Origin of the sequence: Cytobacillus luteolus, from assembly GCF_017873715.1 — a bacterium.
Lineage (GTDB): Bacteria > Bacillota > Bacilli > Bacillales > Bacillaceae_L > Bacillus_BV > Bacillus_BV luteola.
This window is the reverse complement of the sequence record NZ_JAGGKM010000010.1, coordinates 1-55,073: the sequence shown is the minus strand read 5'-3', so window position 1 is coordinate 55,073 and position 55,073 is coordinate 1. Positions and strand designations below refer to the sequence as shown.

The 55,073-nt window shown below is 36.8% G+C and carries 56 protein-coding genes and 2 tRNA genes; 57 read left to right on the top strand and 1 reads right to left on the bottom strand.

Features of this window, described 5'->3' with window-relative positions:
- The first annotated feature begins 677 nt into the window (after positions 1-677).
- The 10 genes from J2Z26_RS20745 to rsmI all read left to right on the top strand — a co-directional run bounded on the left by J2Z26_RS20745 (position 678) and on the right by rsmI (position 8,104).
- Positions 678-881: a sigma factor G inhibitor Gin gene (locus J2Z26_RS20745; protein WP_193470901.1), complete on the top strand. Its 204-nt coding sequence runs from the start codon at positions 678-680 to the stop codon at positions 879-881.
- A 179-nt stretch (positions 882-1,060) separates the two neighbouring features.
- Positions 1,061-2,494: an aminotransferase class I/II-fold pyridoxal phosphate-dependent enzyme gene (locus J2Z26_RS20740; RefSeq protein ID WP_193534145.1), complete on the top strand. Its 1,434-nt coding sequence runs from the start codon at positions 1,061-1,063 to the stop codon at positions 2,492-2,494.
- Positions 2,495-2,534: 40 nt separating this feature from the next.
- Positions 2,535-3,164, top strand: a complete 630-nt coding sequence (gene tmk / locus J2Z26_RS20735; RefSeq protein ID WP_193534146.1) for a dTMP kinase — start codon at positions 2,535-2,537, stop codon at positions 3,162-3,164.
- Positions 3,165-3,311: 147 nt separating this feature from the next.
- Entirely contained in the window at positions 3,312-3,641 is a 330-nt protein-coding gene (locus tag J2Z26_RS20730; RefSeq protein ID WP_193534147.1) for a cyclic-di-AMP receptor, read from the top strand.
- 18 nt (positions 3,642-3,659) lie between these two features.
- A complete protein-coding gene (locus J2Z26_RS20725; RefSeq protein WP_193534148.1) occupies positions 3,660-4,100 on the top strand; it encodes a YaaR family protein in 441 nt (146 codons plus the stop codon).
- Positions 4,101-4,116: 16 nt separating this feature from the next.
- Entirely contained in the window at positions 4,117-5,121 is a 1,005-nt protein-coding gene (gene holB / locus J2Z26_RS20720) for a DNA polymerase III subunit delta' (RefSeq protein ID WP_193534149.1), read from the top strand.
- Positions 5,114-5,923 (top strand): PSP1 domain-containing protein, encoded by an 810-nt coding sequence (locus J2Z26_RS20715; RefSeq protein WP_193534150.1) that lies wholly within the window; start codon positions 5,114-5,116, stop codon positions 5,921-5,923. The genes holB and J2Z26_RS20715 overlap by 8 nt, the downstream gene beginning before the upstream one ends.
- A 30-nt stretch (positions 5,924-5,953) precedes the next feature.
- Positions 5,954-6,319, top strand: a complete 366-nt coding sequence (gene yabA / locus J2Z26_RS20710; RefSeq protein WP_193534151.1) for a DNA replication initiation control protein YabA — start codon at positions 5,954-5,956, stop codon at positions 6,317-6,319.
- Positions 6,320-6,445: 126 nt separating this feature from the next.
- Entirely contained in the window at positions 6,446-7,201 is a 756-nt protein-coding gene (locus tag J2Z26_RS20705) for a tRNA1(Val) (adenine(37)-N6)-methyltransferase (RefSeq protein ID WP_193534152.1), read from the top strand.
- Between the two features lie 27 nt (positions 7,202-7,228).
- On the top strand, positions 7,229-8,104 hold the full coding sequence (gene rsmI / locus J2Z26_RS20700; protein WP_193534153.1) for a 16S rRNA (cytidine(1402)-2'-O)-methyltransferase: 876 nt from the start codon (positions 7,229-7,231) through the stop codon (positions 8,102-8,104).
- Positions 8,105-8,173: 69 nt separating this feature from the next.
- On the opposite strand, the gene J2Z26_RS20695 is transcribed toward rsmI, so the two are convergent.
- Positions 8,174-8,464 (bottom strand): AbrB/MazE/SpoVT family DNA-binding domain-containing protein, encoded by a 291-nt coding sequence (locus J2Z26_RS20695; protein WP_193534192.1) that lies wholly within the window; start codon positions 8,462-8,464, stop codon positions 8,174-8,176.
- 515 nt (positions 8,465-8,979) lie between these two features.
- Between J2Z26_RS20695 and metG the strand changes: the two genes are divergently transcribed.
- From metG to lysS, 47 genes are all read left to right on the top strand, one after another.
- The gene (metG, locus tag J2Z26_RS20690; protein WP_193534154.1) at positions 8,980-10,929 is read left to right on the top strand and encodes a methionine--tRNA ligase; all 1,950 of its coding nucleotides are present in this window, start codon (positions 8,980-8,982) and stop codon (positions 10,927-10,929) included.
- 65 nt (positions 10,930-10,994) lie between these two features.
- The gene (locus J2Z26_RS20685; RefSeq protein WP_193534155.1) at positions 10,995-11,762 is read left to right on the top strand and encodes a TatD family hydrolase; all 768 of its coding nucleotides are present in this window, start codon (positions 10,995-10,997) and stop codon (positions 11,760-11,762) included.
- A 227-nt stretch (positions 11,763-11,989) separates the two neighbouring features.
- Positions 11,990-13,186, top strand: coding sequence for a ubiquitin-like domain-containing protein (locus J2Z26_RS20680; protein WP_319637999.1), 1,197 nt, complete (start codon positions 11,990-11,992; stop codon positions 13,184-13,186).
- A gap of 133 nt (positions 13,187-13,319) precedes the next feature.
- Positions 13,320-13,889 (top strand): ribonuclease M5, encoded by a 570-nt coding sequence (gene rnmV, locus J2Z26_RS20675; RefSeq protein ID WP_193534156.1) that lies wholly within the window; start codon positions 13,320-13,322, stop codon positions 13,887-13,889.
- Entirely contained in the window at positions 13,886-14,761 is an 876-nt protein-coding gene (rsmA, locus tag J2Z26_RS20670; RefSeq protein ID WP_193534157.1) for a 16S rRNA (adenine(1518)-N(6)/adenine(1519)-N(6))-dimethyltransferase RsmA, read from the top strand. The genes rnmV and rsmA overlap by 4 nt, the downstream gene beginning before the upstream one ends.
- Before the next feature lie 323 nt (positions 14,762-15,084).
- Positions 15,085-15,966, top strand: coding sequence for a sporulation peptidase YabG (gene yabG / locus J2Z26_RS20665; protein WP_193534158.1), 882 nt, complete (start codon positions 15,085-15,087; stop codon positions 15,964-15,966).
- A 301-nt stretch (positions 15,967-16,267) separates the two neighbouring features.
- Complete coding sequence (gene veg / locus J2Z26_RS20660) at positions 16,268-16,537, top strand: biofilm formation stimulator Veg (RefSeq protein ID WP_193470917.1); 270 nt, start codon at positions 16,268-16,270, stop codon at positions 16,535-16,537.
- A 162-nt stretch (positions 16,538-16,699) separates the two neighbouring features.
- Positions 16,700-16,861 (top strand): small, acid-soluble spore protein, alpha/beta type, encoded by a 162-nt coding sequence (locus tag J2Z26_RS20655; protein ID WP_193534159.1) that lies wholly within the window; start codon positions 16,700-16,702, stop codon positions 16,859-16,861.
- 212 nt (positions 16,862-17,073) lie between these two features.
- Entirely contained in the window at positions 17,074-17,943 is an 870-nt protein-coding gene (gene ispE / locus J2Z26_RS20650) for a 4-(cytidine 5'-diphospho)-2-C-methyl-D-erythritol kinase (RefSeq protein WP_193534160.1), read from the top strand.
- Between the two features lie 62 nt (positions 17,944-18,005).
- Positions 18,006-18,884 (top strand): pur operon repressor, encoded by an 879-nt coding sequence (gene purR, locus J2Z26_RS20645; RefSeq protein WP_193534161.1) that lies wholly within the window; start codon positions 18,006-18,008, stop codon positions 18,882-18,884.
- Positions 18,881-19,258 carry a RidA family protein gene (locus J2Z26_RS20640; protein ID WP_193534162.1) on the top strand — a complete coding sequence of 126 codons (378 nt, stop codon included), beginning with the start codon at positions 18,881-18,883 and terminating at the stop codon, positions 19,256-19,258. Before purR ends, J2Z26_RS20640 begins: the two co-directional genes overlap by 4 nt.
- A gap of 230 nt (positions 19,259-19,488) precedes the next feature.
- Positions 19,489-19,779: a septation regulator SpoVG gene (gene spoVG, locus J2Z26_RS20635; RefSeq protein WP_026562422.1), complete on the top strand. Its 291-nt coding sequence runs from the start codon at positions 19,489-19,491 to the stop codon at positions 19,777-19,779.
- A gap of 223 nt (positions 19,780-20,002) precedes the next feature.
- Positions 20,003-21,379, top strand: a complete 1,377-nt coding sequence (gene glmU / locus J2Z26_RS20630; RefSeq protein WP_193534163.1) for a bifunctional UDP-N-acetylglucosamine diphosphorylase/glucosamine-1-phosphate N-acetyltransferase GlmU — start codon at positions 20,003-20,005, stop codon at positions 21,377-21,379.
- A gap of 24 nt (positions 21,380-21,403) precedes the next feature.
- A complete protein-coding gene (locus J2Z26_RS20625; RefSeq protein WP_193534164.1) occupies positions 21,404-22,357 on the top strand; it encodes a ribose-phosphate diphosphokinase in 954 nt (317 codons plus the stop codon).
- 91 nt (positions 22,358-22,448) lie between these two features.
- Positions 22,449-23,075 carry a 50S ribosomal protein L25/general stress protein Ctc gene (locus J2Z26_RS20620; protein WP_193534165.1) on the top strand — a complete coding sequence of 209 codons (627 nt, stop codon included), beginning with the start codon at positions 22,449-22,451 and terminating at the stop codon, positions 23,073-23,075.
- A gap of 141 nt (positions 23,076-23,216) precedes the next feature.
- A complete protein-coding gene (gene pth, locus J2Z26_RS20615) occupies positions 23,217-23,780 on the top strand; it encodes an aminoacyl-tRNA hydrolase (protein ID WP_193534166.1) in 564 nt (187 codons plus the stop codon).
- A gap of 88 nt (positions 23,781-23,868) precedes the next feature.
- Positions 23,869-24,099 (top strand): anti-sigma-F factor Fin, encoded by a 231-nt coding sequence (locus tag J2Z26_RS20610; RefSeq protein WP_193534167.1) that lies wholly within the window; start codon positions 23,869-23,871, stop codon positions 24,097-24,099.
- A 142-nt stretch (positions 24,100-24,241) separates the two neighbouring features.
- Complete coding sequence (gene mfd / locus J2Z26_RS20605; RefSeq protein ID WP_193534168.1) at positions 24,242-27,775, top strand: transcription-repair coupling factor; 3,534 nt, start codon at positions 24,242-24,244, stop codon at positions 27,773-27,775.
- Positions 27,776-27,987: 212 nt separating this feature from the next.
- A complete protein-coding gene (gene spoVT, locus J2Z26_RS20600; protein WP_193534169.1) occupies positions 27,988-28,524 on the top strand; it encodes a stage V sporulation protein T in 537 nt (178 codons plus the stop codon).
- 116 nt (positions 28,525-28,640) lie between these two features.
- Positions 28,641-30,254 (top strand): putative polysaccharide biosynthesis protein, encoded by a 1,614-nt coding sequence (locus tag J2Z26_RS20595; RefSeq protein ID WP_193534170.1) that lies wholly within the window; start codon positions 28,641-28,643, stop codon positions 30,252-30,254.
- Positions 30,255-30,269: 15 nt separating this feature from the next.
- On the top strand, positions 30,270-31,733 hold the full coding sequence (yabN, locus tag J2Z26_RS20590) for a bifunctional methyltransferase/pyrophosphohydrolase YabN (RefSeq protein ID WP_193534171.1): 1,464 nt from the start codon (positions 30,270-30,272) through the stop codon (positions 31,731-31,733).
- A gap of 55 nt (positions 31,734-31,788) precedes the next feature.
- Complete coding sequence (locus J2Z26_RS20585; protein WP_193534172.1) at positions 31,789-32,061, top strand: RNA-binding S4 domain-containing protein; 273 nt, start codon at positions 31,789-31,791, stop codon at positions 32,059-32,061.
- 156 nt (positions 32,062-32,217) lie between these two features.
- Positions 32,218-32,523: a sporulation protein YabP gene (yabP, locus tag J2Z26_RS20580; protein WP_193473071.1), complete on the top strand. Its 306-nt coding sequence runs from the start codon at positions 32,218-32,220 to the stop codon at positions 32,521-32,523.
- Positions 32,520-33,155 carry a spore cortex biosynthesis protein YabQ gene (yabQ, locus tag J2Z26_RS20575; RefSeq protein WP_193534173.1) on the top strand — a complete coding sequence of 212 codons (636 nt, stop codon included), beginning with the start codon at positions 32,520-32,522 and terminating at the stop codon, positions 33,153-33,155. Before yabP ends, yabQ begins: the two co-directional genes overlap by 4 nt.
- 37 nt (positions 33,156-33,192) lie before the next feature.
- Complete coding sequence (locus J2Z26_RS20570; protein ID WP_193534174.1) at positions 33,193-33,576, top strand: FtsB family cell division protein; 384 nt, start codon at positions 33,193-33,195, stop codon at positions 33,574-33,576.
- A 70-nt stretch (positions 33,577-33,646) separates the two neighbouring features.
- Positions 33,647-34,090 carry a S1 domain-containing RNA-binding protein gene (locus J2Z26_RS20565; protein ID WP_193470932.1) on the top strand — a complete coding sequence of 148 codons (444 nt, stop codon included), beginning with the start codon at positions 33,647-33,649 and terminating at the stop codon, positions 34,088-34,090.
- Between the two features lie 168 nt (positions 34,091-34,258).
- Positions 34,259-34,335 (top strand) — tRNA-Met (locus tag J2Z26_RS20560).
- 18 nt (positions 34,336-34,353) lie between these two features.
- Positions 34,354-34,425 (top strand) — tRNA-Glu (locus J2Z26_RS20555).
- A gap of 406 nt (positions 34,426-34,831) precedes the next feature.
- Positions 34,832-37,309 carry a stage II sporulation protein E gene (gene spoIIE / locus J2Z26_RS20550; protein ID WP_193534175.1) on the top strand — a complete coding sequence of 826 codons (2,478 nt, stop codon included), beginning with the start codon at positions 34,832-34,834 and terminating at the stop codon, positions 37,307-37,309.
- A 126-nt stretch (positions 37,310-37,435) separates the two neighbouring features.
- Positions 37,436-38,173: a VWA domain-containing protein gene (locus J2Z26_RS20545; RefSeq protein WP_193534176.1), complete on the top strand. Its 738-nt coding sequence runs from the start codon at positions 37,436-37,438 to the stop codon at positions 38,171-38,173.
- A complete protein-coding gene (locus J2Z26_RS20540; protein WP_193534177.1) occupies positions 38,139-39,152 on the top strand; it encodes a protein kinase domain-containing protein in 1,014 nt (337 codons plus the stop codon). Before J2Z26_RS20545 ends, J2Z26_RS20540 begins: the two co-directional genes overlap by 35 nt.
- Before the next feature lie 261 nt (positions 39,153-39,413).
- Positions 39,414-40,826: a tRNA lysidine(34) synthetase TilS gene (gene tilS / locus J2Z26_RS20535; RefSeq protein ID WP_193534178.1), complete on the top strand. Its 1,413-nt coding sequence runs from the start codon at positions 39,414-39,416 to the stop codon at positions 40,824-40,826.
- Complete coding sequence (hpt, locus tag J2Z26_RS20530; RefSeq protein WP_193534179.1) at positions 40,823-41,371, top strand: hypoxanthine phosphoribosyltransferase; 549 nt, start codon at positions 40,823-40,825, stop codon at positions 41,369-41,371. The genes tilS and hpt overlap by 4 nt, the downstream gene beginning before the upstream one ends.
- A gap of 139 nt (positions 41,372-41,510) precedes the next feature.
- Entirely contained in the window at positions 41,511-43,442 is a 1,932-nt protein-coding gene (ftsH, locus tag J2Z26_RS20525; RefSeq protein ID WP_193534180.1) for an ATP-dependent zinc metalloprotease FtsH, read from the top strand.
- Between the two features lie 78 nt (positions 43,443-43,520).
- Complete coding sequence (locus J2Z26_RS20520) at positions 43,521-44,303, top strand: type III pantothenate kinase (protein ID WP_193534181.1); 783 nt, start codon at positions 43,521-43,523, stop codon at positions 44,301-44,303.
- A gap of 63 nt (positions 44,304-44,366) precedes the next feature.
- Complete coding sequence (gene hslO / locus J2Z26_RS20515; RefSeq protein ID WP_193534182.1) at positions 44,367-45,245, top strand: Hsp33 family molecular chaperone HslO; 879 nt, start codon at positions 44,367-44,369, stop codon at positions 45,243-45,245.
- A gap of 21 nt (positions 45,246-45,266) precedes the next feature.
- Positions 45,267-46,181, top strand: coding sequence for a peptidyl-prolyl cis-trans isomerase (locus J2Z26_RS20510; protein ID WP_193534183.1), 915 nt, complete (start codon positions 45,267-45,269; stop codon positions 46,179-46,181).
- A gap of 94 nt (positions 46,182-46,275) precedes the next feature.
- Entirely contained in the window at positions 46,276-47,205 is a 930-nt protein-coding gene (cysK, locus tag J2Z26_RS20505) for a cysteine synthase A (RefSeq protein ID WP_193534184.1), read from the top strand.
- A 134-nt stretch (positions 47,206-47,339) separates the two neighbouring features.
- Complete coding sequence (locus J2Z26_RS20500; RefSeq protein WP_193534185.1) at positions 47,340-48,770, top strand: anthranilate synthase component I family protein; 1,431 nt, start codon at positions 47,340-47,342, stop codon at positions 48,768-48,770.
- Positions 48,771-48,775: 5 nt separating this feature from the next.
- Positions 48,776-49,372, top strand: a complete 597-nt coding sequence (pabA, locus tag J2Z26_RS20495) for an aminodeoxychorismate/anthranilate synthase component II (protein WP_193534186.1) — start codon at positions 48,776-48,778, stop codon at positions 49,370-49,372.
- Complete coding sequence (pabC, locus tag J2Z26_RS20490) at positions 49,357-50,244, top strand: aminodeoxychorismate lyase (RefSeq protein WP_193534187.1); 888 nt, start codon at positions 49,357-49,359, stop codon at positions 50,242-50,244. Before pabA ends, pabC begins: the two co-directional genes overlap by 16 nt.
- On the top strand, positions 50,231-51,052 hold the full coding sequence (gene folP / locus J2Z26_RS20485) for a dihydropteroate synthase (RefSeq protein ID WP_193534188.1): 822 nt from the start codon (positions 50,231-50,233) through the stop codon (positions 51,050-51,052). The genes pabC and folP overlap by 14 nt, the downstream gene beginning before the upstream one ends.
- A gap of 12 nt (positions 51,053-51,064) precedes the next feature.
- Positions 51,065-51,424: a dihydroneopterin aldolase gene (gene folB, locus J2Z26_RS20480; RefSeq protein WP_193534194.1), complete on the top strand. Its 360-nt coding sequence runs from the start codon at positions 51,065-51,067 to the stop codon at positions 51,422-51,424.
- Positions 51,425-51,949: a 2-amino-4-hydroxy-6-hydroxymethyldihydropteridine diphosphokinase gene (folK, locus tag J2Z26_RS20475; protein WP_193534189.1), complete on the top strand. Its 525-nt coding sequence runs from the start codon at positions 51,425-51,427 to the stop codon at positions 51,947-51,949.
- Positions 51,901-52,116: a helix-turn-helix domain-containing protein gene (locus J2Z26_RS20470; protein WP_193534190.1), complete on the top strand. Its 216-nt coding sequence runs from the start codon at positions 51,901-51,903 to the stop codon at positions 52,114-52,116. Before folK ends, J2Z26_RS20470 begins: the two co-directional genes overlap by 49 nt.
- Before the next feature lie 20 nt (positions 52,117-52,136).
- A complete protein-coding gene (gene dusB, locus J2Z26_RS20465) occupies positions 52,137-53,138 on the top strand; it encodes a tRNA dihydrouridine synthase DusB (RefSeq protein WP_193470948.1) in 1,002 nt (333 codons plus the stop codon).
- A 129-nt stretch (positions 53,139-53,267) separates the two neighbouring features.
- Entirely contained in the window at positions 53,268-54,752 is a 1,485-nt protein-coding gene (gene lysS / locus J2Z26_RS20460) for a lysine--tRNA ligase (protein ID WP_193534191.1), read from the top strand.
- Positions 54,753-55,073: the final 321 nt, after the last annotated feature.

The following is a 55,073-nucleotide window of genomic DNA, read 5'->3' as shown; positions in this document are numbered from 1 at the left end:
GCCGATGGTAGTTGGGGGTTTCCCCCTGTGAGAGTAGGACGTTGCCAAGCAAAGCGAGAGAACCAGCCCTGTGCTGGTTCTTTTTTTGTGTTTTTCTTGAAAAGGACTTACTGAGGGGTTTTTTGTTAAGTTAACCGATAAGTAATGTTTGATGACCGATAGGTAGTGCGGTTGTAATCTCTACACTTATTCAGACAGGCTGATCGAGAATTTAGCAAACGAGTCCGAATCCAGGGATTATTCCGACAGGTCGAGTGATCCTATTGCAAAACGAGTCCGAATCCAAAGGTTATTCAGACAGGTTGATCGAGCCTGTTACAAAACAAGGTCGAATCCAGAGGTTATTCAGACAGGTTGAGCAAGCACATAGGCAAACAAGTCGGAATCCAAGGCTTATTTAGACAGGTAGTCCTTGAACCCAGCAATACGAGTCCAAATCTTATATTCATTTAAACAGGTTGTCGATTTTCAACTAATAATCTCTAATATAAAACACCAACACCACTCATCTACAAATCTATATATCTAAGCCCAATTTTCCTCTTATAAGACAGACACAATAATTCAAAAGTGTCATAGAGTAATAAAAAAAGATAGTCGGAACCTTTTAATAAATTAAAAATTGTGTATACAACTTTGAAGAATTGGACAGAATTAGTGTATGGAGGTGGAGGCAGATGAGTTCACTCATTGCAAAACAGAACATTGGGGAAACGTGCATTATATGTGAACAGAATAGAGATAGAGGCATACACCTGTACACAAAGTTTATTTGTACTGATTGTGAAAGAGATATGATTCAAACAGAAACAAATGATCCGAAGTACCTTTACTATTTATCAAAGTTAAAAAAGGTTACAACACCGGAGATATATTCCTAGATTTCAAGGCCCAAGAGAGGGCCTTCTTTTTTTGCTTTCGAATGGTTTCTCTTTTTCAAATCCATCTAAAATATAATCCACCAACCGTAACGTTTATCCTCGACTCTTATTCTTTTTTCCTTTTTTCCTGTTATAATAGGTAAAGTCAGTGCATGTCTCGAGTTAAAGGAACGTGAAAAATGGATCAAAGACAAACACCGCTGTATACAGCATTGGTTAAGCACCTTCATATGAATTCAATCTCTTATCATGTACCTGGACATAAATCAGGGAGAGTCTTTCCAAAGGATGCTAGAAGCGTCTATGAGAATCTGCTTAAGATTGATGTGACCGAGCTTTCAGGCTTAGATGACTTACATGACCCAGAGGGACCTATAATGGAGGCACAGCAGCTAACTGCAGGGTTATATGGGGTTAGAAATACCTTTTTTCTCGTCAATGGTTCAACGGTGGGTAATCTTTCGATGATTTTAGCGGCATGTAACGCAGGAGATACTGTTCTCGTTCAACGAAATTCACATAAGTCCATTATGAATGGAATTCAGTTAGCTGGGATAACACCTGTTTTTTTAACGCCTGAATATGATATGGAGATGAAGGTAGTTTCTGGTGTTTCAGAAGAAACAATAAGGAAAGCATTTAATCGTTATCCAAATATAAAAGCCATTATCTTAACTAACCCAAATTATTATGGTATGAGTAGTAATTTGTCAGCCATTGTTAAGCTTGCGCATAAAAATGGGACAAGTGTTCTCGTCGATGAGGCTCATGGTGCTCATTTTATTCATGAAGGGTTTCCGACCTCTGCCATTGATTATGGAGCAGATATTGTAGTGCACTCCGCTCATAAAACGCTACCGGCAATGACGATGGGCTCCTACCTTCATTTTAATAGTGATTTAGTAGATATAAAAAAGCTAAAACTTTATTTACAGATGTTACAATCAAGTAGTCCGTCTTATCCAATTATGGCTTCTCTTGATATAGCAAGGAGTTATTTAGCTTCATTTGATAAACAAGATATAGATAGAATAAGAGAGCAAGTTACAGCATTTAAGAAAGAACTGAATCAAATTAAAGGAATAAGAGTTGTTGAATCATCTAACCCCTTACTCAGTCAGGATTTATTAAAAGTTACTATTCAGTCTAATTGTTCATGGTCTGGATATGAACTACAAAAAATCTTTGAACAAAAGGGAATCTTCACAGAATTGGCGGATCCTTATAATGTACTTTTTGTTTTACCTTTAACAACAAAGTTAGAAAGTGAAGATACTATTGCCAGAATAAAAGAAGCTCTTCAAAACAAAGTTGAAGAGCAATTAACTATAAATAATACTTATCTTTATTTTGAACCTTTCACAGAACTAGCGATAGGGTATGAGGAACAAAATAAATATCGTCAGATTAAAATTCCAATTGATAAGGCGTGTGGATATATCTCTGCAGAAATGGTTACGCCATATCCACCAGGAATACCGTTGCTTATGGTCGGGGAAGAGATATCTAAAGAACATATCGGGCTGCTGTTGAAATATAAAAACAGCGGAGCAAGGTTTCAAGGTTCGGTTGCCATAAAAGAAGACTCATTAATTGTATTTGATAAGAAATAACAACAATGTGATTAGGAGTTAAGTAAAAGGAGAATGGATTGTGACTGGTTATTTTATCACCTTTGAAGGCCCAGAAGGAGCTGGGAAAACAACAATTTTAGGTTTACTTGAGAAAGAGCTTCGTGGGAAAGGATTTGACGTTCTTTCAACGAGGGAACCAGGTGGAATTGCGATATCAGAACAAATACGTTCTGTTATTTTGGATAAAAAAAATACGATGATGGATGGCAGAACAGAAGCACTTTTATATGCAGCTGCTAGAAGACAGCATTTAGTTGAAAAGGTTATCCCAGCATTAAAACAGGGTAAGGTTGTATTATGTGATCGATTTATTGATAGTTCATTAGCATATCAAGGACATGCAAGAGGCCTTGGAATTGAAGAGGTATTATCTATAAATGAGTTTGCAATTGCTGGGGTTATGCCTACTCTAACGTTATTATTTAAGATAAGTCCTGAAAAGGGAATGGAACGTATCTACAAAAATGAAGATAGAGAAGTAAATCGGTTAGATTTAGAGGCAATTGATTTTCACCATAAGGTTTATGAAGGATATATGCTTTTGGCAGATCGATTTAAGAAGCGTATCCAGGTGGTTGATGCAGAACGACCTTTGAACGAGGTCTTTTCAGAAGTAACAGAGTTAATTGAATCAATGTTAGCAAAATAACCTCAGAAATCAGTGGATTTTGAGGTTTTTCTTTCAGATTGGACAATTCTTGCTATAATAAGAAATAACATGGTGAACAATTTGTTACCAATAATCGTAGAATGAAGTATTCTAAAAAAAATGTTAAAATATAAGGAGGCTGAACTCATGAAATTAATACTTGCAGTCATCCAGGATAAAGACAGTAATCGTTTACTTCAAGCATTAGTAGAAAATAATTTCCGTGCAACAAAGCTATCAAGTACAGGTGGATTTCTTAAATCAGGAAATACAACGTTTATGATAGGTACGGAAGAAATTAGAGTAGAACGAGCATTACAAATTATTAAAGAAAATTGTAAGCATCGAGATCAATTAGTTGCGCCAATTTCTCCGATGGGTGGAAATGCAGATTCATATGTCCCATATCCTGTGGAAGTAGAAGTTGGGGGAGCAACAGTATTTGTTCTTCCGGTGGAGCAATTTCATCAATTCTAAGTTTAGAGGAGTTATGGGATGAAAATTAGTCAAGACTTACGACTATCCATAGATAAAGGAAGAACAGACCAAAAATCCTCTCTAACTGGGAATGTTAGATTTGGAGAGCTTGTGCAAAAGCAAGAAAGCAAACTGCACATTGAGCAACTGAATAAGCTAATGGCTAACATAGATATTGCGGGACAACGACTTGACCGTTCCCGAACTTTCAAGGATTTAGCTAGTTATAAACGATTAGTAAAACAGTTTGTTGAGCAGGCTGTTGATTTTGGAATGGAACTGAAACAATCACATAGCTGGAGTTCTCAGGGACATAGTAGGTCTCTAAAACTTGTTGAAGAAATTGATCATACACTTATTGCTTTAACAGAGGATATATTAGCTAATGAAAAACAGTCCATTGATATATTGGGTAAAATAGGAGAAGTTAAGGGCTTACTTATAAACCTTTATATGTAAGGAAAGAGTGATTTTTTTGAGTAAATCGTGGGAACAGCTCGAGCATTATCAGCCTACAGTTTTAAAAATGATCGGTAATAGCATACAAAAAGGGCGTGTTTCCCATGCCTATTTGTTCGAAGGAAGTAGAGGGACAGGAAAGAGAGAAGTTAGCATCCTGTTTGCCAAAAGTCTATTTTGCCTAAATCGTTCTGATTACAAGCCATGTAATGATTGTTCTAATTGTCGAAGAATTTCCTCAGGGAATCACCCAGATATTCATATTGTTGAGCCGGATGGTCTTTCGATAAAAAAAGGTCAAATTCAAGCCTTACAAGAGGAATTTTCAAAGACAGGCGTTGAATCTAATAAAAAGTTATACATTATAGATCATGCAGACAAAATGACGACAAACGCTGCTAATAGTTTACTAAAATTTTTAGAGGAACCAGGTAAACAAACGGTGGCCATTCTTCTAACAGAGCAAGTTCATCGTATGTTAAATACGATATTATCAAGATGCCAAGTCTTACCTTTTAAGCCTTTATCACCACATGTAATAGCAGGTCGTTTGCAGGAAAATGGCTTTAATGCTACAGTTGCTCATCTGGTTGCTCATGTTACCAATAACTTGGAAGATGCTACCGACTTATGCAAGGATGATTCGTTTGCACAGTCTAGAAAAATAGTGTTACAATTATATGAAGTATTAATAAATAGACCGGGGAATGCCCTCTTTTTTATTCAGGATAAATGGCTTACTCATTTTAAAGAAAAAGAAGAGCTTTTCTTAGGGTTAGATTTATTATTACTAGTTTATAAAGATTTATTATTTATCCAGCTTGGCGATGAGGATAAGGTTATATATAGTGATATTATTCAAGAATTAAAACAGCAGGCACTTATTACCTCAGGAAAGCGTGTCTGTGATCAAATAGAAGCCATACTTGAGGCTAAAAAACGGTTAAACACCAACATGAATCCACACTTATTGATGGAGCAATTGGTATTTAAATTGCAGGAGGGGTTAAAGCTTGTATGATGTAGTTGGTGTACGCTTTAAAAAAGCGGGTAAAATATATTACTTTGACCCAAATGGTCTGGTGATTCCAGATGATGAATATGTCATTGTTGAGACAGTTCGAGGAATTGAATTTGGGAAGGTTGTTATAAATAAAAAACAAGTCGGTGAAAACGATATTGTTTTACCACTTAAAAAGGTTATTCGTATTGCGGATGAAAAAGATCGGTTGATTGTTGAGGAAAATAAGCAGGCTGCAAAAGATGCTTATGAATCTTGTGTAGATAAAGTATCTGAGCATGGTCTAGATATGAAGCTGGTTGATGTAGAATTCACATTTGACCGCAATAAGGTAATCTTTTATTTCACTGCAGATGGAAGAGTAGATTTTAGGGACTTAGTAAAGGATCTTGCTGCAATTTTCCGTACAAGAATCGAATTGCGACAAATAGGAGTTAGAGATGAAGCGAAGATGCTTGGCGGTATTGGACCTTGTGGTAGAATGCTTTGTTGTTCAACCTTCCTAGGTGACTTTGAACCAGTATCAATTAAGATGGCTAAGGATCAAAACCTATCTTTAAATCCTACTAAGATCTCAGGGTTGTGTGGTCGTCTAATGTGCTGCTTGAAATATGAAAATGATGAATACGAATCCGCGAAAGAGCAGTTACCGGACATTGGGGAGACAATTGAAACTCCAATAGGTAATGGTAAAGTCGTAGGGTTAAATATATTAGAAAGAATTCTACAAATCGACCTTGGAGATGGAGAGCGTATTGTAGAGTTTTCATGGGAAGAATTAACGAAAGAAGGAGCGGTCTAGATTTAGCAACAGATTAATGAGGTGGATAACGTGGAAAAAAAAGAAATCTTTGAATCTGTTAGTAGCATGGAGGAGCAAATTGGTCATTTATACCGTCAGTTAGGAGATCTTAAACAGCATTTAGCAGAATTGCTTGAAGAGAATAATAATCTTTTAATTGAAAATGACCATCTGCGTCGCCGCCTTGATCAAACATCTGTTCAACAACAAGATAAAACAAAAGGAAAAAAACCTGTCAAAAATAGTGCAGAAGCAAAAGTAGCTGATATCGGTGAAGGCTATGATAACCTAGCGCGACTTTACCAAGAAGGCTTCCACATTTGCAATGTTCACTATGGCAGTGTTCGAAGAGACGGTGACTGCTTGTTTTGTCTATCCTTTTTAAATAAGAAGTAAATGGACTTTTCTCTTATGAAAGGTCCATTTTTTTTCATCTAATTCATCACAATTTGGTAAACTAGGTTTAGTAAATGTACATAGTGAACACGATAATGAATATATCTTGAAAGGATTCTACTATACATGCTGGAATTATTCGATGACGAACGTTTAGATCATTTATTAGGAGAGAATTTACGTATTATTCAGAGTCCTTCCGTTTTTGCTTTTTCCTTAGATACAGTACTATTAGCTAAGTTTGTATATGTTCCTATTCAAAAAGGAAATTTACTTGATTTATGTACAGGTAATGGTGTCATTCCATTGTTATTAAGTAAACGTACAAAGGGAGATATTACTGGGGTTGAAATCCAACAGAGAATTTATAGCATGGCAAAGAGAAGTATTGAATTTAACAAGCTGAGCACCCAGATAAAGATGATTCATGGAGATATTAAGGACATGCCAAAAGAATTAGGTCATGGTAAGTATGATATCGTAACCTGTAATCCACCCTATTTTCCAACGCCTAAGCAAGATGAAATAAATGAAAATGAACATCTGGCTATTGCTAGGCATGAAATCCATTGTACACTAGAAGACGTTATTCGTGTGAGTAGTCAATTAGTGAAGCAAGGAGGGAAGGTTGCGTTTGTGCATCGCCCTGGACGGCTACTTGATATTGTTACATTAATGAGAAAATATCGATTGGAACCGAAAAGACTGCAGTTTGTCTATCCAAAAGCAGGTAAGGAAGCAAATACCCTTTTAATAGAAGGAATTAAAGATGGTAAACCAGACTTAAAAATTTTACAGCCGTTAATTGTATATAATGAAGAAAATGAATATACAAAAGAACTACAAACTATTTTATATGGGGAAGATTCCAAGGAACAGTAGGTTCTTTAATAAAGGAGTATGCATACAATGTGGCAACAAAAAAGCTTTCATAGTACAAATAATGGAGGGATTCTTTATCTAGTCCCAACTCCAATAGGTAACCTAGAGGATATGACCTTTCGGGCGGTTCGTATCCTTAAGGAAGTACATATCATAGCTGCTGAAGATACACGGCAAACCAAAAAGTTATGTAATCATTTCGAAATTGATACCCCGGTTACAAGCTACCATGAACATAACAAGCAAAATAGCGGAGAAAAAATCATCACTCTTTTAAAAGAGGGGAAAGATGTAGCCATAGTAAGTGATGCAGGAATGCCTACCATTTCCGACCCAGGTTATGAATTAGTTGTTGAGGCGTTAGAGGAACAGTTTCATGTTGTACCTCTTCCAGGAGCTAATGCAGCCCTAACAGCCTTAATTGCATCAGGGCTCCCAACCGATCACTTTTACTACTTTGGGTTTTTAAATCGACAAAAGAAGGATAAACGTAAACAACTCGAAACCCTTAAAAATAGGAAGGAGACATTGATTTTTTATGAGTCGCCACACCGATTAAAAGAAACTCTACAGTTGATGGTAGAGGTTTTAGGAAACAGAAAGGTCACGCTTTCTAGAGAATTGACTAAGAAGTTTGAAGAATTTATTAGAGGTACGTTAGAAGAAGTAATTGAGTGGGCAACTGATGAAAATGTGAGAGGGGAATTTTGCCTATTATTAGAAGGTGCAAGAGAAAGTGAAATTGAAAAAGAAACAAATTGGTGGGACGTGCTTACCATTATTGAGCATGTAAATCATTATATTGCCGAAAAATCATTACCTTCAAAAGAGGCAATCAAACAAGTTGCATTAGATAGGGAATTACCGAAAAGGGAAGTTTATCAGCAGTATCATGTCGAATAAAAAATGGCTGTCTAGAAGTATCAAAAACCTTTGAAAGGAAACTGATACCTAGACAGCCATTATTATTTATTATTTTGCAACTTCTAGATTGCTTTGAATTTCTTGTAGGATTTGTTCAGCACCCTCGCGGCTTAGTACAATTTTGCCACCAGCTAGAGTGATATTATGATCAGACACTTCTCCAGTTACATGACAAGTCATGTTTGGTTTATATTTTTTTAAGATGATTCTCTCATCGTCAACGTAAATTTCAAGTGCATCCTTTTCAGCAATTCCTAATGTGCGACGCAGTTCGATTGGAATAACCACGCGTCCTAATTCATCAACTTTACGTACAATACCAGTAGATTTCATATTAATGTTCTCCTCCCGTAATAATTATTACAAAAATCTATCTTTTTCGTCATTATTCGACAAAATAAATGTACTTTTATAATAACAGTGTTTCCAATAAACGTCAATAATTTTAATTACAAAACTTTGCAATTCTTTAAGAAAATGTCTAAGAATGTTCACAAAAATATTGGTTTATAGATGTTTGTAAAAAAATACAAGCATGCTTTTATTATACATTTGATAACTTTTTTTCAAATCTTTTCTAGTAAATATTATACAGGCGATTCGACAAAATTCAATATTGATTCGACAAAAAATGCCAAAAGGGTTTATTTACCATTTTTCCCGGATGCTCAATTTAGTTTCACTGATAACAGTTAGTTGACATTACTTCTATAATATATGTATATTTTGTTGATATAAGAGGTAATCATGAGTTTATGAAGAATCTAGTAGAGTAAAGGATTTTTTTATGTTGAAATTACTCTCGTCCCTTAGGCGGGAGTTTTATTACTGTATATATATAGGAGGAAACTTAAATGGCAGAGGAAAAAACATTTTATCTAACGACACCTATTTATTACCCAAGTGGGAAATTACATATTGGTCATGCTTATACAACTGTTGCTGGTGATGCAATGGCACGATATAAGCGTTTACGTGGTTATGATGTTATGTACTTAACTGGAACTGACGAACATGGTCAAAAAATACAGCGAAATGCAGAAGAAAAAGGGGTAACTCCTCAAAAATATGTGGATGATATTGTTCAAGGTATTAAAGAGCTTTGGGATAAGCTAGATATATCTTACGATGATTTCATTCGAACAACAGAAGACCGACATAAAGAAATTGTTGAGAAGATTTTTGCTCAGTTAGTGGAGCAAGGTGATATTTATTTGGATAAGTACGAAGGATGGTATTGTACACCTTGCGAATCCTTTTACACAGAAAGACAGTTAGAGCAAGGAAATTGCCCAGATTGTAATAGACCTGTTGAAAAGGTAAAAGAAGAATCCTATTTCTTTAAGATGAGTAAGTATGCAGATCGTTTACTTGCTTATTATGAGGAAAACCCTGAGTTTATCCAACCAGAGTCTAGAAAAAATGAAATGATTAATAACTTTATCAAGCCTGGCTTAGAGGACTTAGCCGTTTCAAGGACAACTTTTGACTGGGGTGTAAAAGTTCCAGGAGATCCAAAGCATGTTATTTATGTATGGATCGATGCTCTGTCGAATTATATAACAGCACTTGGCTATGGTACAGATAATGATTCAAAGTACTTAAAGTATTGGCCTGCTGATGTTCACTTAGTAGGAAAAGAAATCGTTCGCTTCCATACAATCTATTGGCCAATTATGTTAATGGCTTTAGATTTACCTTTACCTAAAAAGGTTTTTGCACATGGTTGGTTATTAATGAAAGACGGAAAAATGTCAAAATCTAAAGGGAATGTAGTTGATCCGGTAACCCTAATTGACCGTTACGGATTAGATGCTTTACGTTATTACTTATTAAGAGAAGTTCCATTTGGCTCTGATGGAGTATTTACACCTGAAGGTTTTATTGAACGCATTAATTATGATTTAGCAAATGATTTAGGGAACTTATTAAATCGTACAGTTGCTATGATTAGTAAGTATTTTGACGATACAATCCCTGCATACTCTGGGTCACAAACCGAATATGATGAGAGTTTATCAAACTTTGCAAGAGAAACAGTTGCAAGGTATGAGCAGTCGATGGAAAAAATGGAGTTTTCAGTCGCATTAACTTCATTATGGCAACTAGTAAGCAGAACAAATAAATACATTGATGAGACTCAGCCATGGGTACTTGCAAAAGATGAAGCCAATAAAGATGCTTTAGGTTCTGTTATGTCTCATTTAGCTGAATCCCTTCGTTTTGTTGCAGTACTTTTAAAACCGTTTTTAACAAAGACTCCTGAAAGAATCTTTACTCAATTAGGTATTATAGAAGAAAAGCTTAAATCATGGGAAAGTTTAGAGGAATTTGGTTTAAGAATAGAGGGAGTAAAGGTAGTAAAGGGTGAGCCAATCTTCCCTCGTTTAGAAACTGCAGATGAGGTAGAGTACATTAAAGTTCAGATGCAAGGAACTCCACAGCCGAAGCAAGAAGAAAAGGTTGAGATACCAGAGGTTGATGAGATCACGATTGATGATTTTATGAAGGTTGACTTACGAGTAGCAGAAGTGACACATGCTGAACCTGTAAAAAAAGCAGATAAATTATTAAAGATTCAGTTGGACTTAGGCTATGAGAAACGCCAAGTTGTGTCAGGAATTGCACAATATTATAAACCAGAAGAATTAGTTGGAAGAAAAGTGATTTGTGTGACAAATCTAAAGCCAGTTAAGCTTCGTGGAGAACTCTCTCAAGGAATGATTTTAGCGGGATCACTTGATGGAACTCTTTCAGTAGCTACCATTGCTGAAAATCTCCCAAATGGTGCAAAAGTGAAATAAAAAGACATCGTATTTTAGGGCAGATGAGCATCTGCCCTTTCTACTATAAAGGAGGCGGCATACCAATGTTAATTGATACACATGCACATATTAACGCCACACAATTTGAATCAGACCTCGAAGAAGTTATTGCGCGTGCTAAGGATGAGGGTGTATCAACCATTGTGGTTGTTGGGTTTGATAGGGTTACCATTACAAAAGCGATGGAACTTACGAATACATATGATAACATCTTTGCAACAATCGGATGGCATCCTGTTGATGCGATTGATATGACAGATGAGGATCTTAAGTGGATAGAAGAACTTGCAGCTCATCCAAAGGTAGTTGCTTTAGGTGAGATGGGCTTAGATTATTATTGGGATAAATCACCTAAGGATGTTCAAAAAGAAGTATTTAGAAAACAGATTGCACTAGCTAAAAAAGTAAAGCTTCCGATTGTCATACATAACCGTGACGCAACGGCGGATGTGGTGGAAATTTTGAAGGAAGAAGGAGCTCACGAGGTTGGTGGAATTATGCATTGTTTTACAGGCAGCTATGAGGTAGCGAAGCAATGTATGGATATGAACTTTTACATTTCATTTGGGGGTCCAGTGACTTTCAAGAATGCAAAGGTTCCAAAAGAAGTTGCTGTTAAAATACCATTAGACCGTTTATTAGTTGAAACTGATTGTCCATATTTAACGCCACACCCTTTTCGAGGAAAAAGAAACGAACCTAGCTATGTAAAATTGGTGGCTGAGCAAATTGCAGAGCTGAAAGGCATCCCTTTTGAGGAGTTAGCACAACAAACGTCCGACAATGCACGTAAATTATTCGACATAAAGTGATAGTAACTTTTGTCAAATTATACAGGGACTTGTCCAATGAATGAGTGAAAATAAAAAGTTCTACATGTCTCTTTACATTCATATATTTCTTTGTCGACAAGTTTCCCTTCCCTTTTATCAGAAAATTTAGGATAATAAATCATGCAGTCCAAGCAACCTATGGATGGGGTTGACAGAATGAAAGATACTTTATATAATCACTCCGAGAGAAGGAGGCGTTTTTCATCGTGATTAAAAACATGAAAAAGCTGTTTTCCGAGTCAATGAACAAAAAAAGATTCATAATTTCAATTAGTAGTTTACTAGCTTTTGGAACTGCAGGAACGGGCTATGCAGTTTATGAAGGTACGAAAGAAACAGTTAACCTTTCCCTAAATGGTGAGGAACAAGTAATAAGGACCCATGCAAATACTGTTGCTGAACTTCTAGAAAACTATGAAATCAATGTGCGTTCGGAAGACCATTTATCGCATTCACAAGATGCTGAGATCACAGATAATATGGAGATTGTCTGGGAGGCGTCAAAACCAGTAAAGATTGTTATAGGGGATCAAAAATCAACTGTTTGGACTACTGCAGATACAGTCAAAGAGTTATTGGAAGCGCAAAAAATTACAGTTAATGAACATGATAAAGTAGAACCAGGTATCGATGCTGAAATTACTAAAGATATTACAGTTACGCTAGAAAAGGCCTTTCAGCTAACATTGGATGTCGGTGGAACAGAACAGCACGTTTGGGCAACTTCGACTACTGTCGCTGACTTTTTAGAGAATCAACAAATCACACTTAATGAACTAGATCGTGTAGAGCCTGCATTGGAATCTACGATCACACAAAACAGTGTCGTAAAAGTCGTACGCATAGAAAAGGTCACCGATGTAGTGGAAGAACCAGTTGCTTATGCAGTTATTACTAAAAATGATAGTAGTATTGAAAAGGGTAAGCAAAAAGTAGTAAATGCTGGTTCAGAAGGAAAAATTGCTAAACATTTTGCAGTTATTCTTGAAAATGGAAAAGAAGTTTCAAGAGAGTTAGTTAAAACGGAAACGTTGAAAGAAAGTAAGGATCGAGTAGTTGCTGTTGGAACGAAAAAAGTTCAACGCCAAGTTTCCCGTGGAACTGGTTCAGTAGTTAAGGAATTCTACGTTTCTTCAACTGCATATACAGCATACTGTAATGGTTGTTCAGGAACAACTGCAACGGGCATCAACCTGCGAGCAAATCCTGACATGAAAGTAATTGCTGTTGACCCAAGTGTTATTCCTTTAGGCACGAAAGTATATGTAGAAGGATATGGGTATGCAATAGCTGGAGACACAGGGTCTGCAATTAAAGGAAATAAAATCGATGTGTTCTTCGCAACTAAAGCGGAAGCCTACCGTTGGGGTAGAAAATCTGTTAAGATTAAAATTCTAGATTAATATTTAAACTCACAGAGGACATAAGATCCTCTGTTTTTTTTCGGTATAATGGGATAACCTGAAGGTAAGGGTTATCAGACTATTTGCTTATTTTACTAATTAGACGAAATAACAATCCAGAAAGTTTCATCATTTGGAGGAAAAAATGAAAATTAAAGAAATTATTGTTGTTGAAGGTAGAGATGATACTGTCAAAATTAAATTGGCAGTGGATGCAGATACATTAGAGACAAATGGTTCGGCCATAAATAATGAAACGATAGAACGTATTAGACATGCCCAAGAGAAGCGGGGCGTCATCATATTTACTGATCCAGATTATCCTGGTGAACGAATTCGAAAAATTATATCTGAGGCTGTCCCAGGGTGTAAGCATGCCTTTCTAGCTAAACAAGAGGCAATTGCTAAATCAGGAAAAGGGCTCGGTGTAGAGCATGCAACCATTGATGCAATTAAACAGGCTCTAGAGGCAGTGAAACAAGAAAGTGAAGAATTCTCTGGGGAAATTGAGCTACAGGATTTAGTGGATGCAGGCCTTATTGGTGGTCCTAAAGCAAAAGAAAGAAGAGAAAGATTAGGCTCTATCTTAAAAATTGGGTATACTAATGGGAAACAATTACATAAACGTCTGCAAATGTTTCAAATTACGAAAGAAGTATTTGCTACAGCTTTAACGGATGTTTTACAGGGGGAAAAACAGTGACAAAAGATATAGCAACGCCAATTAGAACGAGAGCTATTTTAGAGAAGTACGGATTTTCATTTAAAAAAAGTTTGGGGCAAAACTTTTTAATCGATACAAATGTATTAAATCGAATTGTTGACCATGCAGAACTTAAAGAGAATAGTGGAGTGATTGAAATTGGTCCAGGTATCGGAGCGCTTACTGAGCAGCTTGCAAAGCGAGCTAAAAAGGTCGTTGCATTTGAAATTGACCAAAGATTGCTTCCAATCTTAAATGAGACACTAGAACCTTATCCACATGTAAAGGTCATTCACAGTGATATATTGAAGGCTGACGTAAATCATGTGATTGAAGAAGAGTTTGAAGGCTTTACTGATTTAATGGTTGTTGCTAATCTACCTTATTACGTTACAACTCCGATTATTATGAAGTTACTAGAAGATCAACTCCCATTACGAGGAATTGTAGTGATGCTTCAAAAGGAAGTTGCTGACCGAATTGCAGCCAATCCAGGGACAAAGGAATATGGTTCATTATCCATCGCTATTCAATATTATACAAAAGCTGAAACAGTGATGACGGTACCTAGAACTGTATTTGTTCCACAACCTAATGTGGACTCGGCAATCATTCGCCTAACAAAACGTGAAAAGCCAGCTGCTGAAGTGCAAAATGAAACGTTTTTCTTTGAAGTTGTCAGAGCTTCCTTTGCACAACGAAGAAAAACCATCTTAAATAACCTAACAAACAACCTTCCACGTGGCAAAGAGTTAAAAGAACAAATCGAACAAGCCCTTCTCCAGGCAGATATCCAACCACAAAGACGCGGCGAAACCCTATCAATTGAAGAATTTGCCCGACTTAGTGACAAATTGAATGAATTAATGTAAAAAGGCCTTTATGGGTCTTTTTTATCTTTACTTGTTTATGAAGGCACTCATAATATATTTAATTAGTGGATTGGAGCGGAAGGTACTTGGCTCCTGCTCAGAAGTAGAGGAAAGGTCGAGACCCGGCAGACGGAACGTCGAGGAGGCTCGACTTCCTCCCAGCGGAAAGCAAGTACCTGCAGCGAAAAGGAACGGACTAGGTTCAAATTAGAAACTTATCACTCACCCAATAGGCATTAACTGCATAGGCTAAGAAAGGATAGATACTAAAAACGATTGGATATTTATCTAAAGCCTCAAGGAACTCTATTGGAGTGAAGAATATGGACATAAAAGTGGGAGATATTGTTGCCCGTAAATCATATAACTGTGATTTGATATTTAGAGTAATTGACGTAAAGGTTGAAAATAACGGCAGTAAACAAGCAGTTTTATATGGAGAAGAAGTAAGACTTATCGCGGATTCTCCTTATGAAGACTTAGTATTGGTTGATGAAAGCGAACAACTGGAACGACAGAAAAAAGACAAGGACCTTCTTGAAAAGTCGTATCGACTATTTAGACAGGACTACCATTTAATAAGACAAAAGAATGAGTACAATGCAACTGGAGGATATAGTAATAACCAGGATTTTTTTCAAATCCCCGGAAGAGTTCTCCACATAGATGGTGATCCGTTGTACTTAAAAAAATGCTTAGCTTTATATGAAAAAATTGGTGTACCTGTCTATGGTGTGCATTGTAATGAAAAGGAAATGCCAGAACGGGTAGGTGACTTAATCGAGGAGTTCCGTCCAGATATTCTAGTTATAACAGGACATGATGCGTATTCTAAATCAAAAGGAAAAAAATCAGAGTTAAAAGCCTACCGACATTCAAAGCATTTTGCACAAACAGTTAGACAGGCACGAAGAAAAGTTCCTCATTTAGATCAATTGGTTATCTTTGCAGGAGCATGTCAGTCCCATTTTGAGTCTCTTATAAGGGCTGGAGCAAATTTTGCAAGTTCACCATCAAGAGTAAATATACATGCACTAGATCCCGTTTACATTGTGGCTAAAATAAGCTTTACTCCTTTTGTTGAAAGAATCAATGTATGGGATGTGTTACGCAATACCTTGACAGGAGACAAAGGGCTTGGTGGGATCGAAACAAGGGGCGTACTAAGAGTAGGAATGCCATACCATAGATTAAACGATGATTAAAAGAGAAGTCTACTACTCAGTCAAAAACTGATAGTAGACTTTTTCTATTTATGACCTATTATGATATAAAGTCAAGACCGTATATTAATTTACCTAATTAGACATATTTCAACGTAAGTATAGAAATTATCAATTAACATACATAACTTAAGAAAATATGTAAACAATATTTGTAGATGAAGTAAGAATTTTGTAGGAAAAAATACGTTGACAATCATTTAAAACCACTGTTATAATTTTAGTTTTGTATTTGACTTAATTGTTACTAGGTGCTATAATGAGAATAGTGAGGTGGAGTGATATGGCAAAAACTTTAATGGATATCAAGAGAACTTTAGATGTAAACCTTGGTAAAAGGTTAACACTAAAAGCAAATGGTGGCCGAAGAAAGACAATTGAGCGTTCAGGAGTACTTTCAGAAACGTATCCTTCCGTATTTGTAGTAGAATTAGATCAAGATGAAAATTCGTTTGAGCGTGTTTCATATAGTTATGCAGACGTTTTAACGGAAACTGTACAATTAACATTCTTTGAAGAAACATCTGGGAATATGGCGATAAGTGGGCAGTAGACAGTGGTTTGCTGCTTTTTGTTTTTTAAAATAACGTAAATAAGTTTATGTTGGATATATAAGGAGTTCATAAATGCCCGGCAATTCTTCAAATACTAATTCTGTCGTAGGAATTTAAATCAGGAGGAGTTGTTTAACCTGGGTAGACGTCGTAAGGGCATTATGTCTCATCAATTTAAAGAAGAGTTAGCAAAGGACTTAGGGTTCTATGACACTGTTCAAAATGATGGATGGAGTGCAATCCGTGCTAAAGACGCTGGGAATATGGTGAAGCGTGCGATAGAGATTGCTCAGCAACAACTTTCCAACAGTTCAAATAAATAAAACTAACAAAACTACGGCAGCCGAAGCGAATAGCTTCGGCTCTTTTGTTTTATTTTTCTTGCTATTTGCCAAAGATATAATTATCTAACATGACGGTTGCGAATATATACATTCATTAATGGTTTAGTGTAATGATGTAAGGCATACTTAAACCATTGATTTGTGGTACAATGTGGATATATATTTTGAAGACGGTAAAGTAGGTGAAAGATTTGAGGTTATTAGTAAAAGCACCGGCAAAGATTAATTTGTCCCTAGATGTTTTACATAAACGCCCTGATGGTTTTCATGAAGTGAAGATGATTATGACTACCATTGATTTAGCAGACCGTATAGAATTATTTGAGCTTGAGAGCGATACAATAAAAATTCTGTCTCATAATCGATTTGTACCAGATGATAATCGAAACTTAGCCTATCAAGCGGCTAGTTTATTAAAAAGACGCTATGGCATTAAAAAGGGTGTTGAAATTACAATCACAAAGACCATTCCTGTTGCAGCTGGGTTGGCGGGTGGAAGTAGTGATGCAGCTGCTACACTGCGTGGCTTAAATAAATTATGGGGAATAGGTCTAACAGTGGACGAGCTTGCTGACATTGGTTCAGAGATTGGCTCAGACGTTGCTTTCTGTGTTTATGGAGGAACAGCCATATCAACAGGACGGGGTGAACAAATTGAGCATATTAGTGCACCTCCACACTGTTGGGTGGTACTTGCAAAACCATCAATAGGGGTATCTACAGCAGATGTTTATCGTAACCTAAAGCTTGAAAACATTACACATCCTGATGTTTCTGGTATGGTACAAGCTATCGAAAATAAGGATTACCCTGGGATATGCAGCCTAGTTGGCAATGTTCTTGAAGATGTTACCCTGAAATTGTACCCAGAGGTTGCTCACATTAAAGAACAAATGAAACGGTTCGGAGCGGACGCTGTATTAATGAGTGGAAGTGGACCAACTGTTTTTGGACTTGTACAACATGAGTCTAGAATGCAACGTGTTTATAATGGACTTCGCGGTTTTTGTGATCAAGTGTATGCTGTCCGTATGATGGGAGATCGAAATCAACTTGATTAAATCCGGATATTAATGGTAATATTAATAAAAATATTCGGATTTCCGGGAGGTCATCTCTTATAATGAAATTTCGTCGAAGCAGTAGACTAGTAGATATGACGAATTACTTACTACAGCACCCACGCCGTTTAGTTTCTCTTACCGTTTTTGCAGACCGGTATGATTCAGCTAAATCGTCTATTAGTGAGGATTTAACGATTATTAAACAAACCTTCGAACAACAAGGAATTGGTACGTTGCAAACTGTTTCTGGAGCAGCAGGGGGAGTAAAGTATATTCCTTATGTAGGAGAGGTAGAGGCTAAGGGATTTATCAGTGAGTTACGTGAACAGATAGCCAACCCTGATCGATTACTTCCTGGAGGCTACCTTTATCTTGCAGATATTTTAGGGGATCCACAAATAGTGAACCAGATTGGTCGGCTATATGCATCTGTCTACTCTGACCGTAAGATTGATGTCGTAATGACCGTAGCTACAAAAGGTATTCCATTAGCATACGCAGTAGCTCGGTATTTAGATGTACCTGTCGTTATTGTAAGAAGAGACAGTAAAGTGACAGAAGGATCAACGGTTAGTATTAATTATGTATCTGGATCGACTAAGCGTATACAAACAATGGTCTTAGCGAAAAGGAGCTTAAATGAAGGATCGAGCGTTCTAATTATCGATGACTTCATGAAGGCTGGAGGAACAATCAATGGCATGGTAAGTATGCTTGAAGAGTTCAATGCGCATGTTGCTGGGATTGGTGTTTTAGTTGAGGCTGAAGATATTGAAGAGCGTTTAATAGATGAATATATCTCATTAGTTAAACTAACTGATGTTAACGTCAAAGAAAAACAAATTTCGGTTAGTGAAGGTAACTACTTCTCTTATTTAAAATCACTGGGTGAGATCGCACAGGAACAATATGATGAAGGAACGGTGGATGAAGAATGAAGTACATAGATACTAATAATGCGCCAAAAGCAATTGGGCCATACTCACAAGGGATCGTTGTTAACAATCTCTTTTATAGTTCTGGACAAATACCTTTAACAGCAGACGGAGATTTAATCACCGGCAATATTAAAGAACAAACTACACAGGTTTTTGAAAATTTAAAAGCCGTACTAGATGCAGCAGGTGCATCATTGGATACTGTCGTCAAAGCTACTGTTTTTATAAAAGATATGAACGATTTTACAGAATTAAACGAAGTGTATGGAGAGTATTTTGGGAATCATAAGCCAGCTAGATCTTGTGTTGAGGTTGCTCGCTTACCAAAAGATGTACTTGTCGAAATTGAGGTTATTGCACTCGTAAAGTCGTAAAAAAACATAAAAAAACGCAAATTTTTCATCATTTATCCAAAAATTATCAATTTTTTTAAAAAACTTTTCTAAATTAGAAGGAATACACAAAAATCCGTTGAATAACATAACTAAGTTTTAAATTGTCAGATTACTATAGTCTGGCAATAAGGAAATCATTAAAAACCTAGTCATACTATTTAACCTGGTTTTTGTGTTTTTCTAATTTTAGAAAAGGTGGTGAACACACAATGGAAGTAACTGACGTAAGATTACGACGCGTAAACACAGAAGGGCGTATGAGAGCTATTGCTTCGATAACATTAGACCATGAATTTGTTGTTCATGATATTCGTGTTATTGATGGTAATAATGGCTTGTTTGTAGCAATGCCAAGCAAACGTACTCCTGATGGAGAATTCCGTGATATTGCACATCCAATTAATTCTAGCACTCGCGGAAAAATCCAAGATGCGGTTTTAGCTGAATACCACCGACTTGGTGAGTTAGAGGTTGAATTTGAAGAAGCGGGCGCATCATAAAAAATGATTTTCATACATCGAAGAGCCTACATAAGCTTTAGGCTCTTTTTACTTTTCTAAAAAACCCTCTTATCTTATTAAATTCAACGAAATCCCCCATGTTTAGTCGATTCCTATATATGTCATATTAAAACAAATATTTCCGATAATAATTGTTTCCTTGAAATAGGTCTCTATTTAAGATATATTCGTATTGGATAAAAAGGTTAATGGAGGCCTAAAAATGATAAATAGATATGCAGTTATATTGGCTGCTGGTCAAGGAACAAGAATGAAATCAAAGCTCTACAAAGTTCTACATCCTGTATGTGGCAAGCCAATGGTGCAGCACGTAGTAGATCAGGTGACAAAGCTTTCTTTACAAAAATCTGTTATCGTTGTTGGTCACGGCGCTGAGCAAGTGAAATCTCAGATTGGTGATGGTAGTGAATATGTACTTCAAGAAGAGCAATTAGGTACTGCTCATGCTGTAATGCAAGCTTCTAGCAATCTTGCAGACAAAGAAGGAGTTACCCTTGTTATTTGTGGCGATACACCATTAATTACAACTAAAACGATGGAAGCGCTTCTTTTGCATCATGAAGAAACAGGAGCAAAGGCAACAATCTTAACTGCAAAAGCTAATGATCCGACTGGTTATGGAAGAGTAATTCGTAATGAAGAAGGGCTCGTTCAAAAAATTGTTGAGCATAAAGATGCAACCGAACAAGAACGAATGGTTACGGAAATTAACACAGGTACGTATTGTTTCGACAATAAATTATTATTTGAGGCATTAAACAGTGTTTCGAATAACAATGTACAAGGTGAATACTACTTACCAGACGTAATTGAAATTTTAAAAAATCAAGGTGAGATTGTATCTGCATTCCAAACGGATTCTTTCGAAGAAACATTAGGTGTAAATGATCGATTTGCTTTATCTCAAGCTGAACAATTAATGAAATTACGTATAAATAAACAACACATGTTAAATGGTGTTACAATTATTGATCCTAACAATACCTACATCAGTGCAGATGCAACAATTGAACAAGATACTGTTATATACCCAGGATCGGTTATAAAGGGCAATAGCAACATTGGAGCAGACTGCGAGATTGGACCAAACACAGAAATCAATAATTGCCATGTAGGTAATAGAACGGTTATTCGTCAATCAGTTGCACATGATAGTAGTATTGGAAATGATGTAGCAATCGGACCTTTTGCTCATATACGTCCTGACTCAGAACTTGGCGACGAAGTGAAGATAGGGAACTTTGTAGAAGTGAAAAAGTCAACTTTTGGAAAAGGAAGTAAAGCTTCTCACTTAAGTTATATTGGTGATGCAGAAGTTGGTTCAGACGTAAATTTAGGCTGTGGTTCCATTACAGTTAATTATGATGGAAAAAATAAATTTCTAACAAAAATAGAGGATGGAGCATTCATCGGATGTAACTCAAATTTAATTGCTCCTGTTACGGTTGGTAAAGGGGCTTATGTAGCTGCTGGATCCACAGTTACCAACGATGTCCCTGGAAACGCATTAAGTATCGCACGTGCTCGTCAAATAAACAAAGAAGACTATGTAGATCGATTAAATAGTAAAAAAGATTAAAACCTTACGGAGGGGTACATCACAATGCCAAATCAATATCGCAATTCGAAACTAAAACTATTTACATTAAACTCGAACACAGCTCTTGCTGAACAAATTGCAAAAGAAGTTGGAGTAGAACTAGGCAAATGTTCAGTTGCTAAATTTAGCGATGGGGAAATTCAAATTAATATTGAAGAGAGTATTCGTGGATGTGACGTGTTCGTCATCCAATCTACAAGTGCTCCAGTTAATGAACACCTAATGGAACTATTAATTATGATAGATGCACTTAAACGTGCATCAGCTAAAACAGTGAATATTGTTATGCCTTATTATGGTTATGCCAGACAAGACCGTAAAGCACGTGCTCGTGAGCCAATTACAGCAAAGCTAGTAGCTAACCTGTTAGAGACTGCAGGAGCTCACCGAGTGATTACACTTGACCTTCATGCTCCACAAATTCAAGGGTTTTTTGATATCCTAATTGACCATTTAATGGGTGTACCAATTTTAGCTGACTACTTTGAAAGTAAAAATCTAAATGATATTGTGATTGTATCTCCTGACCATGGTGGGGTAACACGTGCGCGTAAAATGGCTGACCGTCTAAAAGCGCCAATTGCCATTATTGATAAAAGAAGACCAAGACCGAATGTGGCTGAGGTTATGAATATTGTAGGTAATATTGAAGGTAAAACAGCTATCTTAATCGATGATATTATCGATACAGCGGGTACAATTACTTTAGCTGCGAATGCCTTGATAGAAAATGGGGCATCAGAAGTGTATGCATGTTGTACACATCCTGTACTTTCAGGGCCAGCAATGGACCGTATCCAAAATTCTAAAATCAAAGAGTTAGTGGTTACAAACAGTATTGCTCTAGATGAAGAGAAATTAATTGATAAGGTTACTCAACTTTCTGTTGCACCATTAATTGGAGAAGCAATTATCCGAGTATATGAGCAACAATCAGTAAGTACACTTTTCGATTAAGAAAAGTTTTCCATAAATGATACGTTTAGACCACTTTGTTTTAGGGGAAGTTTAATATAGGGTTATTAAATTTTCCTAAGGAGTGATTTAAATGGCAATACTATTACAAGCGCAAGGTCGCTCGGATTTAAGAAATTCTTCGACTAGAAGAATCCGTGAAGAGGGAAATATTCCGGCTATTATTAATGGAAATAACGGCAGTAAGCCGATATTTGTCAATAGCATAGAGTTTCTTAAAACGATACGTGAAAGTGGCCGTAATGGGATTATTCAACTTGTCGTTGATAACGAAAACCATCCTGTTATGTTAAATGAACTGCAAAGGGATCCCGTTAAAGGAGATTATCTTCATGCCGACTTTAAAGTCATCAATATGAAAACAAAGGTTGATGTAGAGGTACGAGTTAATTTAGTTGGTGAAGCATTGGGAGTCAAGGATGGTGGAGTACTACAGCAATCCATCCATCAGGTATCAATTACTGCTCTACCTGGTAATATACCTCCAGCAATTGATATTGATGTGACTAACCTGGAAGTCGGACAAACTGTATTGGTTTCAGACGTTCACACCGGAGGTAAATATGAATTGAATCATGAACAAAGTGAAGTGATTGCTTCAATTCAACCTCCAAAACAAGAGGAAGAGATTGATACAGGTGAAGAGCAAGAAGAAGGCATACCTGAAGCGGAAGAAGGAAGAGAAACAAGCGAAGGTTGAGTTACGGCGTAACCTAATTGGTTACGTCTTTTTCACGAACTCTGGATAAGTGTATAAACTAGAAATACTCTAGCACTACTAAATTTGGATTAGAATTACATAAGATACATATATAGAGCGATTAAAAGTGAGGGGAAAGCAATGAAACTTATTGTTGGCTTAGGTAATCCAGGCAAACAGTATGAAGAAACAAGGCATAATGTTGGTTTTAAAGTAGTTGACCGACTTTCAACCGAACTACAAATTTCATTAGATAAAACGAAGTTTAATGGCATATATGGTGTGGGGCATAGTGCTGGTGAAAAAGTGTTATTGCTAAAACCTCTTACCTATATGAATCTATCGGGTGAATGCCTTCGTCCACTTATGGATTATTATGATATTGATTTAGAAGATGTCATTGTCATTTATGATGATTTAGATCTACCAGTTGGGAAAATTCGTTTGAGAACAAAAGGCAGTGCTGGGGGACATAATGGAATTAAGTCAATTATTCAACATGTCGGCACACAAGAGTTTAAACGTATCCGTATTGGAGTAGACCGTCCTAAAAATGGAATGAAGATAACTGACTATGTCCTTGGTCGGTTTACTGAAGAAGAAAAAGAAAATGTAGATGAATCAATTATTCTCTCTGCTAAGGCTTGTGAAAAATGGCTTACTAGTGAATTTTTACAAGTTATGAATGAATTTAACGCAAAATAATAATTAAGAATGTGTTTTATTCTCGTGAATAAGGTTCTCCTTAACTGTTCATACTAGTAAAAAAATGTTAAGTTAAGGGGGAATTTAAATGTCTCTCCATTATTATTGCAGGCATTGTGGTACAAAGGTTGGTTCATTAGACAGTATGTCATTACATAGTGAAAGCTTAGGTTTACATCAACTAACAGATGATGAACGTAGAGAGATGGTATCCTATGAATCAAGTGGGGATATTCATATAAAGACGATATGTGAGGACTGCCAAGAAGCTCTTGAACGAAATCCAGATTATCATCAGTATGAAAGTTTTATACAATAATTCGCTTTGGATTTTCCAAAGCATTTTTCTGTTTTCATATAGGAAACCGAATAACATCAGATATTGTAACGTATCTATAAACTAAACCAACAGCTAGTTATGAGATTAAATAGATAGTTTTTGTTTGAGAGGAGGGTTCTATTTGTTAGCTGGTTTGAAACAATCCTTTTATAGGAATGATGAAATAGCTACTGTCATTAATGGCATAAATGAAGGCTTACGTGAGCAGTTGATAGCAGGCCTTTCTGGGTCAGCCCGTACAGTATTGATGGCTTCTATATACAATGAAACAAAGCAACCCTTACTTATTGTCACACATAATTTATATCAAGCACAAAAGATATACGATGATTTGACAACATTGGTTCGCGAGGAAGAGGTATTTTTATATCCTGTTAATGAATTAATTGCTGCTGAAATTGGAATTGCAAGCCCAGAATTAAAGTCTCAGCGATTAGAAGCACTCAATTATTGGAACTCACACAAAAATGGGATTGTGATTGCACCTATCTCGGGTTTGAAGCGATTGCTTCCTCCGAAGGATATATGGAGAGCGAGTCAACTTACCTTTAATGTTGGAGAAGATATTGCTTCAGATTATCTAGAAAAATTAATAGCGATGGGATACGAGCGAACCTCCATGGTGTCATCACCTGGAGAATTTAGTGTTCGTGGAGGAATTTTTGATATATACCCATTGACTGAAGAATTGCCTATAAGAATTGAATTGTTCGATACAGAAATTGATTCAATCCGTACATTTATTATTGAAGATCAGCGTTCCCAGCAGAAACTTCAAAGCATAACGATTGGACCTGCAACTGAAATTCTGATAGCGAAGAATCAATTGGGCCAAGGTATAAATGCATTAGAAGAGGGACTAGCTACTACTTTAAAAAAGCTGAAAGACGATAAGGTAAAGGAATTAACATTAGAAAATATAACTTATGAACTAGACCTATTGAAAAATGGTCAATTTCCTCAAAAAATGTTCAAATACTTAAGCCTATTCTACGAGAGGCCTACTAGTTTACTAGATTATTTGCCCCAAAATGGAATTGTTATTTTGGATGAGATTAGTCGTATTCAGGAAATGTCTGATTCTCTTGATAAGGATGAAGCTGAATGGTATACAGGCCTTTTAGAAAATGGAGAAGCTATTCATAACTTGCATCACTCACATAAGTTTAATGTTTTGATTCAAAAGTCAACTAAACCTTTGCTATATTTATCTTTATTTTTAAGGCATGTACCTTATACAAGTCCACAGAACATATTAAATATGACTTGTAAGCAAATGCAAAATTTTCATGGTCAAATGCATGTTTTGAAAACAGAGCTTGATCGCTGGAAGAAGGGGAATTTCTCTGTTGTTTTCCTAGGAGCAAATGATGAAAGAGTTAAAAAGCTACAAAATGTGTTAGAGGATTATGATATAAAGGCTACCCCATTAAAAACAGATGCTGACATTCTTCCGGGTCAAGTTCAAATTATTATCGGAGATTTAAATGACGGGTTTGAACTACCATTACAAAAGCTCGCTGTCATTACAGAAGAGGAGCTTTTCAAGAAAAAACTAAAGAAATCAAAGAGTAGACAAAAGCTTTCTAACGCAGAGAGAATAAAAAATTATTCTGAACTTCAAATTGGTGATCACGTTGTTCATATTAATCATGGAATCGGTAAGTATTATGGTATTGAAACATTAGAGATCAATGGAATCCATAAAGACTATATCCATATTCGCTACCAAGGGGATGATAAGCTTTATGTCCCGGTTGACCAAATTGACCAAGTTCAGAAGTATGTAGGTTCTGAGGGGAAAGAACCGAAGATATATAAGCTTGGCGGAAGTGATTGGAAAAGGGTTCGTAAAAAAGTTGAGTCTTCAGTTCAGGATATTGCGGATGACTTGATAAAACTTTATGCAGAACGTGAAGCAAGCAAAGGTTATGCATTCTCTCCTGACGGTGATATGCAAAGAGAATTTGAAGATGCATTTGCCTATCAGGAAACAGAGGATCAGTTGCGTTCAATTCATGAAATTAAATTGGACATGGAGCGCGAACGCCCAATGGACAGACTCTTATGTGGAGACGTTGGATATGGTAAAACGGAAGTTGCAATTCGTGCTGCATTTAAAGCGATTCATGATGGCAAGCAAGTAGCTATTCTCGTTCCAACCACTATATTAGCTCAACAGCATTATGAGACCATTCGTGAACGGTTTCAAGATTTCCCTGTTACCATTGGTTTGCTAAACCGATTTAGAACTAGAAAACAACAAACTGAAACAATTAAGGGGTTACAGGCAGGTACAGTAGATATCGTGGTTGGTACTCATCGCTTACTATCAAAAGATATTACGTATCGTGACCTTGGATTGCTAATTATCGATGAAGAGCAGCGCTTTGGAGTAACTCATAAAGAGAAAATTAAACAGTTAAAGGCTAATATCGACGTATTGACTTTAACTGCAACACCGATACCACGAACATTACACATGTCAATGCTAGGGGTAAGAGATCTCTCTGTTATCGAAACACCTCCAGAAAACAGATTTCCTGTACAAACCTATGTGGTTGAATATAATGGTGGTTTGATTCGTGAAGCAATTGAGAGAGAGTTAGCAAGGGATGGCCAAATTTTCTTCCTTTACAACCGAGTAGAGGACATTGAAAGAAAAGCTGAGGAAATATCAATGCTTGTACCTGACGCCAGAGTTGCCTATGCTCACGGAAGAATGACAGAAAATGAGCTGGAAGCAGTTATGCTCAATTTTTTAGATGGTCAGTATGATGTACTAGTTAGTACAACAATTATTGAGACCGGTGTTGATATCCCTAATGCTAATACACTGATTGTTTTTGATGCGGATCGTATGGGATTATCACAACTGTATCAGCTTCGTGGTAGGGTAGGACGCTCTAACCGAGTCGCTTATGCTTATTTCACATACAGAAAAGATAAAGTATTAACGGAAGTATCTGAAAAAAGACTACAGGCTATTAAGGAATTTACTGAATTAGGATCAGGATTCAAAATTGCAATGAGAGATTTATCTATTCGAGGAGCGGGTAATATCCTAGGTGCTCAGCAGCATGGATTTATTGACTCTGTAGGATTTGACTTGTACTCACAAATGCTTAAGGATGCCATTGAACAGAGAAGAACAGATATCCCGCGTGAGGAAAAGTTCTCTGTTGAAATTGATGTAGAAGTTGATGCTTATATTCCTGATGCTTATATTTCAGATGGACGTCAAAAAATTGATATGTATAAGCGTTTTAGAGGAATTGATACTTTAGAAGATGTGGAAGAACTGCAAGAGGAAATGATTGATCGTTTCGGTGAGTTCCCACAAGAAGTTGCTTATTTATTTAAGATTGCTGAAATGAAGGTTTTTGCAAGAAAAGAACGAGTGGAGCAAATAAAACAAGTGAAGAATGAAGTCACTATTCTTTTATCAGAAGAAGCTAGTAATAAAATAGATGGCCATAAACTATTTATAATCGGTAATCAATATGGAAGAATGATTAGTCTAGGAATGGAAGGCACTAAATTGAAAATAGTCCTACACATTAAAGATGTTACTGTAGATAAATGGCTCAATGTAGCATCCGATATGATTAAGGCTCTAGCCGATACAAAAAAAGAAAATGTGAATGCCAGCTAAAGTATTGTTTAAAGTTGTTTAAGTCATTATTAAATTGGCGAACATGAAAACTGGAGTAATTTCACTTTATATGAAAAAATCACTTTCATCATGAATAGAACTTTGTAGGTTACTCATACTAAAACCAACACACAAATGGTGATAAATTCTTTTAAAGACAAATTGTACATCACCAAATCTTTAATCATCAGATGAAAGTGAGGCAACTTAAGATGAAAGCAACTGGTATTGTTCGTCGTATTGATGATTTAGGTAGAGTAGTAATTCCAAAAGAAATCCGTAGAACATTACGGATTAGGGAAGGGGATCCACTTGAAATCTTTGTCGATCGTGACGGAGAGGTTATCCTCAAAAAGTACTCACCTATAAGCGAGCTAAGTGATTTTGCTAAAGAGTATGCAGAGGCTTTGTATGACAGCTTAGGCCATCCTGTTCTCATCTGTGACAGAGATGTATTTATTGCTATGGCTGGCGGGTCGAAGAAAGAATACTTAAATAAGAATGTCAGTGAACTAATTGAAAAAACAATGGATGACCGAAGCTCTGTTCTAGAGACTGAGGAGAAACAAGTTTCAATTGTTGATGGAAATGAAGAAACAGTTTCCTCTTATACTGTAGGTCCAATTGTTGCAAACGGTGACCCGATTGGCGCTGTTGTCATTCTCTCCAAAGAAAAAGCACTTGGAGAAGTTGAACAAAAGGCCGTAGAAACTGCTGCAGGATTTTTAGCTCGTCAAATGGAGCAATAATATACTTAGAAGTGAAAAGGTGGCCATCGAGCTGCCTTTTCTTTTTTTGTTAATCTCTTTACATATCCATTATGTGGTATAATACACGAGATATTTTAGATTGGAAGGAGATTGGCATGAGCGTCCAATCCAAACGTAAAATTCAAGGGTTAGTGGAAGGGGCATTTATTTTAACGATTGCGGGTATTATTATAAAAATCTTAAGTGCTGCCTACCGAGTTCCCTACCAAAATATTGTTGGAGATATAGGGTTTTATATATATCAACAGATCTATCCTATCTATGGAATCGCCTTAGTCCTTTCTACATATGGATTTCCTGTTGTCATTTCAAAATTAATTGCTGAGCGGTATGAACATGAAGATGATAGTGGAGCACAAAGAATACTGATTATCTCGTTTTTTTTATTATCCTTAATGGGAATAGTCAGTTTCTCTTTCTTATATTGGGGAGCAGGTTTGATCGCCGGGATGATGGGGGATAATGAACTTTCTTCCCTAATTAAGGTAACATCCTTCTCTTTCCTATTATTACCGGTTATTTCTCTTATTCGTGGTTACTTCCAAGGCCGAAATAATATGATTCCTACTGCAACATCTCAAATAGTTGAACAGCTTGTACGAGTGGTAACAATCTTGCTCTTTTCTTATCTACTGTTATTAAACGGTTATAGTGTTTATGAAGCGGGAGCAGGAGCCATATTCGGCTCTGTTCTAGGTGGTTTTACAGCTATACTCGTTTTATTTTATTTTCTTTTTGATAAAAAAACATTGCCTTTTAAGAAGGTCAATTGGCAGAAAGTAAAACAGTCCAGCCGTGGAACAATTAAGGTGATTGTTATTCAAGGGTTTACAATTAGTGTTAGTGGTTTACTACTAATTGTCATCCAATTAGTCGATTCTTTCACTCTTTATTCATTATTAGTCTCAAATGGGATAGAAGAGACATCAGCCAAGACCTTAAAAGGTGTTTATGATCGAGGGCAACCTCTAATCCAATTAGGTACAGTCGTAGCAACATCATTGTCGTTAACGCTTGTCCCACTTATAGCAAGTGCAAAGAAAAGAGAGGATTTTACTTTTATTATAAAAAAAGTGAGTATCTCTCTAAAAATTGCCGTAGTTATTGGAGTTGGTGCAGCGGTCGGATTAGCTAGCATTATAACTCCAACTAATAGAATGTTATTTCAGAATTCTACTGGTTCACAGGAATTAATGATCTTGGTGGTTTCAATCTTTTTTACAACAATCATTTTGACAATATCAGCTATACTGAATGGATTAGGATATTCTTATTTCCCGGCAATCAGTGTAATCATAGGTGTTTTTATTAAAATGGGATTAAATATGCTACTAATTCCCTCTTACTCCATTTTGGGTGCGGCACTTGCTACTGTTATTGCCTTTTTGTTGGTAGCAACCTTGAATGGCTTATTTTTATATAAAAAGTTACCGATCAAAATTATTAATAACAGAACCATAGCTATGACAATGGTTGCAGCAGGAGCAATGGTCTCCACCCTATTTATATATCAAAGTGCTCTATATATTATTTTGGGTGCAATAGTTGATACAAGGTTATTTTCAACTCTTCACTCGCTTTCGGCAGTTTTACTTGGCGGATTGGTGTACATACTTGTAATTATTAGAGGGAATGTATTTACAAGAGAAGAATTATCTTACTTTCCACTTGGAGAGAAAGCGTCAATTCTACTAAGAACTCGTAAATAAGGAAGGTAAAAGGATATGGCAAAAAACATAAGTATTATTGGACTTGGAGCTGGCGATTTGAATCAGTTATCTCTCGGTTTATACCGAAAGATAAAAGAAACCAGCCATTTATACTTACGAACGAAGGACCATCCTGTCGTTAATGATTTAGTGAAAGAGGGACTAATCTTTCAATCGTTTGATGAAATTTATGAGAAGCATGATCAATTTGAAGATGTATATGAAGAGATAGTAAACGAACTTTGTACACAGGCAAATGATAAAGATATTGTTTATGCTGTTCCAGGACATCCACTAGTAGCAGAAAAAACGGTACAGCTTTTATTGGCAAAAAAGGATGAATACAATGTAGTAGTTGAGGGCGGACAGAGCTTTATTGATCCGCTTTTTGCTGCACTAGAGATAGACCCAATCGAAGGATTTCAATTTGTTGATGCATTATCGTTTGATAACACCCATTTACAACTTAATCACCATATTATTATCTGTCAGGTCTATGATCAAATGATTGCATCGGATGTTAAGCTAAGCTTAATGGAGCAACTTCCAGATGACTATGAAGTTTATATTGTAACTGCTGCAGGAAGTGAGCAACAGCTAATTAAAAGGGTTCCTCTGTATGAGCTGGACCGTGGAATGGAACTTACAAACTTAACAAGTGTCTATGTTCCTCCAGTAAAAGAAGAGAGTTTGCTTTATCATAAATTTTCAACTTTACGTAAAGTGATAGCTACCTTACGTGGACCGGGTGGATGCCCATGGGATCAAAAGCAAACACATAAATCCTTGAAAAAGTATTTACTTGAAGAAGCGTACGAACTTATTGAAGCCATTGATAATGAGGATGATGATCATATGGCAGAAGAGCTAGGAGATGTATTACTTCAAATAATGTTACATTCCCAAATCGCCGAGGAAGAAGGAATGTTCTCTGTGAGTGATGTCATTCAAGGAGTTACAGAAAAAATGATTAGAAGACATCCGCATGTGTTTGGTGATGTATCAGCAGATAGCGTTGATGATGTTATAAGTAACTGGAACGAAATTAAGAAAATGGAGAAAGTGAATATTGATGAGGAATCACTCCTAGATAGTGTTTCTAAAAGCCTTCCGGGTTTATCAAAGGCCTATAAATATCAAGCAAAAGCAGCAACTGTTGGATTTGACTGGAAACATGTCGAGCCAATGTGGGAAAAAGTTTATGAAGAACTGAATGAGTTCAAATCCGAACTTAATTCAGAAAACGTTAACCAAGAGAAGATGCTTGCTGAGTTTGGGGATATATTGTTTGCTTTTGTAAATATTGGAAGATATTATAAAATTGATCCTGAGGAAGCTGTTTTGGCAACCAACCAAAAATTCTACAGGCGATTCGTTTATATAGAACAAGAGGTAAAAAAACAGGGTAAACAAATGGAATCACTTTCACTTGAAGAGTTAGATTCAATTTGGGAAGAATCAAAAAAACAAGGACTTTAAGTAAGTTTTATCGAAAAAGTATCTTAGCATTATATAGAAAGAAGTGATAGAAAACATGCGTTTAGATAAATTCTTAAAAGTATCTCGAATTATAAAGCGTCGAACATTAGCGAAAGAAGTAGCAGATCAAGGAAGAATCTTAATCAACGGTGATCAAGCAAAGGCTAGTTCCAATGTGAAAATTGGTGACACACTTACCATCCGCTTTGGTCAAAAACTTGTAACTGCTAGAGTAAATGACTTGAAGGAAACAACAAAAAAAGAAGATGCATCAGAACTTTATGAAATTATTAAAGAAGAGAGAATTGAAGATTCGCACCTCTTATAATTTCCTATAAAAAGGAGAGGCTTGTTCTAAATATCATCCCAATATCATAAATATATAGCAAACAAAGAAGGAGAGGCTTTGTGTTTTACAAAGGTATACGATCTTAAATGACCGTCTCACCTCTTACTTCCAACTTGTAGAAAGCGTGGGATGATGATGAGTCAATATTATGAAGCGAATGGATCAAACAAAGGAACTGTCCAGGAACATGATGTAGTTATGAGAAGTAGAAGGCTACTTGATATTACAGGAGTAAAGCAGGTAGAAAGCTTTGATAACGAAGAGTTTTTGTTAGAGACAGTAATGGGCTTTTTAGCGATCAGGGGACAAAATCTGCAAATGAAAAATCTAGATGTGGATAAAGGTATAGTGTCAATAAAAGGTAAAGTGTTTGATATCGTCTATTTAGATGAGCAACACGCGGAGAAAGCTAAAGGATTCTTTAGCAAGTTATTTAAATGAGCCTAACGACACAATTCTACACAATGATTGCCATGATTGGCATGGGAAGCTATTTAGGTGCTGCGCTTGATACATATGGTCGCTTTCTAAAGCGACCAAAGCGTGCTAGATGGCTTGTATTCATTAATGATATCTTGTTTTGGGTGTTACAAGGCCTCATTATATTTTATATACTTTTATCTGTGAATGAAGGGGAGCTACGCTTTTATGTATTCCTTGCTCTTCTATGTGGATTTGCTGCCTATCAAAGCTTATTACGTACAGGCTATCAACGATTACTTGAAGTGTTGATTCGTGCTGCCCTAAGAACCTATCATTTCTTGGAGAAAACATTCCACCTTTTCATTGTTCGACCAATTCAATTATTCATTCAACTGATCATTGTTTTATTAATGGGTCTACTTAATATTCTTATTGCCATTGGGAAAATACTTTTAAACATTTTTACTGTTCTTGTAAAAGTTTTACTTTCCCCGTTTAAATGGATTGGGGTATTATTATGGAGAATGCTACCGCAAAATTTGAAGAAATTTTTGTTAAAATATTTTACGAGTTTTGCAGGTATTCGAAAGCATGCAAAGAATATGAAACATATGATAATTAAATGGTGGAATAAAATTCGTAAGTCTTAAATTCATTTACGTTATGTAAGGAGGAAATGATTCTAAAATGGCAGCGATAAGGAAGCAAAAAGTAACTCAGATCCAAACACCATATGTGACTAATTATGAACAATCAGAACAAAAAAACAACATGAAGCGAAAAGGGTTATTTCGAAGACTTATAGCCTTTGCCATTTTTGCGGCGATCATTTCTTATGGGTTAATTTCAACGCTCGTGGCACAATCTGCAGTGATTAGAGAAAAAGAAACTGAACGTCAACTCTTAGATGAACAGCTTGTAAAGTTAAAAGAAGAGCAGATTTATCTCGAAGAAGAAATTGTTAAGTTAAATGATGATGAATATATAGCCAAGATTGCTAGAAGAGATTATTTCTTATCAAAAGATGGAGAAATCATCTTTAAAATCGCCGACGAATCCTCGTCTTATTGACACTCGTTTTTATTATTATGTATAATGGTATAGGATGATTTTTTAATTTTTAAGGAGGAGCAATTTTTTTATGTCAATCGAAGTAGGCAGCAAGTTGCAAGGAAAAGTAACGGGAATAACAAATTTTGGGGCGTTCGTGGAGCTGCCAGGAGGCACAACAGGACTTGTTCATATAAGTGAAGTTGCTGATAATTACGTAAAAGATATTAATGAGCATCTAAAAGTCGGTGACGAAGTAGAAGTTAAGGTCATTAATGTTGAAAAAGACGGCAAGATTGGTTTGTCTATTAAAAAGGCGAAAGAGCAACCACAACGTGAACAGCGTGAACAACGTGAATACCGTCCACGAAACAACAATGGTCCGCGCAACAATAACAGAAATGAAGCACCTCGTGCTAAAGAAAACTTTGAACAAAAGATGAGTCGTTTCCTAAAGGATAGCGAAGATCGTCTAACTTCATTAAAACGCCACACTGAATCAAAACGTGGTGGACGTGGAGCTAGAAGAGGCTAACTTGCTGCACTTGAATATAGATATTAAAAGCATCCATTACGGGTGCTTTTTTGTTATTCTTAAATTAAGTTTTTCTATTTTTCTGTTATTAAATAAAACTATTGACGAAAACGCCTTCAGAAAGTATTATTTATCTTGTGCTTATTTAGATTTAGATTTTCTTACTATGGCGGTGTAGCTCAGCTGGCTAGAGCGTACGGTTCATACCCGTGAGGTCGTGGGTTCGACTCCCTCCGCCGCTACCATTTTAAGAAAAATATTCCGGCCCATTGGTCAAGCGGTTAAGACACCGCCCTTTCACGGCGGTAACACGGGTTCGAATCCCGTATGGGTCATCACTAAGAAAAAAGCTAGTCTCCTAAGAGACTAGCTTTTTTTGTGTTGTTTTGTTACATATGAAGAAACCTTCCGCATTTCATAATGTCTAGCTATAGTGCCCAGCGCCTATGGATCTTCGTCTCTCCTCTTTACGATAAGTCTTCATCGGATCGCTAGCGCTCTCCGTATTACCTTTATCTCATGCGGATTGATTCAGCCCATACGTCGCTAACCGGGCACTTTCGCTTTTCGTGGACTTCCGCTAAAAAATCTGTGTTTTTCAACAGATTGTGTATTCTTATAGAAGGTTTCCTAGAAAGAAGTCGAATGGTTTTGTGTTTTTGTCTTGTTGTTTTGACAAATTCCTAAAATATTCCCTTGTATAATAACAATCAACTATTAAAATACGGGGAGTGTTTTAAAATGGAGAAAATTGAAAGGAACCTCATTGAGCCAGTTGGGGAAGTTAATTTCGAAAAGTCTCAATACGCATTGTCTCGTTGGTTTAGCCGCCTACAATCGATGATACGTCACTTGCTATTACACAAAGGGTTACTCATTATTTTGGTCGGCTTTTTACTTGGACGAGCTTTGATCCTTGCCAAAATTACGCCATTTGCATTACCATTCTTCGCTGCAGTATTGTTAATACGAAAGGACCGCGCAGGACTAGCGATGCTTGCATTACTAGCAGGTTCTATGACGTTATCTGTAAATGCCACCATGTACGTATTCGGATCTATCGTATTGTTTACTTTATGTCATAAGATTTCGAAGAGATTAAAATTTGAATCTGTTAAGGCATTGCCTTTCCTTGTACTAATTGCTTCTCTACTTACCAAAACATCAATTGTCTACCTTACACAGGGTGAGCTAACATTATATGATGGAATGCTTTCAGTTGTTGAAGCAGGTCTTGGGTTTATATTAACTCTTATTTTTCTACAAAGTGTGCCTCTATTAACTGTTAGGAAACGACATCAAACGTTGAAAACAGAAGAGGTTATATGCATTATCATATTAATAGCTTCTGTTATGACAGGCACAATTGGTTGGTCTATATACGATTTATCGGTTGAACATATTCTTTCAAGGTATTTAGTTTTATTATTTGCATTTGTTGCTGGTGCGACAACCGGATCAACGGTAGGTGTTGTCACTGGCTTAGTGCTAAGTTTAGCGAATGTTGCTAGTTTATATCAGATGAGTTTACTAGCTTTCTCAGGATTACTTGGTGGATTGCTAAAGGACGGGAAAAAGGTTGGTGTCTCAATCGGCCTAATTATCGGTACTCTATTAATTGGCTTATATGGTGAGGGGTCTAATCAGCTGCTTGCAACATTATATGAATCCCTTATAGCCATTGCATTATTCTTGGTTACACCACAAATTATTACAAGTAATCTAGCAAAGTTTATCCCGGGAACTTCTGAACATTCAGCAGAACAACAACAATATTTACGAAAAATAAGAGATGTTACGGCAAATAGAGTTTCTCAGTTCTCAAATGTGTTTCAAGCCCTTTCTAATAGTTTCTCAAACTATGGACTTCCTATTGAAGAGGAAGACCAAGATCGAGAGATAGATTACTTTTTAAGTAATGTAACAGAGAAAACGTGTCAAACTTGTTTCAAGAAGGAACAATGCTGGTCGAAAAACTTTACTACAACATATGATTATATGAAGAAGATTATGCATGAAATTGATGATAATTCGATGGTGCATAATCATCAATTGAATCGAGAATGGGACAAGCATTGTGTTAAGTCAAAAAAAGTAATTGATGCAATTGGAAAAGAATTTTCACACTATCAAGCTAATCAAAAGTTAAAAAAGCAAGTTCTAGAAAGCAGAAGATTAGTTGCGGACCAGCTCTTAGGAGTTTCGCAGGTTATGGGTGATTTTGCCAAGGAGATCCAAAGAGAACGTGAGAATCACCATCTACAAGAAGAGCAAATCCTAGAATCGTTACAAGCCTTTGGAATTGAAATAGGACATGTTGAAATTTATAACTTGGAACAAGGGAATGTTGATATCGAAATGAGTATTCCATATTGTAATGCAAGCGGGGAAAGTGAAAAAATCATTGCTCCTATGCTTTCAGATATTTTAGGAGAGACTATTTCGGTGAAAAAAGAAGAATGCTCAGCCTATCCTAATGGATATTGTCATGTTTCATTTGGCTCGGTTAAAGCATTTGTTATTGAGACAGGTGTAGCTCATGCAGCAAAAGGTGGAGGGCTAGTATCTGGCGATTGTTATTCAACTATAGAACTCGGGGTTGGCAAATATGCAGTAGCAATTAGTGATGGCATGGGTAACGGAGTCAGAGCTCATCACGAAAGCAATGAAACCCTTCAGCTTTTACAAAAAATACTTAAGTCAGGAATTGAAGAGAAAGTTGCAATTAAGTCAGTGAATTCAATTTTATCACTACGCACTACAGATGAAATATTTTCAACATTAGATTTGGCTATGATAGATTTACAGGATGCTTCTGCAAAATTCTTGAAGATCGGCTCAACACCTAGCTATGTAAAACGTGGAGAAAAGATCATAAGAATACAAGCTAGTAATTTACCGATGGGTATTATTCAAGAGTTTGAAGTGGATGTTGTAAGTGAACAATTAAAAGCAGGAGACTTTCTAATTATGATGAGCGATGGTGTCTTTGAAGGCCCAAGGCATGTTGAAAATTATGATATGTGGATGAAACGAAAAATCAGTGAAATAGATTCGAAAGATCCACAAGAAATTGCAGACATCTTAATGGAAGAAGTAATTCGTACAAGAGCTGGAAATATTCAAGATGATATGACAGTTGTCGTCACACAGATAAAGAGGAATATTCCAAAGTGGGCTGCTATTCCTTCGTATTCATATCGAAAAAAAGCTCAATAAAATAGGAAAGTGCTAACTAGTATTCTATTGAATATTATAAATAAACATAAAATAAGGCTGATGTTGGGTTTAAAAAAGTTTCGTTCCGTCAATGCTGATACTAAATCTAGTAGGAGGGGATGAAACATGAGGAAAGGGACTTTAAAACAAATTCTATTAATTACAGATGGTTGCTCAAATCAGGGTGAAGACCCAGTGGCAATGTCTGCATTAGCGAAAGAACAAGGTATTACTGTTAATGTAATTGGAGTTATGGATCAAGATACAATAGATGAACAAGGTATGCAGGAAATAGAAAGTATTGCAGCAGCAAGTGGTGGTGTTCACCAGGTTGTCTATGCCCAGCAACTTTCACATACTGTTCAAATGGTGACAAGACAAGCGATGACACAAACTCTACAAGGAGTTATTAATAAAGAACTTCAACAAATTTTAGGCTCTCAAAGCTCTATGGAGGACCTGCCTCCTGAAAAAAGAGGAGAGGTTATGGAAGTAGTGGATGAGCTTGGTGAGACTGTCGAATTAGAAGTTCTTGTTCTTGTCGACACGAGTGCCAGCATGAAACATAAGCTTCCAACAGTAAAAGAAGCATTACTTGACCTATCTTTAAGTTTAAATGCAAGAATGGGTGAAAATCGTTTTGGCGTTTTCGTATTTCCTGGGAAAAGGAATGATGTCGAAAAAGTGCTAGATTGGACGCCTAAGCTCGAATCGTTGACGAGTATTTTCCCAAAACTGACAACAGGAGGGATTACTCCAACAGGTCCGGCTATTAGAGAGGCTCTTACTTACTTTAAGAAAAAGCGTTCGTTAAGGAGCTTGATTACTCGTGATGAACAATACTTCGAAGAGTCAGGTATGTAAAGTTCAGCCAGGAACCTATATAACAGGGAAGTGGCATAAACATTCTTATAAAATCATTCAGCCTCTTGGTTATGGCGCTACTGGTTTTGTATATTTGGCCGAGGGTTCTAAGGGCAATGTAGCTTTGAAAATCAGTGAGAGTAGTACGTCAATTACTTCTGAAGTAAATGTGTTAAAGCATTTTTCAAAGGTCCAGGGGTCTGCCCTCGGACCTTCTTTATTAGATGTAGATGACTGGGTGCGTCCAGGCTTTCCAAAAGCAATCTCATTTTATGTAATGGAGTATATAAAAGGTGAGAGTTTCTTAGATTTCATTCAGAAAAAGGGGAATGAATGGACAGGCGTTTTATGTTTACAATTGTTAGCAGACTTGGACAGACTTCATCAGGAAGGTTGGGTCTTTGGAGATTTAAAGCCTGATAATCTAATCGTTACTGGCCCTACACCCAAAATAAGATGCATTGATGTAGGCGGTACGACGATTAATGGTAGAGCGATAAAAGAGTTTACAGAGTTCTTTGATCGAGGTTATTGGGGAATGGGTACACGAAAGGCTGAACCAACCTATGATTTATTTGCAGTTGCCATGATCATGATAAACGCCGCCTTTCCAAAACGTTTTTCCAAAACAACAGATGCAAAAGAACAATTAAAGAATGTCATTCGAACAAATGCCATGCTACGTAAATATGAAAAAGTATTAAATAATGCACTTCATGGACGATATCAAAGCGCTGCTGAGATGAGAAATGATATGATTCTTCACCTAAGTCAAAAAATTGTTCAACCAGATCAGCCTCCGACAAGAAGCAATCGGCACCAAGTCAAAAAACAAAGTAAGCCAGTTAGTAGAAATGGAACAGTAATTAGTAAGAAGCCTGTTCCTCAGAAAACCAAAGGTGGTTTTGTGGAGACGGTTCTAATTATATTATTTGTCTCGTTGGCTTATGTCCTCTATATTTATGGTCAAATCCTATAGATAAGTTAAGCGTGGATTGGAGCGAAAGACACTTGACTCCTGCTCAGAAGTTGAGGAAAGGTCGAGACCCCACAGGCGTTAGCGCCGAGGAGGCTCGACTTCCTCCCCGCGGAAAGCAAGTGTCTGCAGCGAAAAGGAACGGTCAATATTTAAAGTGAAAAACTATAATCTTTGACAAAAGAGCAGGATTACTTTGTTAAGTAGAAATAGTAATGATACGATAAACACATTACGACTACTTTATAGAGGGATGAAAAGGTAATGTTACAACAAGTCAACGACTTTATTAATAAACACCAACTACTAGAAAAAAATACCAAAATCATAGTTGGTGTTTCAGGTGGGCCGGATTCTTTGGCTCTTTTACACTTTCTTTGGAACCATCGGACAATCTGGAACGTACATATAATTGCCGCTCATGTTGACCATATGTTCAGAGGGAAACAGTCAGAAGAAGATATGAACTTTGTGAAAAAAATTTGTGAAGCCCATGATATACCATTTGAGGGTGTTCAAATTGATGTTTCATCCCATCAGAATAGCCATGGTGTTAGTGCTCAAGTTGCAGCAAGAGAATGTCGATTTACTTACTTTAAACAAATGATGGAAAAGCATCAGGCTCAATATATAGCACTTGGCCATCATGGTGATGATCAAATTGAAACGATTCTTATGCGACTTGTAAGAGGAAGTACATGGGAAGGGCAGGCTGGTATCAAAGCAAAGAGAGCCTTTTCTAATGGATATATCATTCGTCCCTTTTTGGCAGTTACTAAAGAAATGATAGAGGAGTACTGCTTTAAAAATAACTTACAGCCAAGAATCGATCCTAGTAATGAAAAGGCTACATATACACGAAATCGCTATAGACATACGATTCTTCCCTTTTTAAAAGAAGAAAACAGAAATGTACATGAGAGATTTCAGCAATTTAGTGAAGCCTTACTAGAGGATGAAAAATATCTTCAGGAATTAACCGTGGACAAAATGAATACAGTAATTAGAAGGATTGGAGTAGACGAAATAAACCTTAAGATCAGTAGTTTCATGAACATGCCTAATCCTTTACAAAGGCGTGGTATTCAACTAATATTAAACTATCTTTATGGAGAGATACCTTCGACTCTTTCTAACATACATATTGAAAGTTTATTAACCCTTCTTTCTGGCAATCGTTCATCTGGAACATTACACTTTCCGAATCATTTACGAGTAGAACGTTCATATGACGATTGTTTATTTACCTTTCATGAAATGAAAAATAGCTCCTTTTGTTTTACGATAGATGGACCAGGCCAAAGTATCCTTCCAGGTGGAGGGGTAATAATTACAGAGGTTTGGGAACACTATCCTAGTGATAAAACAGGTAACAACTATTTTATTATTGACCCTGACACTCTGTCATTTCCCTTAAAGGTAAGAAATAGGGAGATTGGTGACAAAATGACATTAAAAGGCATGAAGGGAAGGAAAAAGGTAAAAGATATTTTTATTGACCGTAAAATTCCCATGAAGGATAGGGACATTTGGCCGATTATAGAAAATGGTACTGGAGATATTATCTGGTTACCAGGCTTAAAAAAATCAACCTATGAAGCCACTGATCGATCAAAAGGAAGGTACATATTACTACAACATAAGGGCAACCAACGTCTAGGGGGCAAAGTAGAATGAAGCAAGATATTGAGAAAGTTCTGATTACCGAGGAAGAAATACAAGAAAAAGTAAAAGAGTTAGGTATGACTTTAACGGAAGATTATAGAGATCGTTTTCCGTTAGCAATTGGTGTTTTAAAAGGTGCTATGCCATTTATGGCGGACTTATTAAAACGAATTGATACATATTTGGAAATCGATTTCATGGATGTTTCCAGCTATGGCCACTTAACTGTTTCATCTGGACAAGTTAAAATCCTAAAGGATTTAGACACTTCAGTGGAGGGGCGAGATATCTTAATTATCGAAGATATTATCGATAGTGGGTTAACATTGAGTAACTTGGTAGAGCTTTTCAGACACAGAAAGGCAAAATCAATCAAAATTGTTACCTTATTAGATAAACCTTCTGGAAGAAAAGCGGATATAGAGGCTGATTATGTTGGCTTCCAAGTACCAGATGCTTTTGTAGTAGGATATGGTCTAGACTATATCGAAAAGTATCGAAATTTACCATATATCGGTGTATTAAAGCCACATATCTATACAACTGAAGAAGTATGATTATATTCCAGGTTCCATCTGGGGTAATAGTTGTCAGTAAAGGAAATATATAGCACTTGTTAAGGGCTATTTGTTGTAATGAATCTATTCGCTATGATACTATTGACTATAGTTTGTTCATCGTGGGAGGAGGTAAGGGATGAATCGGATTTTTCGAAATACGATCTTTTATTTACTTATATTTTTGGTAATTATCGGTGTAGTTAGCTTTTTTAATGGAACGAATCAGCAAACAGAGGAAATGAACTACAATGAATTCATCACTCATCTTGAAAATGGTGATGTCAAATCACTATCTATGCAACCTGTACGAGGGGTGTATGAGATAAGTGGACAATTGACTAACTATGAAGCTGAACAGTTCTTCCTTACATATGTTCCAAATATGCCAAGAGTGATGGAACGTATTGATGCTGCTGTTGCAGCAAATACGGATATTAAGATACTTCAAGCGGAAGAAACAAGTGGTTGGGTAACCTTCTTCACTTCCATAATTCCTTTTGTTATTATCTTTATCTTATTCTTCTTCCTGCTTAACCAAGCTCAAGGTGGCGGTAGCAGGGTAATGAACTTTGGTAAGAGTAAAGCAAAGCTTTATAGTGAAGAAAAGAAAAAGGTTAAATTTAAAGATGTAGCAGGTGCCGATGAGGAGAAACAAGAGCTTGTTGAGGTTGTTGAATTCTTAAAGGATCCTCGCAAATTCTCCGAGCTTGGTGCAAGAATTCCTAAGGGTGTCCTTCTTGTAGGACCTCCAGGTACTGGTAAAACTTTATTAGCACGTGCAGTTGCTGGTGAAGCAGGAGTTCCGTTCTTCTCAATCAGTGGTTCGGACTTTGTAGAGATGTTTGTTGGAGTAGGGGCTTCACGTGTACGTGACCTATTTGAAAATGCTAAAAAGAATGCCCCGTGTATAATCTTTATTGATGAAATCGATGCTGTAGGTCGACAACGTGGTGCTGGTCTAGGTGGAGGACATGATGAACGTGAGCAAACCCTAAACCAACTACTCGTTGAAATGGATGGATTCGGTGCAAATGAAGGAATTATTATTATTGCAGCGACAAACCGTCCGGATATTCTTGACCCAGCCCTTTTACGTCCAGGTCGTTTTGACAGACAAATTACAGTTGATCGTCCAGACTTAAAAGGAAGAGAGGCTGTTCTAGGAGTACATGCTCAAGGTAAGCCTTTAGATGAATCTGTTAATCTTAAAGCGATTGCTGCTCGTACACCAGGCTTCTCTGGAGCAGATTTAGAGAACCTATTAAACGAAGCTGCTCTAATCGCAGCAAGACGTAACAAAAAGAAAGTGGATATGTCTGATATCGACGAAGCAACAGATCGTGTTATTGCAGGACCTGCGAAGAAGAGTCGTGTCATTTCTAAAAAGGAAAGAAATATTGTTGCATATCATGAAGCTGGTCACACCATTATTGGTTGTGTATTAGATGAAGCAGATATGGTTCATAAAGTAACTATCGTACCTCGTGGTCAAGCTGGTGGTTATGCTGTTATGCTTCCAAGAGAAGATCGTTATTTTATGACAAAACCAGAATTACTTGATAAAATTACGGGATTACTTGGTGGACGTGTAGCTGAAGAAGTAGTATTTGGAGAAGCAAGTACAGGCGCACATAATGACTTCCAGCGTGCAACAGGTATAGCCCGTAAGATGGTTACAGAATACGGTATGAGTGAAAAGCTTGGACCACTTCAATTTGGTCAACCACAAGGTGGTCAAGTGTTCCTTGGTCGTGATATCCATAATGAGCAGAATTATAGTGATGCTATAGCTCATCAAATTGACTTAGAAATTCAAAGTTTAATTAAGGAATGTTACGAAAAAGCGAAGGTTATTCTAACAGAGAATCGTGATAAGCTAGAGCTTGTTGCTAAAACATTGTTAGAAATTGAAACACTTGATGCTGAACAAATTAAAAGTCTATATGAGGAAGGTAAATTACCTGATCGTCCATATGCAGCGGAAGAAACTTCCAAACCAAGTGATGATGTAAAGGTAAATATCAACTCTAAAAAAGATGAAGCAAATGATACAGAAGAAGAAAAGTAATTAATTCTACTGGGTGTCGGATACACATTGTTGTATTTGGCACCTTTTTTATAGAATGAAAGGCTCTGGTGAGTTAACATGTTATTTGCATTAGATGTAGGAAACTCAAGTATTGCTTTAGGAATATACGAAAAGAACGAGTTGACCTATCATTGGCGAATTGAAACAAATAGAAATCGCACTGAAGATGAATATGGAATGATAGTAAGATCACTGTTAGACCACGTTGATATTGAATTTAGCGATATAAAAGGAATCATTATTTCCTCGGTTGTACCTCCAATTATGTTTTCACTTGAAAAGATGTGTAACAAATATTTTGGTTTAAAGCCACTGATTGTTGGTCCTGGAATTAAGACAGGATTAAACATTAAATATGATAATCCACGTGAAGTAGGAGCAGACCGTATAGTAAATGCGGTAGCGGGAATCCATTTATTTGGGGGGCCACTAATCATAGTTGATTTCGGAACTGCTACTACCTATTGTTACATAAATGAACATAACCAATATATTGGTGGTGCAATCGCACCAGGAATTGCAATTTCAACAGAGGCTTTATATTCAAAGGCTGCGAAACTACCTCGTATTGAAATCGTAAAACCAGATGAAATAATCGGGAAAAATACGGTTAGTGCGATGCAAGCGGGGATACTATACGGGTATGTAGGTCAAGTTGAAGGAATTGTGAATAGAATGAAGGAACAATCGAATGTTTTGCCGAAAGTTATAGCTACGGGAGGAATGGCTTCTCTTATAGCAAAGGAATCAAATGCAATAGATCATATTGAACCATTTTTAACCTTAAAGGGTCTGCAGCTTATCTTTGAAAGAAACAATGAAGTGAAAAAGGCTAAATAGATTTTGAACTAGTACATTTCTTCATTAGACCAACAACATGAATGAAAGGGGTATATCAACCAAATGGGAGATTATTTAGTAAAAGCATTATCTTACAATAAACAGGTTAGAGCTTATGCTCTAAGAACAACAGAAACAGTAGGAGAAGCACAACGTAGACATTATACATGGCCTACTGCATCTGCAGCTCTTGGTCGAGCAATGACAGCGGGAGTTATGCTTGGGTCAGCATTAAAAGGGGAAGAAAAAATAACGATTAAGATTGAGGGTGGCGGACCAATTGGTGTCATTCTTGTCGATAGTAATCCTAAAGGAGAAGTGAGAGGATATGTCACTAATCCCCAAACTCATTTTGACTTGAATGCACATGGTAAGTTAGATGTTGCAAGAGCAGTTGGAACGGAAGGAACGTTATCCATTGTAAAAGATATCGGAATGAGAGATCATTTCTCAGGACAGGTTCCTATTGTTTCAGGAGAATTGGGTGAAGATTTTACTTATTACTTAGTTACATCAGAACAGGTTCCTTCTTCTGTTGGAGTGGGAGTATTGGTGAATCCAGATAACTCTATCTTAGCAGCAGGCGGTTTTATGATTCAATTACTACCTGGTACAGATGATGAAACAATTTCTAGAATTGAAGAACGACTTAGTAAGATGGAACCCATTTCAAAACTTATTGAAAGAGGGCTAACACCTGAACAACTATTAGAAGAAATTCTTGGTGAAGATAATGTGCAGATTATTGATAAAATGCCGGTTACATTTTCTTGTCCTTGCTCAAAGGATAGAATTACAAATGCAATCATTAGTCTTGGTACAGAAGAAATACAAGCGATGATAGATGAAGAGGGACAAGCAGAGGCACAATGTCATTTCTGTAATGAAAAATACCATTTCTCGAAAGAGCAATTAGAAGAACTAATAGAAGAATCAAAATAGACGAGTTTAGGGGGGAGAAACTTGAATTCTAAATACTTATGGTCAATTATTATTGGGCTTGTTATCATGAACTGTTTTACTATCGCCTATTTTGTTTCTACTCAAGAAGGAAAAGTAAAAGAAGTTGTAAGTATAAGTAATGAAAATGCATCTTCTGGGGAAAATGTTGCAAAAATCGGAGATATCCAAATATCAAGGCAACAATGGTTGAGTGAATTAGAAACTAGATACGGTAAACAAACGCTTGAGGATATGATTGATAAAGAAGTGGTAAAACAAATGGCTGAAAAATATAATATATCAATCTCCTCAGAAAGTATTGAACAGGAAGTTACTATGATTAAGACAATGTATAACACGTTTGATCATGAAACAATTAATGATGAAGAAAATTGGCGTAAACAAATAGAAACGAGCATGCTTTTAGAAGAATTGTTAACGAAGGATGTTGTCATTCCTGAAGAGGAAATGATAACTTATTACGAGGAAAACAAGGAGTTATATGAAATTCCTAAAACGTTTCAGCTTTCACATATCGTAGTTGCAACAGAAGAGGAAGCAGAAAAGGTACGAGAAGAATTAAAAAATGGATCAAGTTTCACAGCACTTGCAATGGAAAAGTCTCAGGACGAATTTTCAGCAAATCAAGGTGGCTTACTAGGTTATATTTCGGAAGATACAGAATATATTCCAGAAGAGTACTTCAATGCTTTGGAAGAATTAGATGAAAATGAGTGGAGTAACCCTTTAAAGGTAGAGGGAGGGTATGCAATCCTACTCTTACATGAAACGATTGATGGGATAAGTTACTCCTTTGATGAAGTTAAAAGCCAAATTAGAAGGCAAATGGCTATTGATCAAATGAAGGGCTCTATCACTGTTCAACCTTTCTGGGAAGAGATAAGTGTTTCTTGGTTTTATGATGAAAAACAATAAGGTTTGTTAAATGTAAATTTATTGACAAATCTGAATAAAATCTGTTAAATTCGATATAACCAATAAAAATACTTGGAATTAGGGGTGGGGCAGGATGACACGTGTAGCAAATTCAATTCATGAGTTAGTAGGGCAAACACCAATCGTAAAATTAAATCGCCTTGTCGGTGAAAATAGTGCTGATGTTTATCTGAAATTAGAATTTATGAATCCTGGAAGTAGTGTAAAAGATCGAATTGCTTTAGCAATGATCGATGCTGCAGAAAGAGAAGGTAAATTAAAGCAAGGGGATACAATTATTGAGCCGACTAGTGGGAATACAGGAATTGGTCTAGCAATGGTTGCAGCAGCAAAAGGCATCAAGGCCATTCTAGTTATGCCTGATACGATGAGTATGGAACGCCGCAACCTTTTACGTGCTTATGGTGCGGAACTAGTTCTAACACCTGGCGCAGAGGGAATGGGTGGAGCAATACGAAAAGCAGATGAACTTGCAAAAGAACATGGATATTTCATGCCTCAACAATTTAAGAATGAAGCAAATCCGGAAATTCACCGATTAACAACAGGCAAAGAAATCGTTGAACAAATGCCGGATGGGCTAGATGCTTTCGTCTCTGGGATCGGAACGGGTGGAACAATAACGGGTGCTGGTGAAGTTTTAAAAGAAAAGTTTCCTTCTATTAAAATTGTTGCTGTAGAGCCTACTGACTCGCCTGTATTATCTGGTGGGAAACCTGGTCCTCACAAAATACAAGGAATTGGGGCAGGGTTTGTTCCAGATATACTAGATACAAAGATTTATGACGAGGTTATTACGGTTAAAAACGACGAGGCATTTGAATATGCGCGCCGTGCAGCACGTGAAGAGGGAATCTTAGGTGGTATTTCTTCAGGAGCAGCTATTTATGCAGCGCTAAAAGTTGCAGAACAGCTAGGTAAAGGTAAAAAAGTACTCGCAATTATTCCGAGTAATGGTGAACGTTACCTAAGCACCCCTTTATATCAGTTTGACCAAGAATAATAAACAGTCGCTTGACTGTTTTTTTTTTGTTCTCTATTCTTTTTTAAGTATGAAATGATGAACACTCGAAGATAATCATGTACAATAGGGTTATTCGTATAACCACATGAATGTTTTCCGAGGAGGATGAAATAATGAAGCTTGCAAGAGCTCCATTAGCTAGGAAGATACAATTAAATAATATAAATTGGTTTAAACAATATAAAGCAATTTCCAAGCATGAATCTCATCATGTCTTATTAGAAAGTGGTCGTGGGGGAAGGTATAGTATTATAGGGTTACGTCCTTACGCTATCTTAAAAGGGAAAAATTATAAGCTAGAAGTCACTTATGATCAAAAGAAAGAAGTCCTTACAGGGAATCCGTTAGAGTTAATGGAAGAATGGCTTGGGCAGTTTAAAACTGAACACAATCCAGACTACCCAGACTTCCAAGGTGGTGCAATCGGTTATTTTAGTTATGATTGTGCTAGGTATATCGAAAAGCTTGATACATTAGCAGAAGATGATTTAGAAACACCTGACTTATATTTTTTAATATTTGATGATGTCTTTGTTATAGATCATCAAGACAATGCTTTTTGGATAATCACTCATTACCTACCTGGTGAAGAGGAAGATGCAAAAGACCGTATAGGGTTTTACGAGCAATTATGGACAAATGAATTAAACGATGATACTTTCCCGTTATTAACTAAGTCGAACCAACAAATTGAACGACCTTATTCATTTACAGAGGAAGAGTTTGTTACAGCAGTTGAAAGAATAAGAGAATATATTGCGATGGGTGACGTCTTCCAGGTTAATTTATCGGTTAGACAATCAAGACCATTGCAAACACATCCGCTTAATATATATGAGACGTTACGTAGTGTTAACCCTTCACCTTATATGTCCTACATGCAACTGCCAGAATTTCAGGTGGTTAGTGCTTCCCCTGAACTACTGGTGAAGAAGAAGGGTGATGAAATTAGTACTAGACCGATAGCTGGGACAAGGTCAAGAGGTAGAGATGATCAAGAGGATTTACAATTAGCTAATGAACTTATTGAAAATGAGAAGGAACGTGCAGAGCATGTTATGCTAGTAGACCTTGAAAGAAACGACCTTGGGCGAGTGAGTGAATACGGAAGTGTCGAGGTAAATGAATTTATGACGATCGAGAAGTATTCCCATGTTATGCATATTGTTTCAAATGTAAGGGGTAAACTGGCTAATGATAAAACTGGCTTTGATTTAATTAAGGCAACCTTTCCTGGAGGGACCATTACGGGTGCTCCGAAGGTAAGAACAATGGAAATCATTGAAGAGTTAGAGCCTGTTCGAAGAGGGCTATATACAGGGTCAATAGGGTGGATTGGCTTTTCGGGTGACCTGGAACTAAATATCACGATCCGAACCCTAATTGCTAAAAACGGTATTGCACATGTGCAGGCAGGAGCGGGTGTTGTGATAGACTCAAATCCACGCCAAGAGTACAAGGAATCATTAAAAAAGGCCATAGCCTTATGGAAAGCAAAAGAGCTGAGTGAAGAAGAGATAGTTGAAAATAAGAGTATGAGGTGAGCATTATGATACTAATGATTGATAATTACGATTCTTTTACCTTTAATTTAGTACAGTATCTAGGGGAATTAGGTCAGGAGTTATTAGTAAAACGAAATGATGAAATTACCCTTGAGGAAATAGAGCAATTAAACCCTGATTATTTGATGATTTCTCCAGGCCCTTGTAGTCCTAATGAAGCCGGAATTAGTTTAAAAGTAATTGAACATTTCGCAGGGAAGATTCCGATATTTGGTGTATGTCTAGGACATCAATCTATTGCTCAAGTTTTTGGAGGAGATGTTGTTCGTGCGGAGCGCCTTATGCACGGTAAAACTTCAGAGATTCATCATGATGGGAAGACGATATTTGAAGGTCTAGATAACCCATTTACAGCTACTCGTTATCATTCTTTAATCGTTAAGAAAGAAACGTTCCCTGAATGCCTTGAGATATCTGCATGGACCACAGAAGATGAGATTATGGCATTGCGTCATAAAACACTGCCTATTGAAGGTGTTCAATTTCACCCTGAATCAATCATGACATCTTTCGGAAAGCAAATGTTAACGAATTTTATAGAAAAATATAAAAAAGAAGATGAAGTATGTACATCTATCTAAATGGAGAATACGTAAAGCAAGACGAAGCGAAAATATCCCCTTTTGACCATGGTTTTCTATATGGTCTTGGGGTGTTTGAAACCTTAAGGACATATGATGGTCACCCATTTTTACTTGATGACCATCTTGCCCGCTTGAACGGGGCACTTAAGGAACTTCAAATAAACTATACTGCAAACAGAGAAGATGTTAAGTCCATTGTAGATCTTTTACTTGAAAAGAATGATTTAAAGGACGCTTATATACGCTTTAATGTATCAGCGGGGATAGGTGAAGTTGGATTACAGGTTGAAGGTTACAATAATCCAACAGTGATTGTCTTTGTGAAACCCCTACCAAAGTTAGTTGAAGGCTTAGAAAAAGAAGCTATAATCTTAGAGCATAGAAGAAATTCTCCTGAAGGTGCTACTCGATTAAAATCTCACCATTTTCTTAATAATGTTATTGGGAAACGAGAAATAGGGGGAAATCCTACTGTAGAGGGAGTCTTTTTAAATAAAGAAGGTTATCTAGCAGAAGGAGTAACCTCAAACTTATTTTGGATAAAAGATGATAAGCTATTTACGCCTTCGGTAGAAACCGGTATCTTAGACGGGGTTACTAGGCGTTTTATTTTGGAGCTAGCAAGCTGTCATGGTATTTGCAGTGAAATAGGTTACTATCAACCTGAAGAAATTGAAGCGTGTGATGAGGCATTTATAACAAATTCAGTACAAGAAATTGTCCCACTCTCAAAGATAAACAATATCTCCTTACCGGGAAATAAAGGGTTAGTAACATTAAAGTTGCAAAAATTATATGCTGAGCAGAGAAGAAGACTCTGGAGTCGTACTGGATTACGAGAGGAAGTAAGTGGATATGAAGAATACTAGTATATCCTGTGGACCTTACACATTAGATTTGTCAAAGAAAACGTTAATAATGGGAATTTTAAATATTACCCCAGATTCATTCTCTGACGGAGGTAAATATACTCAGGTAGAGAGTGCGATTATCCATGCCAAAGAAATGATTGAGCAAGGAGCGGACATCATTGATGTAGGTGGAGAATCAACTAGACCTGGATCTGCTAAAGTATCTCAGGAAGAGGAATTAGCTCGTGTTATCCCCATTATAAAGGCCCTTTCTAAAGAGATTAGTGTCCCTATCTCAATTGATACGTATAAAGCTGAGGTTGCAAAGCAAGCAATTGAGGCTGGAGCACATATCATTAATGATGTTTGGGGAGCGAAAGCCGATAAAAAGATGGCGGAAGTAGCAGCTACGTATAAGGTTCCGATTATTCTTATGCATAACAGAGATAATCGAGATTACCAAGATCTTGTGCCCGATATGATTTCAGATTTGCAAGAAAGCATTTCGATCGTGCGAGCAGCGGGTGTTCGTGACGAGAAAATTATTTTAGACCCGGGAATTGGGTTTGCAAAAAACTTTGAACAAAATATTGAGGCTCTTCAAAACTTAGAAAAAATTACCGAATTAGGATTTCCGGTTCTGTTAGGTACATCACGAAAATCATTTATTGGACAAATACTTGATTTGCCACCAGAACACCGTGGGGAAGGTACAGGTGCAACGACTTGTTTGGGAATTCAAAAAGGATGTCAAATAGTGAGAGTACATGATATTTTACTTAACGCACGTCTTGCTAAAGTAATGGATGTTTTAGTAGGTAAATAGGGGGCGAATCAAATCGACAAGATATTTGTGAATCGAATGGAGTTTTATGGTTACCATGGAGTGTTTCCAGAGGAAAATAAGTTAGGTCAACGGTTTATCGTTGATTTAGTTGTAGAACTTGATTTGAAAACAGCAGGAATGACAGATCAGCTAGAGTATACAGTTAATTACGGGGAATTATATAATTTTTGCAAGGACATTGTGGAAGGACAACCTTATAAACTATTGGAATCTGTGGCAGAGCAATTAACCTCCAAGATATTAAAAGAATTTCCGTTAATCAATACCGTCACAGTAAAAATGATAAAGCCGGATCCGCCTATCCCAGGACATTATCAATCAGTAGCTGTTGAAATAACAAGGAGTCGTTAAATGAGTAATATAGCTTATATAGCCATTGGTTCAAACATAGAAAATCGTCTAGAACATTTACGTCAAGCAGTCCATTCACTAAACAATCATAAGCATATTCATGTAGAAAAAGGGTCTTCAATTTATGAAACTGACCCTGTAGGCTATGAAGATCAAGCTCCTTTTTTGAATATGGTAATTAAAGTAATAACAGAGCTTTCTATGATTGAATTATTGCGTGCTAATCAAGTTATTGAAACAGAGAATGGCAGGAAAAGGGAAATTAAATGGGGCCCAAGAACATTGGACCTTGACATTTTGCTGTATAATCACGAAAATATTGAAACGGAAGAGTTAATTATTCCACACCCACGGATGACAGAAAGAGCATTTGTGATGATACCGTTACTTGAAGTAGAGCAAAATGTAGTCATACCAACTCATGAGCTCGCAGCTTTGAATATAGATGAATTAAGAGATAGAGAAGGTGTACGTGTATGGAAGCAGAAAAATGGGGAAGACGTATACGAGCTTTTCGAAAACTAAAAGGTTTCACTCAAGAAGGGTTTGCGAAGGATCTAGGAGTCTCAGTCTCTGTTCTAGGAGAAATAGAACGTGGTAATCGTGTTCCTAAGGATGATTTATTAGAAGATATAGCACAAGCTTTAAATATATCGTTAGAAGAACTAAAACCGAAAGACGTTAGTGATTAAGAAAAAAAGGAGGTTATACCATGTTGAAAATCGGTGATATTCAAATGAAAAACCAGGTAGTGCTTGCACCGATGGCGGGCGTATGTAACTCGGCCTTTCGTTTGACTGTAAAGGAATTTGGTGCAGGGCTAGTTTGTGCAGAAATGGTAAGTGACAAAGCGATACTATTTAATAATGCAAAGACTATGGATATGCTTTATATAGATGAGCGTGAAAAGCCACTCAGCTTACAAATCTTTGGTGGTGAGAAGGACACGCTAGTTGAAGCGGCTAAATATGTTGATAAAAATACAACAGCAGATATTATTGACATCAACATGGGATGTCCAGTTCCTAAAATTACAAAGTGTGATGCTGGGGCAAAGTGGTTGCTAGATCCAAATAAAATATATGAGATGGTATCAGCTGTTGTTGATGCAGTAGATAAACCAGTTACAGTTAAAATGCGTATGGGCTGGGATGAAGAGCATATTTATGCGATTCAAAATGCTCAAGCGGTTGAACGTGCTGGTGGTCAAGCGGTTGCTCTTCATGGAAGAACTCGTGTTCAAATGTATGAAGGTCATGCCAATTGGGATATCATTAAACAAGTAAAGCAATCTGTTTCAATACCTGTCATTGGTAATGGGGATGTTCAGACACCTCAGGATGCTAAACGTATGCTTGATGAGACTGGTGTTGATGGTGTAATGATTGGTAGAGCAGCACTTGGAAACCCATGGGTGATCTATCAAACCGTTAAATATCTTGAATCAGGTGAGTTAATTGAAGAACCGTCCGTTCGAGAAAAAATCGATGTGTGTGTGTTACACCTTGACCGCTTAATCGATTTAAAAAATGAAAATGTTGCAGTAAGAGAAATGCGTAAGCATGCTGCCTGGTATTTAAAAGGAATTCGTGGTAATGCAACGGTGCGTAACCAAATCAACGAATGTGATACTCGTAATCAACTTGTGGGACTACTAAATGGATTTGTTGAAGAGGTTGAAGCCAAAATGCAAGGCAATGCTCAAGTTGTTTGACATCCCCTTGAGGCTCGCCTATAATACCCCTAACGTAATACCCACTGCCAGTCCGTAAACTGGCAGTTTTTCTACTTACATAAACTAGCATTCAATCTTATAACAAAATAAATTTTTGGAGTTGATTTTATGAGTCATGAAGAATTAAATGACCAATTGCGAGTGAGAAGAGAGAAACTACATAAGCTTACAGAAGCAGGTCTAGATCCCTTTGGTAAAAGATTTGAACGTACAAACCTGGCAAAAGAACTGGTAGAATTATATGATCAGTTCTCGAAAGAAGAGTTGGATGAAAAAGAAATTTCAGTCACAATTGCCGGGCGAATTATGACTAAACGAGGAAAAGGAAAAGCGGGATTTGCACATATTCAAGATTTATCTGGACAAATTCAGCTCTATGTTCGTAAGGATGCTGTCGGTGATGAGCAGTATGAGGTATTCGATACAGCAGACTTAGGGGATATCGTAGGGATCACTGGTACGATCTTCAAAACACAGGTAGGCGAGCTTTCAATTAAAGTTAAGTCATTTGAAATTTTAACTAAGGCTCTTAGACCTTTACCTGAAAAATTCCACGGTCTTAAGGACGTTGAGCAACGTTACCGCCAACGTTATTTAGATTTAATTATGAACCCGGAAAGCAAAGAAACATTTATAGCTAGAAGCCAAATTATTAGAGCGATGCGACGTTATTTAGATGATCATGGTTACTTAGAAGTAGAAACACCAATGATGCACGCTATCGCAGGAGGAGCTTCTGCTCGTCCATTCCTGACTCACCATAATGCTCTTGATATTCCTCTATATATGCGAATTGCAATCGAATTACATTTAAAGAGATTAATTGTTGGTGGACTAGAAAAGGTTTATGAAATTGGACGAGTGTTTAGAAATGAAGGTGTATCAACTCGTCACAACCCGGAATTTACAATGATTGAGCTATATGAAGCGTACGCTGATTATAAGGATATTATGAATTTAACTGAAAACTTAGTTGCGCATATCGCTCAAGAAGTATTAGGTACAACAACTGTTCAATATGGAGATGCTCAGATTGATTTAAAACCTGAGTGGAAAAGACTTCATATGGTCGATGCGATTAAAGAATATGTTGGTGTTGACTTCTGGAAAGAAACGAGTGTAGAAGAAGCTCGTGCACTTGCAAAAGAGCATGGAGTAGATATCAAAGATAATATGTTATACGGTCATATTGTGAATGAATTTTTCGAGCAAAAAATCGAAGATAAACTAATTCAACCTACATTTATCTATGGACATCCTGTAGAAATATCACCACTAGCAAAGAAAAATCCAGAAGATCCACGTTTTACGGATCGTTTTGAATTATTCATTGTAGGGCGTGAGCACGCAAATGCTTTTACGGAATTAAATGACCCAATAGACCAAAAGGGTAGATTTGAAGAACAACTTAAAGAACGTGAACAAGGAAATGATGAAGCTCATGAAATGGATGAAGATTTCATCGAAGCACTAGAGTATGGAATGCCACCAACAGGTGGATTAGGTATAGGAATTGATCGTCTAGTAATGTTACTGACGAACTCTCCATCTATTAGAGATGTTTTATTGTTCCCGCAAATGCGTAACAGATAATAAAAGTATAAGGTGATTCTTCGGACGAAGAATCACCTTTTTATTTAGGGGAAAAATTCTATGAATATTTTATTGAAATAGTTGTTGCAAAGTTTTTTCTAAGATGGTATATTATTAAACGTCGCTGATGACGGCGATTAAGTTAAAAACAACTTAAATTAGTTGTTGACATTAAATTATCAAAGTGATAATATAATAAAGCTGCTTGGCTAACGGACAAGCAAACAAGTTCTTTGAAAACTGAACACAACACAAGCGTCAATGTTTGTTTTAAAAATTGTTTTAGCATGAGCTAATCAACTCTATTGGAGAGTTTGATCC

Bases quoted from the DNA above. Each gene is read 5' to 3' on its own strand.
- yabQ (WP_193534173.1), top strand. From the start codon at position 32,520: ATGAGCCTAACGACACAATTCTACACAATGATTGCCATGATTGGCATG.
- ftsH (WP_193534180.1), top strand. From the start codon at position 41,511: ATGAATCGGATTTTTCGAAATACGATCTTTTATTTACTTATATTTTTG.
- spoVT (WP_193534169.1), top strand. From the start codon at position 27,988: ATGAAAGCAACTGGTATTGTTCGTCGTATTGATGATTTAGGTAGAGTA.
- J2Z26_RS20625 (WP_193534164.1), top strand. From the start codon at position 21,404: ATGCCAAATCAATATCGCAATTCGAAACTAAAACTATTTACATTAAAC.
- pabA (WP_193534186.1), top strand. From the start codon at position 48,776: ATGATACTAATGATTGATAATTACGATTCTTTTACCTTTAATTTAGTA.
- metG (WP_193534154.1), top strand. From the start codon at position 8,980: ATGGCAGAGGAAAAAACATTTTATCTAACGACACCTATTTATTACCCA.
- J2Z26_RS20685 (WP_193534155.1), top strand. From the start codon at position 10,995: ATGTTAATTGATACACATGCACATATTAACGCCACACAATTTGAATCA.
- J2Z26_RS20745 (WP_193470901.1), top strand. From the start codon at position 678: ATGAGTTCACTCATTGCAAAACAGAACATTGGGGAAACGTGCATTATA.
- dusB (WP_193470948.1), top strand. From the start codon at position 52,137: ATGTTGAAAATCGGTGATATTCAAATGAAAAACCAGGTAGTGCTTGCA.
- J2Z26_RS20610 (WP_193534167.1), top strand. From the start codon at position 23,869: ATGTCTCTCCATTATTATTGCAGGCATTGTGGTACAAAGGTTGGTTCA.
- spoVG (WP_026562422.1), top strand. From the start codon at position 19,489: ATGGAAGTAACTGACGTAAGATTACGACGCGTAAACACAGAAGGGCGT.
- J2Z26_RS20640 (WP_193534162.1), top strand. From the start codon at position 18,881: ATGAAGTACATAGATACTAATAATGCGCCAAAAGCAATTGGGCCATAC.
- cysK (WP_193534184.1), top strand. From the start codon at position 46,276: ATGACACGTGTAGCAAATTCAATTCATGAGTTAGTAGGGCAAACACCA.
- J2Z26_RS20730 (WP_193534147.1), top strand. From the start codon at position 3,312: ATGAAATTAATACTTGCAGTCATCCAGGATAAAGACAGTAATCGTTTA.
- J2Z26_RS20740 (WP_193534145.1), top strand. From the start codon at position 1,061: ATGGATCAAAGACAAACACCGCTGTATACAGCATTGGTTAAGCACCTT.
- veg (WP_193470917.1), top strand. From the start codon at position 16,268: ATGGCAAAAACTTTAATGGATATCAAGAGAACTTTAGATGTAAACCTT.
- lysS (WP_193534191.1), top strand. From the start codon at position 53,268: ATGAGTCATGAAGAATTAAATGACCAATTGCGAGTGAGAAGAGAGAAA.
- J2Z26_RS20545 (WP_193534176.1), top strand. From the start codon at position 37,436: ATGAGGAAAGGGACTTTAAAACAAATTCTATTAATTACAGATGGTTGC.
- pabC (WP_193534187.1), top strand. From the start codon at position 49,357: ATGTACATCTATCTAAATGGAGAATACGTAAAGCAAGACGAAGCGAAA.
- yabN (WP_193534171.1), top strand. From the start codon at position 30,270: ATGGCAAAAAACATAAGTATTATTGGACTTGGAGCTGGCGATTTGAAT.
- rsmI (WP_193534153.1), top strand. From the start codon at position 7,229: ATGTGGCAACAAAAAAGCTTTCATAGTACAAATAATGGAGGGATTCTT.
- J2Z26_RS20620 (WP_193534165.1), top strand. From the start codon at position 22,449: ATGGCAATACTATTACAAGCGCAAGGTCGCTCGGATTTAAGAAATTCT.
- hslO (WP_193534182.1), top strand. From the start codon at position 44,367: ATGGGAGATTATTTAGTAAAAGCATTATCTTACAATAAACAGGTTAGA.
- J2Z26_RS20705 (WP_193534152.1), top strand. From the start codon at position 6,446: ATGCTGGAATTATTCGATGACGAACGTTTAGATCATTTATTAGGAGAG.
- purR (WP_193534161.1), top strand. From the start codon at position 18,006: ATGAAATTTCGTCGAAGCAGTAGACTAGTAGATATGACGAATTACTTA.
- folP (WP_193534188.1), top strand. From the start codon at position 50,231: ATGAAGAATACTAGTATATCCTGTGGACCTTACACATTAGATTTGTCA.
- J2Z26_RS20725 (WP_193534148.1), top strand. From the start codon at position 3,660: ATGAAAATTAGTCAAGACTTACGACTATCCATAGATAAAGGAAGAACA.
- J2Z26_RS20655 (WP_193534159.1), top strand. From the start codon at position 16,700: ATGTCTCATCAATTTAAAGAAGAGTTAGCAAAGGACTTAGGGTTCTAT.
- tilS (WP_193534178.1), top strand. From the start codon at position 39,414: ATGTTACAACAAGTCAACGACTTTATTAATAAACACCAACTACTAGAA.
- pth (WP_193534166.1), top strand. From the start codon at position 23,217: ATGAAACTTATTGTTGGCTTAGGTAATCCAGGCAAACAGTATGAAGAA.
- J2Z26_RS20565 (WP_193470932.1), top strand. From the start codon at position 33,647: ATGTCAATCGAAGTAGGCAGCAAGTTGCAAGGAAAAGTAACGGGAATA.
- spoIIE (WP_193534175.1), top strand. From the start codon at position 34,832: ATGGAGAAAATTGAAAGGAACCTCATTGAGCCAGTTGGGGAAGTTAAT.
- J2Z26_RS20570 (WP_193534174.1), top strand. From the start codon at position 33,193: ATGGCAGCGATAAGGAAGCAAAAAGTAACTCAGATCCAAACACCATAT.
- J2Z26_RS20585 (WP_193534172.1), top strand. From the start codon at position 31,789: ATGCGTTTAGATAAATTCTTAAAAGTATCTCGAATTATAAAGCGTCGA.
- glmU (WP_193534163.1), top strand. From the start codon at position 20,003: ATGATAAATAGATATGCAGTTATATTGGCTGCTGGTCAAGGAACAAGA.
- hpt (WP_193534179.1), top strand. From the start codon at position 40,823: ATGAAGCAAGATATTGAGAAAGTTCTGATTACCGAGGAAGAAATACAA.
- J2Z26_RS20500 (WP_193534185.1), top strand. From the start codon at position 47,340: ATGAAGCTTGCAAGAGCTCCATTAGCTAGGAAGATACAATTAAATAAT.
- folK (WP_193534189.1), top strand. From the start codon at position 51,425: ATGAGTAATATAGCTTATATAGCCATTGGTTCAAACATAGAAAATCGT.
- J2Z26_RS20595 (WP_193534170.1), top strand. From the start codon at position 28,641: ATGAGCGTCCAATCCAAACGTAAAATTCAAGGGTTAGTGGAAGGGGCA.
- yabP (WP_193473071.1), top strand. From the start codon at position 32,218: ATGAGTCAATATTATGAAGCGAATGGATCAAACAAAGGAACTGTCCAG.
- J2Z26_RS20470 (WP_193534190.1), top strand. From the start codon at position 51,901: ATGGAAGCAGAAAAATGGGGAAGACGTATACGAGCTTTTCGAAAACTA.
- yabG (WP_193534158.1), top strand. From the start codon at position 15,085: ATGGACATAAAAGTGGGAGATATTGTTGCCCGTAAATCATATAACTGT.
- J2Z26_RS20520 (WP_193534181.1), top strand. From the start codon at position 43,521: ATGTTATTTGCATTAGATGTAGGAAACTCAAGTATTGCTTTAGGAATA.